This is a genomic window from Paenibacillus pabuli NBRC 13638 (assembly GCF_001514495.1).
Taxonomy (GTDB): domain Bacteria; phylum Bacillota; class Bacilli; order Paenibacillales; family Paenibacillaceae; genus Paenibacillus; species Paenibacillus pabuli.
Genome location: NZ_BCNM01000004.1, coordinates 1 through 57,671, shown reverse-complemented (window position 1 = coordinate 57,671; position 57,671 = coordinate 1). Strand labels below are relative to the sequence as shown.

Sequence of the window (57,671 nt, the reverse complement as noted above, 5' to 3'; positions counted from 1 at the left end):
ACCCCTTACCTGCAGGCGGGAGTTAACCGATTGGCAGTCCGGGTTTACCAGTGGTCTGACGGTAGTTATTTGGAGGATCAGGATATGTGGTGGATGAGTGGCATTTTCCGGGATGTCTATCTGGTTTCCGAGCCTTCAGCGTTACGCATTACAGATTACCGAATCGTAACAGAGCTAGATACAGAGTTTACGAATGCGGTACTGTCGGTCCGCTTAGACCTTGATGGAGAAGAAGTTCAGGGCAAAATACAGTTACAACTACTGAATAAAATTGGAGCGCAGATCCTGTCTGCTGAGAAGAATTTAAACCATCCTTCAAGTATCGAGTTCAATCTGCCTGTGGCGGAGCCTTCCTTATGGAATGCCGAATCTCCTTATTTATATCATCTGATCATTTCGGTAGTAGATTCGAAGAATCAAGTTATAGAAACGATTGCCCAAAGAGTCGGGTTCCGCCGTGTGGAGGTCAGGGATGGACAGTTCTTGGTTAATGGCGTAGCGATTCTTCTCAAAGGCGTGAACCGACATGACCATCATCCAGATACGGGACGAACCGTAACGGTATCCACCATGCGCGAAGATATCCTAATGATGAAGCAGCACAACATCAATGCCGTGCGGACGGCACATTATCCAAACGACCCGCGATTCTATGATCTATGTGATGAGTATGGGTTATATGTTATGGAAGAGACGGACCTGGAAACGCACGGCTTTGAGCCGCTGGGCAATATTTCACGTCTTAGCGACGACCCGGCTTGGAAGGATGCCTACGTTGACCGTATCCGCCGTATGGTGGAACGCGACAAGAATCACCCTTCCGTAATTTTCTGGTCGCTTGGCAATGAATCGGGCTTCGGCTGCAATTTCCGCGCGATGTCTGAGTGGTGCAAAGCCAATGATTCCACACGACTTATTCATTATGAAGAAGACCGTGAAGCGGAAGTATGTGATGTGGTGAGCACGATGTATTCCTCCGTGGAGAAAATGGAAGGTTTCGGCCAGCTAACGGATCATCCGAAGCCTCATATTCTATGCGAATTCGCTCATGCAATGGGCAATGGACCCGGAGGGTTACGGGCGTATTTTGACACATTTGATACTTATCGGCGCCTTCAAGGCGGTTTTGTCTGGGAATGGATCGATCATGGACTTAGCAAAAAATTAATCGATGGCAAGGTTGACTATGCTTACGGCGGCGATTACGGTGATGTACCGAATAACAGTAATTTTGTTATTGATGGGTTGGTTCGTCCAGACCGCACCCCCTCTCCGGGACTCATTGAATATAAGAAAATCATCGAACCTGTGAGGGTCAAAATGATAGATGCAGGAAAGATTCGCGTAACAAACCGTTATGATTTCGTGACACTGGATCATCTGCAGGCCCACTACAGTGTCACGGCTGATGGACGAACGTTTACCAGCGGTGTACTCGTACTTCCTCAGGTTGACCCAGGAGATAGCGCAGACTTGTTCATTCCAAATTTAATAGATCTGCAGTCGATCCTTCTCGATCAGCGTACGGAGATGTGGCTGAATGTCAGATTCACGCTGGAAGCTGACTGTGCTTGGGCGGAGCAAGGGCATGAAGTAGCTTGGGCACAGTTCGCACTGCCGAGTCATTCAAGCTCAGCCGCATCTTCCTTGTCGCAGCTGTCTGTAGAGCAGAAATTGTCAGTTACCGAAGAAGGACGCGAGCTAGTCATTGCGAATGACAGTTTCCGTATTTCTTTTGATCGTCTACGTGCAGGGTTTACGTCCCTTCGCCTGAACGGAAAGGAGCTCATTCAACATGGACCACGACTGAATTTCTGGCGCGCTCCGATTGATAACGATATGTATGTGCTCCCGGATTGGCGCAAGGCACACCTCGATCGACTGACCGAGCGGATAGACGATTTTCGTTGGGAGCAACTGGATGAAACGTCAGTACGTGTTTTCTGGACTTCTCGCATAGCACCACCCGTCCACGATTGGGGCTTCCGGTGTGAAACGTCCTATACAGTTACTGCAAGTGGACTAATCATGATAGATGTGAAGGGAATGCCGGAAGGAACACCACCCGCCATGCTCCCGAAAATCGGTCTTCAGATGGAAGTTCCCGGTGATATGGACCGTGTGAAGTGGTATGGCCGCGGGCCGGGAGAGAGCTATTCGGATAGCCGGGAGGCCGGACGCTTCGGAGTATACCAGAGCAGTGTAGATGGATTGTTCACGTCGTATATCTATCCCCAGGAGAACGGAAATCGGACAGATGTTAGGTGGGTGTCAATCGTCGATGGAGCAGGAATTGGTCTGCTAGCGACAGGAGCGCCAACGCTCGATTTCAGCGCCAGACATTACACGGACGGTGATCTGGAGAAGGCGCAACATATGAGCGATTTGATACCTCGTGATTTCATTACTCTGAATCTGGATTACCGACAGAATGGTCTGGGAAGTAACAGCTGCGGCCCAGCACAGTCCTCTGAGAATACAGTTAAGCCGGAAGCGTTCCGGTTCCGCATCTTGCTTCAGGCGTATATGGCGGAGGATAACGCTCCTACAAGGCTGAGCCGCCGAATGAGTACAGAAGCGATGCAATATGAAATGGAGGAAGATCAACATGCTTAATACACAGGATGTTTTGAATTTATCTGGCAAGGTAGCTGTTGTTACTGGCGGAGCATCAGGCATTGGGCTGGCCACCGCTGAGCTTCTGGCGAGCTTCGGGGCACATGCTGTCTTGATTGACATTAATGAGGCGGCGGGTAACGAGGCCGTCGCAGGTATCCGCGAACAGGGTGGTCAGGCCAGCTTTTACTGCTGCAACGTAACCTCTGCTGCAGACTGCGAACGCACAGCCTCAGAGATCAAATCAGCTCTTGGAGGGATTCATGTCCTGTTCAATAATGCAGGGGTTATTCGCCGCAAAACGGTTACCGAGTTGGATGAAAGAGATTGGGATCTTGTACTTGATGTCTCACTCAAAGGCGTCTTCCTCCTCTCTAAATATGTAATTCCCATTATGGAGCAAAGCGGTGGCGGTAGCATCATTAACACAGGCTCAGGTTGGGGACTGAAAGGTGGAGACCGAGCAGCAGCGTATTGTGCCGCAAAGGCAGGCGTTGTTAATCTGACGCGTGCCATGGCTATCGACCATGGAGGGGCGAACATTCGAGTCAACTGTGTATCACCAGGGGATACGGATACGCCGCTCTTGCGTGACGAAGCGAAGCAGCTGCAGCAGGATGAGTCAGCATTTCTGGTTGCCTCTGCAGGAGGCAGACCGTTGGAGCGTCTAGGTACACCGCGTGATATCGCGAATGCCGTATTGTTCCTGGCGAGTGACTTGTCCTCATGGGTAACGGGTAGTGTGCTGGTCGTTGACGGAGGCGGAATCGCTTAGGGCGGATAAGAAAGATTATTTTCCCAACATATGAACGGAGGCGTTAATTGTGGCTGACAACAGAACATCTGCCCATCCCTATATTCCAAATACCGTTCCGGAGGTCCGGGACGCGATGCTGAAAGAAATTGGTTTAACATCTATGGAGCAACTCCATGATGCAATTCCTGACAGCCTGAAGCTGCAGCGGGAGATGTACCTACCGCCAGCCATGAACGAATACGAATTGCGCCGACATATTGATGGACTGCTGGCGAAGAACAAGCACAGTGCTGATTATCTTAATTTTCTGGGTGCAGGATGCTGGCAGCATTTCATCCCAGCCGTATGCGACGAGATTAATCAGCGTTCTGAATTCGTGACGGCCTATGCCGGAGAACCTTATGAAGACCATGGTCGATTCCAGGCCCTATTCGAGTATCAGAGCTTGCTTGCCGAGCTCGTGGACATGGATGTCGTGAATGTACCAACCTTTGACTGGGCTCAGGCGGCTTCCACCGCGATCCGCATGGCGGGACGTATTACAGGGCGAAAAATCGTGCTGCTCCCACGTTCTGTAGATCCGGATAAGGCGGCAATTATTCGTAATTACTGCACCCCGGTCATGGATCTCCAGTATGTTGACATCGATCAGGTGACAGGACGAATGGATCTAAATGATCTACGCAGCAAATTAAATGACGATATCGCGGCGATTTATTTTGAAAATCCCGGTTACCTTGGAATCATTGAGGATCAGGGAGCTGAGATATCTGAGCTGGCTCATAAGGTAAACGCTGTTTCTATTGTAGGTGTTGACCCCATATCACTTGGAGTTCTGGAGCCTCCAGGCCGTTACGGGGCGGATATCATTTGCGGAGATTTACAGCCGCTGGGTATGCATATGAACTTTGGCGGTGGGCAGGCTGGCTTCATCGCAACACGTGATGAGGAAAAGTATGTCATGGAATACCCTTCTCGACTATTTGGCATCGTGCCAACCGAGGCGGAAGGCGAATACGGCTTCGGAGATGTTGCCTATGAACGTACATCATTCGCTCTTCGGGAGAAAGGCAAGGAATCGGTAGGGACTCAGACGGCTTTATGGGGCATTACGGCAGGAGTATATCTGGCCCTCCTCGGTCCTGTCGGGATGCAAGAGGTTGGTAGCACGATTATCCAGAAATCTCATTACGCTGCGAAGCAGATATCACGAATTCCAGGGGTGTCTCTTCGCTTTGGAAGTGGCAACTTTTTCAAAGAATTTGTTATTGATTTTAATGATACAGGTCTAACCGTTGAGAAGATCAACCAGAGATTAATGGAGGCAGGGATTTTCGGAGGTAAGGATTTATCTTTATCTTATCCAGCGTGGGGTCAATGCGCACTCTACTGCGTCACGGAAACGCATGCCCAGGCGGATTTGGACCGACTTGTCGATGCTCTTCGTTCCATTGTCAGCACATCATAATGATCATATAGAGGAGGACTGAACGCCATGAAACGGATTCGCAGAGATCATAAGGTTCGTAAGTTTCACCAAGCGAAATGGGATGAGCCCGTTATCTTTGAACTTCACCGGCCAGGAGAGCGGGGCGTCATCCCGCCGGGAACGGAAACGGCTGTAGCTGCTGAAGTGGGCTCCGCGGAAGACAACATACCGGCATCCATGTGGCGGCGCACTATTCCTGCTTTGCCAGAAATCGGGCAGGCAAAGGTACTGCGCCATTATCTGAGATTATCCCAGGAAACGTTGGGGTCGGATATGAACGTGGAAATTGGCCAGGGAACCTGCACGATGAAATATATTCCCCGGATTAACGAAATGCTTATCCGCAATCCCCGTATGACCGAGCTTCATCCCTTACAGGATGTGGATTCTGTTCAGGGGATGCTGGAAATATTCCATAATCTTGATCTGGCAATGCGTGAGATTTCCGGTATGGATGCTTTCTCCTTTCAACCGAGTAGCGGAACCCAGGCACTTCTGGCTATGGCCTCCATCGTCCACGCCTATCATGATTCACGCGGTGAAGGTGAGCAGCGTGATGAGATCATTACAACGATCTTCTCTCACCCTTCCCAGGCCGCTACAGCTGCCGTTAAGGGATACAAGATTATTACATTGCATCCAGACGAAGATGGGTTCCCGGACCTTGAGAAGCTGAAGAACGTTGTCTCCGAGCGGACAGCTGGATTTGTTGTAGCTAATCCGGAGGATACAGGCATCTATAACCATCGTATCCGCGAATTTACGGATGTGGTGCACGAAGCTGGTGGTGTCTGCTATTATGACCAGGCTAATGCCAATGGCCTGCTCGGGATTACACGAGCGAAGGAAGCGGGTTTTGATATGTGCTTTTTCAATCTTCACAAAACCTTTGCTGCGCCCCATATGTGCGGTGGTCCTGCAACGGGCGCTCTCGGGGTGACAGACGCCCTGAAGAGTTTTATGCCTGGGCCATTAGTGGAGAAGGAAGCGGGCGGACGGTATATCTTGAAAGATCAAACGGAAGTCAGCATAGGTAAAGTGCGCAGCTTTCACGGCGTAGCCCAAACCGTACTCCGCTCCTACGCCTGGATTATGAGTCTCGGACCGGACGGTCTGAAGGATGTTGCCCAGGTTGCTGTGCTGAATAACAACTATTTATATCATAAAATTGTTCAAATACGCGGAGCGAGTGCCCCGTATGTCCAAGGACGTCGTCTAGAACAGGTCCGCTACAGCTGGAAGCAGCTCACCGATGAGACTGGAGTAACGACGGAGGATATTACACGGAGAATGTGTGACTTCGGTCTGCATTACTGGACCTCTCACCACCCATATATAGTTCCACAGCCGTTCACATTGGAGCCAACTGAATCCTATTCCAAGGAAGATCTCGACGAATATATCCATGCGCTGGAGCATATCTCGAACGAGGCCTATACACAGCCAGATATCGTCAAATCCGCTCCGCACAGCAGCACGGTGCATCGCAATGACGAATCATCTTTGGACGATCCGAAGCAGTGGTGTATTACTTGGCGTGCGTATTTGAAGAAAACACAGCCAGAACTTCAGAAACAACATTAGCTTGTACGCAGCACCTACTCTTATGGTTTATATAGAGGAACATTAATATTACTCGTTCTATAAATAGACAGAAAAGCAACGACCCTCAACCGTGTTGAGGGTCTTTTTAATATGATTCTATAGCTTTCAGTGGAGTTAAGATAACGATCTCTCCGGTTTCTCTTCCCCGTTTACACCGATTTTCTTATTCACTCAGCATGGACTGTGTGAAGCCGATCCATTCTCTGGTGGCAAAAGACAGATAGCGATCCTTCCGCCAGATCATGCCGAGCTGCCACGGGATTACGGGCTCGACCACAGGTATAATGCGTACACGCATATGATCCACCTCGCGGCAGATCGTCTCTGGCAGCAATGCCACTCCCAGATTGGCCGCTACCATCGCACTGAGCAGATCCCATTGAGAGCTTTCATACACCACCCGGGGCTGAAATCCCGCATGCTGGCAGGCTGCGATAATCCGGTCATGCAGTGCAAAATCCTCTCGAAACAGCACAAATGCGTCATGCTCCAGTTCACGGAGTGCCACCGATTCTTTACCTGCAAGCGGATGTGAAGGGTGTACAAGCAGATTCAGCTTCTCTTTTACAAAAACAAAATGATCCACCAGTTCATCCACTGTTGGAAGAACGGCAACACCAATATCCAGTGCACCGCTAATCACGTCGGCCTCCACTTTTTTCGCCCCATCCTCGAACAGCTGAATGGTCACCTGCGGGTAGGCTTTGTGAAATTCACCGATAATCATTGGAAAAAAACTGGATCCTACCATCGGTGGCAAACCGATCCGCAGATGCCCTTTCTTCAGATTCATCAGATCGTCCAGCTCGGACGACAGGCTGCGAAATGACTTTTCAATCTCCAACGCCTGCCGGAAAAAGACATGACCCGCATCGGTCAGTGCCACCTTCTTCCCATAACGATCGAATAAAGTTACACCCAGTTCGTCTTCCAGGCTTTTGACGGTTTTGCTAATCGTCGGTTGTGTAATAAACAGCACTTCGGCTGCTTTGGTGAAGCTTTGCTGCCGAGCGACTTCCAAAAAATATTGCAAATGGCGGATATCCATCGTCTAATTTTCATCTCCCATAGATAAATGGAATGATAAACATTCTTAATATGCATTTTACTCATGAAAGAATGCGATGTAAAATTTGTGATATCAAGTAAATCATTTTCATAATACCTTTAGCTGCTTCAATCAGGGCTAGATATAGATCAAAATGATTCAATTTGTCTATATCTAGTTACATAAATTCACTTTTAGTGAGTTATGAAATTGATTCAAGCAAAGCTTCCATTCATTTTCATGAAAAACTCAAAAATCATCACGTTAATTATACAAGGAGGGATTAAAGTGAAGAAATGGGGCCTTGGCATTTTGCAAGTTGCGCTCTTGATGGCCTTTTCACTGCTCATGGACCCGTTGGCCCGTGCTCTCCATCTGCCTGTGCCCGGTTCCATACTTGGCATGGTTGTACTGTTCATTTTGCTTCAGACCCGGGTTGTGAAGCTGCGCTGGATCGAAATTGGAGCCGCTTGGCTGCTCGGTGAGCTATTACTGTTTTTCATCCCGTCAGCCGTCGGTATTATGAACTACATGCCCATGTTGGAGCATGACGGTCTTCAAATTCTGTTTATTGTTCTGCTTAGTACATTTCTGGTCATGGCCTGCACAGGCCTTGTAGCCACCCGAATCGCCAAACGAAAGGAGCGTCACACCGGATGATTGGATTTCTCTGCCTCTTGTTAACTGTCGGTATATACTGGGTCGCCAAACGCATGTATCGCAGCCTGCCCAAAGTATATCTGTCCCCGCTGCTGATTACGCCTCTTCTGGTGGTGGGCGTGCTGCTCGCAACCGGTACGGACTACGCGGCCTACAGCAATGGTGGCAAATGGTTAAGTCTGCTTCTTCAACCAGCAACGGTAGCCTTTGCCGTACCGCTCTATACGTTTTTCCATGTACTCAAAAAACATATTTCCGAGATTGTCTTCAGCGTCATGACAGGCTCCGTGGTGGCGGTCCTCTCGTCTGCCTTGCTGGCCAAATGGCTGCGCCTAGATTCCGGACTTATTCATAGTTTGATCCCAAGATCGATTACAACTCCCATTGCGATGAACGTTTCGGCTACGATTGGAGGCATTCCGGCCGTTACGGCAGTTTTCGTCATTATGACTGGTCTGCTCGGGGCGATCATGGGGCCTTCCATTGTTAAAATGCTGCGCATCGATGGTGAGATTGCACGCGGGACGCTGCTTGGAACCGGTGCCCACGGAACAGGAACATCCAAGGCATTCGAGCTCAGTTCACTGACAGGTACCATCTCCAGTATCTCCATGGTACTGGCTGCATTGTTCACATTGGCGGTTGCACCCGCGCTCTCCAAACTTATTTTCCCATAAAAGATAGAATTAACCCTATTTTTTGAAATATTATTGTTGTATTAAAGCCCTTTCTTCCTTACAATAAGGACAGGTTTTAATTGAATATTGCGGGGGAGATGCGATGAAAAGAACCGGAATGAAGAGATCTCTGGACCGCCTTGGACGAATTGTCCTTCCCAAAGAAATGCGGGATACGATGGAAATCCATATCGGCGATCCGCTCGAGTTTTTCATTGAAGGGAAAGAGTTGATTTTAAGAAAGTACAAATCAACGTTGTGTATTTTTTGCGGTGATGTGGATACGGAAATGTATTTCAAAGAGCAATTCATTTGCCGGACTTGTGCAATTCAATTAAAACACCCGGATGACACTCCCGAATGGTTCGCTCCTCAGAACAAACAGGCTCCTGCTCCCGTGGAGCGTCCTGCTGCCGAATCCGCCACGGTCTCATCTCCTGCATTGGAAGAAGGGACTACAACTGCCAACCAAGAGTACCCGGACCTGCGGCCAAAAACGGCACGCATGCTGCAACAGATGAAGGAAATTGTTGAACAGAATCCCGGTTTGGCTCAACAGCAAATTGCGGAAAAGCTAGGTATTAGCCAAGGACGCGTCTCCCAACTTAAAAAACTACTATAAATTAGGAATTTATTCGATTATTTATAATCAGGAGACCTTCCGTTTCAGGAAGTCCCGTTGCAAGAGAACCCTTTGAACTCCGTGGGTTCTTCTTTTTTTTATACCCTTAGACCTGAACGGCTTCCATATCCAATTCCTCTGCTTCCAGTTTACGCATGCCCATAATCAGAACAACAATGTTGGCAACCAGCAATACTCCCGGAAAAGGAATAGCTGCATATTGTCCATAGATCAGATGACTTCCCACAGCCCCGATCATAATAAACGTCAGTACCCCCGAAGCCAGAATACGAGTACGAGGAATCAGCAAACCTGCAGCACTGAGCAGCTCCACTGCTCCGATCAGATACATCGTCCAGGTAGGGTAGGAGAAACCTTTGAAAGTCTGTATCATCATCTCTGATCCACTGACCTTGTTCAACCCTGACATCACAAATACACCAGCAAGCACAATCAGTGCGATATACCCCAAAATTTTCAAGCCATTACTCATATGTATAACCCTCCAGTAAATAATCGTTCGTATCGATCTGTTGTATAAAAAGCAATCTATGTAAAAGTTACAGCGTAACTCTATTTTAAAATTTAGAAATTTGCATTGCGAAATAGTATGTGTTGATATTATACATATTAATAATCATTTACTTACTTTTATGAAGTGAGTATATAATAATAACATTATTTATTCAAGTAATTTTTTGACGAATAGTGTATAATAGATTAAAAAGGTTGTTATAGCATGATTCGTATGAACCTATTGACTTCATTGTCCCTTACTTTGGTCAGAGCGGCAGAAAGCCAAGCACTTTTATATATACGAACAAATCCACCCATCCTTGAATCGAGGTGAACACGTTGAAGCTGAGAAAAGTAAAATCGCCTAGTCCCTGCCTGATTACTCAGGCCATGGATATCATCGGTAAGAAGTGGGTACTGCTCATCATGTACCAACTGTTATCCGGACCCAAACGATTCACTGAGTTGGAAGCGGAAATGGCGATAAGCGGTCGATTGCTATCCGAACGTCTGAAGGAAATGGAAATGGAAGGGATCGTAACCCGGCATATGTATCCTGAAATCCCGCCTCGCGTAGAGTATGAATTGACGCCCAAAGGCAGAGCCATTGAACCCGTCATTAACCAGATTTACAACTGGTCCTCAGACTGGTTGAAGCAGCAGCAGTCTACTAAGTAGCCAGATTCTATTTCATGTTCAACACAAAGACGCCTGAATCGAACTGATCTAAGGATCAGTTCGAGATTCAGGCGTCTTTGTCGCGGGTTCACATTTTTCGTTACGTATAAAAAACGATTAATGCGAGAGATGTTTGGATGGCTGAAGCCGTACCGGCAGCCCGGAGTCTGCCGAAACCAAGGCTGCCGTTGTAATCTCCTGTGTGCGGCATGCATCCGCATAATCAGATAAGATCCGTGAACGGTCGCCGGTACGAAGGGCGTGAATGAACGCTTCATTTTCCCGTTCATACGGATTATGCCCTGCTGATATCTCCAAACCTGCCATCGCATGAGGAGCAGCACTTGGCAGAAGGAGACGATCAGGCGTCCAATCCCAGACTCCGGCAGTCGTGTAAAACTGGAGCCCTGCGCCGCCTTCACCATCTGGCAGCAGGCAGGTGTTGGCAATGCTCGCAATAGCACCACTTTCCAGCTTAAGCGTTACATTCGCCACATCGGCTACCGTGACATGTTCATGCTTCTCATGCATGCTGCGCTGGGCCGCTGCAGCGTACACCTCTGTCACTTCGCCCGCACAATACCGCAGCAAATCCACGATATGGGTCGTCTGTTCGACAAACTGCCCACCGGAGCCGTCCTGACGACGCCACCAGGCGACCCCTGGCATTCCACCCATCCAGCGTCCGAGCGCCATGCCAACAGTCTGTTCCTGCATCGCTTGTTTCAGTACCTGTGCAGCCTCCTGATAACGAAAATGGTAACCTACCGATGTTAACAATCCCGACTTCTGTATCTGATCCAACACCTGACGAGGTATATCCATGCCTGTACTCAGCGGTTTCTCCACCAGGAACGGGATACCTCGGCGAATTAATTCAGCTTCAATTGATCCGTGAGACATCGGGGGTACACAGATGTAGACCGCATCCAGCTTTTCAGTATCCATCATATGTTCAAGTTCACCGTAGCCAACTGCATCATAGACGGAAGCCATGGCCTCCGCCTTCTCCAGCGTTGTTCCACAGACAGCGGCTACCCGAACGCCTTCCATTCGTGCCAGAATATCTGCATGTACTTTGCTGAACCAACCTGTTCCAATGATTCCGATCTGTAAAGTCATAGATGTAATCCCCTCTCCTTGTTACACGCTTACATGTTCCATTCGACCCCCGAATGAGAAATCCTGCATTACATTTGGCCCGATGCTTCCAAGAGCAGCTGATTCAGTTCATTCGCATACCGTGACGCTTGGTCCTCCCGCCAATCCAGACGTTCAGCCATGTACTGAATAACTGCCGCTTTATGTTGACGTACTTCGTCAATGCGGAAAAACAAGTCCCCGGTTCGTCTCACCAAAAAGTCTGAAGGTGTCACGGCCATCTCCTCGTCAATGGCATAACTCAGCATCAGCATCAGTTCCTGTGGCATACCGTGCAGTTCGGCTTTTGCCCGCGGATCAGGCATTCGCTCGTACACCGCATCCACATTGGAACCATATCTGCGGGCTAATCGCTCTGCAGCTGACCGGTCGAGTCCCAGTGCGATCCCGTCCTTGATCTTGCGTTCAGCATACGCACCAAAATTAGCGGAGCCTCCCACATCTCCCCCGGAGATCGGCATCTCTTTTGTTATACAAGGGCCAGCGGATTTCCCTGTCTCCTGCTCTAATTGACGTGCAGCCAGATCAACAACCATCTCGGCCATTTTGCGGTATCCGGTTAATTTGCCCCCGGCAATGGTAATCAATCCCGACGGGGCTACCCATACTTCGTCCTTGCGTGAAATTTCGGAAGGCCCTTTGCCTTCCTCATGAATCAACGGGCGTACTCCCGCCCAACCGGACTCCACATCCTCTGCACGAATTCGCACGTCTGGAAACATACCATTGACGGCATCGATGATGTAATCACGATCTGCCTCGGAGATTAACGGGTGTGCAGGATCATCTTCGAAGACCGTATCTGTAGTTCCTACATAGGTTTTACCATCACGCGGGACAGCAAAGACCATTCGTCCATCCGGTGTATCAAAATATACCGCCTGCCTTAACGGGAAACGTGTACCGTCAAATACAAGATGAATACCCTTGGTCATCTGCAACGTTTTCCCTTGACGTGAACCATCGATCTTCCGCAGCTCATCCACCCATGGACCGGACGCATTAATCACCTTGGTTGCCCGCATCTCATAAGATTGACCGCTAATCTGGTCCATAGCCTGAATGCCTACAATAACCCCATTCTCTTTCAGAAATCCTGCTGCTTTTACATAGTTCACGGCTTGTGCACCGCGCTGTACGGCTTCCTTCAACACTTCAATCGTAAGCCTGGCGTCGTCCGTTCGGTATTCCACATAGCGTCCACCACCCAGCAATCCATCCTTGCGCAGCAAGGGCTCACTGTCTAAGACGGCTCCGGCATTTAACATATGGCGCCGCTCACTCCGCTTCACACCTGCAAGCCGGTCATATACCATCAGGCCAACGGACGTGCTGAATCGGCCAAAGGTACCTGCCGTATAGATGGGGAGCAGCATCGGTTCGGGTGTCGTCACGTGTGGTCCATTCTCGTATACCACCGCTCGCTCCCGTCCCACCTCAGCCACCATTTTCACTTCAAACTGCTTCAGATACCGCAGACCGCCATGCACCAGCTTGGTAGAACGGCTGGATGTGCCTGCTGCAAAATCCTGCATTTCCACCAGTGCTGTCTTCAATCCGCGGGATGCTGCATCCAGTGCAATTCCGGCGCCCGTGATTCCCCCACCAATAATCAATATGTCAAAATGTGCATTCGCCATCTGATCCAGATATTTCGTACGTTTTTCCGCCGAGAACGATGCTGTCATCCTGATTCCTCCCATTCATTACCTCTGTATTGCTCCCAAAAGCACAAAAAAAAGACCACGTCATTCGCTTCAGCAATTGCTGAGCGGCACGTGGTCTCTCCCGATCTCCAGACATCATTTTTTAACTTGTGACTTAATCCTATCACACATTTCCGGCGGCGTGAAGGCCTGAAATGACACATTATTCAAAAAAATTTCAAAAAGTTGTTCTGTCTGCGGATGGAATTTCAAACTGATCCACTAATCCTTTATTTTTCCTTTTAGTGGATATATGTTTTACCTTGCCCAGGAAAATAAACCCTGTAAGTTATGCATCATTTTCCACCAATAAATATCATTTATTGTAGAAGTTTAACGAAAAAGTACAAATGCCCATCTCACGTATTATCCACTCATTTGAAGACCATCGCTGCCTTCACCGCACGCTGCCATCCTGCATACAGCCCGGTGCGCTCTTCCTCAGCCATAACCGGATGGAAGACACGCTCCGTATTCTCGTGATTCGCCAATTCATCCGCGCTATTCCAATAGCCAACTGCAAGTCCTGCCAGATAAGCCGCACCTAATGCCGTCGTTTCGTTCACATTGGGACGCTCCACCGGGATATTCAGAATGTCACTCTGGAATTGCATCAGAAAATCATTAGCCGCTGCTCCCCCATCCACGCGCAAGGCATTCACCGGAATACCTGAATCGGATTCCATGGCTTCCAGCACATCCCTGGTCTGATACGCCAGCGCTTCCAGGGTTGCACGAATAAAGTGCTCTTTGGTCGTTCCTCGCGTCAAGCCAAATACCGCTCCCTTCACCTCACTATCCCAGTAAGGGCTCCCCAGGCCCACAAATGCAGGCACCATATATACGCCGTCTGTAGAGGGTACACGTGCCGCATAGTCTTCACTGTCTTTGGAGGAACGAAGCATCCTTAAACCGTCACGCAGCCACTGTACCGCCGAACCGGCGACAAAAATGCTGCCTTCCAGCGCATACTCGATCTTGCCATTCATGCCCCAGGCAATGGTTGTAATCAGCCCATGCTCGGACTGGACCGGTTGTTCTCCGGTATTCATGAGCATGAAGCAACCGGTGCCGTACGTATTTTTCATGCTGCCCTTCGTATAACAGCCCTGACCGAATAATGCCGACTGCTGATCTCCTGCCGCTCCGGCAATCGGAATCCGATGACCGAAGAAGTGATAGTCGACCGTATGTGCGTACACCTCGGATGAACCCCGCACCTCCGGCAGCATCGCTTTGGGAATATTCAGGATCTGCAATAATTCGTCATCCCATTGCAGATCATAGATGTTGTACATTAAGGTACGGGAAGCATTGGATACATCGGTGACATGTGTACCGCCGCTCAGCTTCCAGATCAGCCAGCTGTCAATCGTACCAAAGAGAAGTTCACCCTTTTCTGCACGTTCCCGGGCATCAGGCACATGATCCAGTATCCACTTTACCTTGGTTCCCGAGAAGTAAGGGTCAATGAGTAGACCTGTTTTGCGACGGAAAAGGTCTCCCAGTCCCTTCGTCTTCAACTCCTCACAGATATCAGCCGTTTGTCTGGACTGCCAGACTACTGCGTTATAGATGGGGCGGCCTGTTTCTTTGTCCCATACCACAACCGTTTCCCGCTGATTCGTAATGCCGATACCGGCAATCTGAACCGGCTTGATTCCACTTTCCGCCAGGCACGAAGCCATTACCGCCAGAATGGAGCTCCAGATTTCATTGGCGTTCTGCTCCACCCAGCCCGGCTTGGGAAAGTACTGCGGAAATTCCTGCTGTGCAATATGCACAATCTCCCCGCTTCGGTTAAAGAGAATAGCCCGGGAACTCGTCGTCCCCTGATCTAGAGCCAACATATATTTTTCCATACAGACAACCTCCTGTTGTGGGATTACTGCTTATATTCTGTATGCGATTTCTTGTAGTGCCGAATCAGGTCTACGTTGGAAGTGGTTACCGCGGTAGCTCCGGCCTTCAGCGCCAGTTCAACCTCTTCCGGTGAGCGGATCAACCCGCCTGCAATGATGGGTATACCTGTCCGTATGGATACTTCTGCAATAATATGCGGGATAACACCAGGCAGTACTTCAATATAATCCGGCTGGGTCTTGGACAGCAAAAGATAACTTTTCTCCAACGCATTCGTATCCAGCAGAAAAACACGCTGAATCGCTGTGATTCCTTTCTGTTTCGCCTTCTGAATTACGCTGGCTCGCGTCGAGATCAGTCCTGCCGGGCGAATATGCTGGCATAAATACTCTGCGGCATATTCATCGTTCTTCAGCCCCTGCACCAGATCGGCATGCAGTAATATTTTCTTGTCATGCCGCCGCGCTTCCTCCAGCACACTGTGAAGCTGCGCGATGTGCGTATCCAGCACAACCCCATAGGTGTAAGGGCCTTCTATCATCGCCTCGAACTGCTTCATGCTCTTGGCAGCCGGTAACACATACTGTCCCTCAAATGGCACCTTCGTTCCTCCCGCATACATCAGATGCCTATATTGTATAGTCCGTATGGTGTGAACGGCAAGCGAAGCCAGGATTGTAAGATGATTTCCTGCTTGAGACTGAACTGAACCGTTCCGTTCTCTAAACTCTCTCTAAAGTCAAAAAAGCTGTTCATGTAATCCCCAGAAGGGCATACACAAACAGCTTAAACTGTCCTGTCTATGAAACAGTATGACAAACAGGCTTTAAGGCAAAATCATTTTACATAATCGATCAGGATCAGCCTTTATTTTAAGCCTGGGCGTGCGGAAGCAAGGTTTCCTCTCCTGCCCAGCCATCCGTTTCTGCCAAGTGACCGGAACGGCTCACTTTGGTTTGCAAATATTTTTCGTTGAAGGCCGAACGATCCCCCCACAGCGGAACACGTCCACCTACATTCAGTCCCGCTTCCTGCAAAGCAGCCAGCTTGCGCGGATTGTTGGTGATCAATGTAACAGGTGCTGAACGAAGCGCCCGCAATACGGCAATGGCATCATCATAATTACGAGCATCGTCTGTGAACCCAAGTTGCAGGTTGGCATCAACGGTATCCAGACCTTCCTCTTGCAGCAGGTATGCCATCGCTTTGCTGAACAGACCGATACCGCGGCCCTCATGATTCGCCAAGTAGAACAGTGCGCCTGCTCCGTGAGCTGCAATCATCTTCATGGATTGCTCCAGTTGGAAGCCGCAGTCACAGCGTTTGCTGCCAAAAATATCGCCTGTATGACAGATGCTGTGCATCCGAATCAGCGCTTCCTGGGCTTCGGCAAAGTCACCGTATACCAGTACGCTGGATTGCTGACGTTCTGCCAGTTCGGCAGTAGCGAGCGATTCAATCAACTCGCCGCTCTCCATGGCTTTCTCCGATTTCATCCAGCTGTACCACTGGAAGGTATGTGTCTCGCCATCGAGGTTCACCGGAAGCTTAATCGGCCCAACGAGGTATATAAACTCTTTTCCACTCGGAAAAGTCTGAATTTTGGGGGCAAGCAGTTGAATAATATGAGAATTAATCATTAGTAGTTCCTCCTGTTAAGCCATCTTATATTGATTGATTCGCGCCCCAGACAAAAAAAGGATCACTGGAAGGCATATCGTACGTATCGGAGCATTTTGCAAAAATCCTTAAAGCGACTTCTAATCAGCAAGATATAGATCGAAGTGATCCTATTCGTGTATATCTTGCACCCGTTAGCGTAGGGAATCGAATTATGCAAAATGCTTATCTATATTATTGTCATCATCATTAGTTACTTTATGTAAGCAAGTTTAAAATAAAAATTATATTGTGTCAAGTAACTTTTGTTTTTAAAGTAACTATTGAACACTCCCACCACTTAGCCTTCGCTTGAAGTTGGGGGATTCTTGGGTAATCGAACCTCTTGGTTCGAAGTGGACCAAGCTATTCCTGTGGTTCCCACAGTTCTCGAAGATATTACGATCTATATGGCAACATCCTTAATGTTTCTTTATTATAGCACATACGTTCGGTTTCGAGTACAAAAAGATAGCGATTTATCCCCCGCCTAAAGCTAAAGCTTTTGAGGAGAGGGTCTTCTTTCCTTCATATAATAAATTTATGATACGTGACCGACACAAATTTGTGTTTCATTTCAGGAATATTGGGTATGAGTTTATAAACTGCTCATACACTTATGTTGTAGTCCATCGCACTTCATGCCTCGAACTTAACGATGAGGGGGTTATCACATGATCCGCCGAAAAAGAACATGCTGGACAGCCATTCTGCTAGTCTGTGTCATGCTGGTGAGCGGATGCTCCATCTGGCCGGGACAGAACGATTCATCGAGCAACAAAAAGGTAGCGCTTACATTATGGTACTGGAACCGTTCCATTGATGATAAGCTGATTGCCAAGGCCAAGGAAAAGTTCCCCAATATTGAACTGACTGCCCAGAAAATCGGTGGTGATTTCAAGGCAAAACTCAAAACGACACTCGCTGCGCGCTCCGGTGAGCCAGATATTGTCGCATTGAACGATTGGATCATGGAGCTCTTTCCCAGCGAGGACCGTTTCTATAACCTGTATGATCTCGGCGCGGGCGATGTCGAAGACCAATATCTGGAGTGGAAATGGAAGCAAGGCGTTACACCAGACGGACAGATGATCGGGTTCCCCATGGATACAGGACCAACAGCCCTCTTTTACCGTGCAGATCTGTTTAAGGAAGCCGGATTGCCTTCCGAGCCTGAAGAAGTGGCTCGTCAGATCAACAACTGGGATGCCTATTCCGCTGCCGGAGAACAGATCAAGGAGAAGTTCGGAGGCAAGGTATTTCTAACCGACAATATTGGGACCGTTTACAACCAGGTGCTGTCGCAAGGAACCGAACGGTATTTCCGTCCTGACGGCTCGTTTATCGGCATGGATTCACCACTCGTCAAGCAGAGCTGGGATACCGCCGTATCCTTCAAGCAAAAAGGGCTGCTCGCCAATGCAGACGGCTGGACCCCAGGCTGGAACGCAGCGATGAATAATGGTGAGATTGCTTCCTTTGTGGGGGCAGTCTGGATGAAGCAGGTACTGCAGGAGGCTGCGCCGGATACAGCGGGCAAGTGGCGAGTCACTCGGGCTCCTGGCGGAGATGGCAATAACGGCGGGTCATTCCTGTCCATTTTGAAGTCGAGCAAACACCCAAAAGAAGCGTTCGAAGTCATCCAGTGGCTGCAAAGTCCGGAAAACCAGCTTGAACAGTATAAGACGTTGAACCTGTTTCCTTCAGCTCCGGGCGTGTTTGATACACCGGCGATGAAAGAGGAAGAGCCCTTCTTTGGCGGGCAGGCGACAGGGCCTGTGTTTGCCGAATCAGCACAGCATGTGCCAGAGGCTTTCTTTGGCGAACGATACCCTTCAGTACACAACATCATTACTCGGCGGCTAAATGATATTGCGAAGCAAAATGCCAACCCGGAAAAGGTCTGGCCCGATACGGTGCATCGTGTTGAGCGGGAATTACAGCGTTAACGCAGACACTCTTATGAGATGGCAATCCGCAAAGGAGGAATTCATATGGCTGTAACCGAACCTCGCCTCACTCCGGATCCCGGAACGACAAGTCCAGATTTGGATCGGCAAAAATCACTCTTGTCCCGGATGTGGGAACATCGTGCACTCTATGTGGCGATCTCTCCGTTTTACATTCTGTTCGCCGTGTTTGGACTGTTTCCGATCGGCTTCTCCCTATATCTGGCCTTCCACAAATGGGATGGCATCGGTGTGATGACCTATAACGGACTAAACAATTTCAAATATATGCTGACCGATGCAGAATTCTGGCAAGCGGTGGGTAACACGTTCATGATCTGGATTTACTCCACCATTCCGATGTTGTTCTTTGCCCTGATTGTTGCATTTTTGCTCCATGCACCGTTTGTGAAGTTCCGTACGCTGTTTCGCGTGGGCTATTTCCTGCCGAACGTGACGTCCATCGTGGCCGTCGCGATTATCTTCGGTGCCCTGTTTGCCAACAACTACGGGTTTCTCAACTATCTGCTGCAATCCGTCGGACTTCCTGTGGTGGAATGGCTGAACGCACCTTGGGGCATCAAAGTGGCGATCTCCTCCATGGTGGTCTGGCGCTGGACGGGATACAACGCGGTCATCTATCTGGCTGGTCTTCAGAGCATCCCGCAGACACTGTACGAAGCAGCCAAAATTGATGGTGCATCCGGGATACAGTCTTTTTTCCGAATTACGATTCCGATGCTGCGTCCCGTCATTCTGTTCACCGTCATCACATCGACGATCGGCGGCATGCAGCTGTTCACCGAACCGCAAATTCTCGTAGGTAACGATGGCGGCGCAGGCGCGGCCGGGATGACTATTGTCTTGTACCTTTACCGCGAATCGTTCATTAACAATTACTTCGGGTATGGTGCTGCGGTTGGCTGGGGTATGTTCCTCATTATCGCCCTGTTCTCGATTGTGAACTGGAAGCTCGTTCAAGGCAAGTCATCCTGATGTGACAAGGGGGGAGCGCTCATGACGTCCAAATCTCTCAAATCGCTGGTGTTGTATACCGGTCTTATCGGGGGCATGCTCATTTCCATGTTTCCGTTCTATTGGCTGATTGTAATGTCTACCCGGACGACGTCCGATATCTACAAGTTCCCGCCTCAGCTCTGGTTCGGGGGCGAACTGTGGAACAATATCAGTCGGGTGCTTCAGCAGATTGACTTCTGGGGCGCATTCATGAATACGTTGTTTGTGTCGGGCTTGGTGACGGTATTGGTGCTGTTTTTTGATTCACTGGCGGGGTTTGCGTTTGCGAAGTTTGAATTTCCGGGTAAAAAATGGCTCTTCGTCCTGCTGCTCGCCACCATGATGGTGCCTTCCCAGCTGTCGCTGGTCCCTTCCTTCGTGCTTATGGCAACGTTCGGTTGGGTCGGTTCCTTCAAAGCCCTCATTATTCCGGGCATGGTGAATGCCTTCGGCATCTTCTGGATTCGTCAATATGCCACGGAGTCCATACCGAATGACCTGCTGGATGCCGGGCGAATCGATGGCTGTAATTTCTTCCGGCTCTATTGGAACGTGGCGTTGCCGATTCTGCGGCCTGCGTTTGCCTTCCTTGGCGCGTTCACGTTTATTGGCGTATGGAATGATTATCTCTGGCCACTGATCGTCCTGACGGATGCGCGAAAGTATACTTTGCAGATTGCGCTGTCTCAATTAAACGGTCTGTACAATACGGATTATGCAATGGTAATTGCGGGTACATTGCTGGCTGTTATTCCGCTGATCGTGATGTTCCTGTTCATCAGCCGCCAGTTTATCTCCGATATTGCCGCAGGAGCTGTCAAGGATTAGGCATAGCCATATTTTGATCCATCCCTCAAGTCTGATATTCTTATCTATAGATCAATACCAGATGCCATATAAGTTGGATGAATAGCGACACGTGGACGAAAGGCTTTCTGTACCCGGAGTGTTAACGTGTAACAGCATTCATTTCACTTATATATTCAAGAAAGAGGGATGACAACAATGGCTTCTTCACCCTATATGATCGGCGTAGATATCGGCACCACCTCCACCAAGGCCGTCCTGTTTGAAGAGAACGGAACCATCGTGGCTCAAGGCGGTGCCGATTACCCGCTGTATACCCCTACTCCTGCGATTGCAGAGCAGGATGCGGAAGATATTTTCAAAGCGGTCGTAGAATCGGTTAAACAAGCGACCTCCAAAGCCGGTATCCAACCGGATGAAATCCTGTTTGTCTCATTCAGTTCAGCCATGCACAGCATTCTGCCTGTCGATGCACAGGGCAAACCGCTGATGCGGGCAATGACTTGGGCAGACAATCGCAGTGCCGATTGGACGGAAGCGCTCAAAACCGAAATGAATGGTCATGAAATCTATTTGAGAACCGGTACGCCGATTCATCCGATGTCACCTCTAACCAAAATCATGTGGCTGACCAGAGATCAACCGGAGCTGTTCAAACAGACACACAAATTGATTTCAATGAAAGAATATGTCTTCTATAAATTGTTCTCCGAGTATGTGATTGATCACTCCATGGCCTCTGCCACGGGAATGATGAATCTCGAAAAGCTCGACTGGGACGAGGAAGCTCTACATGTCGCTGGCATCACTCCCGACCATCTGTCCCGCCTTGTGCCAACAACACATGTACTTAAGAAAGGCTTGAATCCTGAGTATGCCAAGGAGATGGGTATTGCGGATACAACACCATTTGTCATCGGGGCAAGTGACGGCGTGCTCTCCAATCTGGGCGTAAACGCCATTGATCCAGGCGTCGTGGCCGTTACGATCGGGACCAGCGGAGCGATTCGGACCGTCGTGGACAAGCCGGTCACTGATCCGAAGGGGCGTTTCTTCTGTTATGCGCTCACTGAGGATGCGTGGGTAATTGGCGGGCCAGTCAACAACGGCGGGGTTATATTCCGTTGGATTCGGGACGAGTTTGCGGCATCCGAGGTCGAGACAGCGAAACGACTCGGGATTGATCCGTATGAAGTATTGACCCGTGTGGCCGAAAATGTACCGCCAGGCTCGGAAGGCCTGCTCTTCCATCCGTACATGACGGGTGAGCGGGCTCCGCTCTGGAATCCGAGTGCACGCGGCTCATTCTTCGGCCTGACGCTGCATCACAAGAAGGAGCATATGATTCGAGCCGCTCTTGAAGGTGTCTTGTTTAACCTGTATACCGTCATGCTGGCGATTGAAGAGAAAATCGGACGTCCCAAAAAGATTCAGGCGACGGGTGGCTTCGCCCGCTCCGAGCTGTGGCGCCAGATGATGGCTGATATTTTCGACCAGGATGTCATCATTCCCGAAAGTATCGAGAGCTCCTGCCTCGGGGCAGCCGTACTGGGGCTGTATGCCCTTGGTCGTATCGATTCCCTCAGTGCCGTCTCCGGCATGATTGGATCGACCCATCGGCATCAGCCAGACCCGGATAGCGTTCGCGTCTACCGCGAACTGCTGCCGATCTTCATCCGCATCTCCCGCAAGTTTGAAGAGGAGTATGCCGATATCGCTGCTTTTCAGAATAAAATGATGAAGAAGTAAGTGGATTGGGTGAGGTTCGTTGGAACTAGCCGTTCACCCTATCCATGCTATGGATGGCCGCCGGGGCTGCGCCCGGTTCCTAATAACATATGACATCCCGATGATCCATCTGGTGCATATTCATGAAGGCTGTCCCCGAGTGCAATGGGGGACGGCCTTTTTCATGCAGGTTTTTTTTCCACAACATATAATAAGAATGATCCGCGTTACTCCTCCGCTCCCTTCACACTTAATAACGTGCTGATGAGCATGTTAAGCAAAATAGTGGCAATCCGCATGCTGAATAAAGAACAAATGATTGACATATGGGCATAACAAAACTCCACAGCATGAAGCTGCTGTGGAGTTATAGGTTGTCTACAGATCACCTGAGAATTACTGGTTATATTTGCTAAATGCGTCCTGATCTGCCTGCACATTTTCCAAATATACAATCAGTCCCGCCTCGTTCACGCGAGCGATATCTATGCCAGTCTTGGCATATACCGTTCCGTCCGCCGCTTGTCCACATACCGCCCAGTTCGTTTGATAGCTGCCGTCCGGTTGAAGTTCCCATTGGTCCCACATATGTTTCACATCGTTATTGTATTCATAGAAAACCTTCATAAAACCATCAAATCCTGTTCTGCGGGTGCCATTAAGCACAATCTCCGCATCCGGTGTAAACAGGGACAACAGATCCTGCATCGCGCGTTCGTCTGTACGGGAAGCGTCAAATAAACGGAAATAGTTGTTTAACATTGTTGTGTTGCTCGTTATGTTGCTCGTTGTGCTCATTCATCTTCCTCCTAAAAGTATACCATCCGGTTTTGCACTTCAGTTCGAAAAATTTCAAACATTGAAAGAGATTGTCGAATATGCTACCGTCATAGATATGAAAACTCCAACAATCCCTATGGCTTCGGAATTGAATCTGACTACAGTCTGCAACGCACTCGGTGATCCGGTACGGATGAAAATTGCACATTGTCTGGCCAGCTCTGGCGAGAAAAACTGTTCCGCCTTCGAAGTAGACCATATCTCCAAATCAACGCTGTCTCATCACATCAAAATCCTGCGCGAAGCAGGCCTTATCCAACCTCGCATTGAAGGCAAACAGCATTTTTATTCTTTGCGAAAGGAAGACTTGAACACCCGTTTCCCCGGTCTTGTGGAACTGATTCTGAATACAACCGAGGAATATGTACATTAAGAAAACCTAAGGCTCATCCCAAACATCATCTAATGGATTGTATAGAGGAGGTTGATTTCTTGGATAAAAAAGCGGCAAAAATTTTGCTTGGCACCTTCTGGGGGAGCGGCGGCTGGAAAACGGCAACTCTCCCCTTCTCGGGGGAAAACTTTGAATATGCCAAAAGTAAAGGCGTCATGTTCGATCCGTTGACTGTTACCCATGATGAGATCATCGCACGTTTGCATGAGATTCATCAGGACAACTCCATCAAGCAACGGGTAGTATCGGCATTTTTACACAGTTTGTCTACCAAAAAAGTATACCTCCGCAGCGCCCTTTCCAGCTGGGCTTTAACATCGCAACTGCCTTTGCATACCTACGAGGAACGCCGCGCGCTGCATGCTAACACCAGCTCCTGCGGGGATTGTAACTTCCTGCATCTGCAATCGGACAAGACGTATACGGACGTCGATCTGAACGTATTGAACTTTGAACGGGTAAAATGGGGCGGGGTTCGCCATAACAACCTGTTATACTGCCTGATGGATCTGGATCTACTGCTGGCTAACAAGGAAGCCGTCTATGAAGTGACTGACGCAGACATCGCTATACTGGTAAGCATGCTTGAAGCAGCGCAGACCTGCGAACCCCATGAGAGCGCACGCGGGTTGGAAAAACGGTGGAAAGGCTTGTTTCCATCCAGCAAACAGGAACGGGACTCGATTCTCGAAATCTGGGGTGCATCCGGTCTACTTGTTCCGCAGGATACACCACGAAAAAGCAGAGGCGGGTACAGCGACTTCCACTTTGCCGCAACTTGGCAGGGCGATGACGGTTATAGGGCAGATGCGGCAATTTCCATCTTCGGCTCCTATCTGCCCCAGAAACTTTAAGCCCTTAACCAGCCCTAGGTCTGTTTAAGCTTGGTTATATGAATGACAAAATACTTAGGTGGATATAGTAAAAAACACTGTAGCTCGAAGGCTTGCAGTGTTTTACTGAAAATTGACTGATAATTTTCCGATAGGCATCAAGAATCAAGACATATTTGAAGGTCGACTTACTAAGTGTGGAATCAATTCACACTTTTCGTTTTATATAATTAGGAACAATTTACTCTTTAATACCCAATTCAACCTCAAGCACCAATTTAACGGATTATGGATTATGGATTATGCATTTAAACTATGCAGTACTAGACACCCCGTCCTGCCCGATTTATTCTAAACTTTTTAACGATTCAATCATATTAATTCGGGATACCTTTCTCCGAAGCATCAAGTTAGAAAGCCCGGTAAGTAAAAATGCAATAATGATTGATATCAGCATAACAAATATATTTATCTGATCTGGGATTTGTTGATGGGTACTCGACAACGCCTCAATAATAACGGAATACATGTATACGCTGATCGGTAGTGCTATAATGACCGCAAAGGTGGTGAGTATCATGTTCTCAGAGAAGATAAGTCGATTTATTTTGTTTTTTTGATAACCTAATACTTTAAGAGTAGCCAGCTCTCGACTCCTTTCATAAATGTTGATAGAGGATATCGTGTAGATGGCACCAAACGAAAGAATGACAGCACTAATGATAAACATAATGAAGATAAAACTATTTTGCTTCATAATAAATTGTGCAGATTTTTTCAAATCATCCTTGTCCGCGATTGTATCTACCTGATTGTCTTGTTCGAAGAACTGTCGGACATTAGTAAGGTCTGCGGCGTTGCTGGCTTTCACTAGAATCGAGGTTGGCTTATAGTCGATGTCAAAACTATTCAGATACGCTATCGAACAAAAGAAAGATGGATTGGAATACTGATTGGATATTTGTGCAACCTTCATATCGACCGTTTTATTTTCAAACGACGGATCGGTAAATCGCATTTGAATCGTGTCCCCTATCGTAACTTTATACTGATTTGCATACGATTTGGGTATCAGCACGCCGCTGTCCATAAGCGTCATCGGATTGTCTTTCTCGTCGAAAAATTGGATAAGAGTATTGTCCTTCTCCGTAACGGTCAACGTGGCATTCTCATGTTCATCGCCCTTGGTAAACTCCACAGGAAAGGTCGATTGGACATAGCTGCTTTTAATCCCGGTGGGTAACTCCACCTTTTCTAGCTCTGCGCCTTTCGTGTATTCGACCTTCAGATCATAGGTATTCACCTCTTCGATCTGGTCCGCGACCCTTTGTAAGGACGTTTGAGTACCGAACGCAGTGATCAACAACACCGTGCTCACCACAACGCCTACCGAGCTTGCTATCGCCTTTTGCTTATTAAGAAAGATGTTTCTCAAAATAAGTTTATTGCTATAGGAAATACGTCCCCACATTTTCGGAAGCCGTTCAATAAGCAGTTTTTTCATCTTCCTCGGCGGTTTGGGCCTCATCGCCTGTGCTGCCTGTTCTCGCAGAATACCTATGCCGCTCAAGTAACAAGCCAGCATGCCGAATGCACTCGAGAACAGGATAGGCATAATGATCGAGAAGGGGGATACGGAGAATGTTATGTTCGGCAACGAGTATGATCTAGCATTTGACGCCTCAATCATTGGAACAAATATGATTGCCGAAACGATACAACCAAGAATGGAACCTATGATACCGACCAGTATCGGGAACCCCATGTAATGGAGCATGATGCTGCTGTTCTTCACTCCTAAAGCCTTCATAATTCCTACCTGGTTCCTTTGCGAATCGATGATCCGAGACATGGTGAGGAAGAGAATGATCGCTTCGATTATAAAGAGAACTAGCGGAATAACCTTACTCATCAATTTATTGTTATAGACTGTTTGTTGAAGCTGCGAGTAACTGAATGTTCGGTCTTTACTTATTTGGCTTACATAAGAAGGCTTTTGGGAATGCGCTTCAACGCTTCGGCCTAATCGGTCTAAATTGTACCCTTCTTCCGCATCGATCAAAACCTCATTATAATAAAGGCTACCTGCAATTCGAGGAATTCCCGTTTCAGCCACATATGCGAATCCGAAAGTTTTATGGTCCTGAGTTTCGTTCTTTTTGGCATATTCCACATTTTCGCCCAGGCCACTAATAGTAAATGCCACATCCTCGTTATTGATGCTTACCTTTATTGGATCCCCGACTCTGTACTGATGTTCACTGGCGTAATGGGAATCAAGCAAGATTTGATCCTTGCGTGATGGAATGTTGCCTTCAATCATCGTAGGCGTATTAATGATATTGTTGGCGGGGATCGAGTGGATCCTTAAGGTAGCTTTCGTATCGCCAAAAGATTGCGTCGCATCAAAGGTGTACCGTCCTTCAACCTTGTTTACTCCTTCAATTTCACCCAACTCCGACGTGTCCTGCCTGGAAATTTGGTCGTAGTAGACGTTCAAGTCACTTAAATTATGTGTTTTAAAGTATTCCATCGTATAAGAGCTAAGATTATTGCTTAACGTGACAAGGCCCGTGTAGAAAAAAGCGCCTATGGTGATAACCAAAACAAAGGCAAGAAATTGACCGATCGATTGCTTGATATCCCTTAATAATTTTTTGAATAATTTCATCACCACTCAATCCCTTCAACGCTTTGTTTATGCTCATTGACCGTTACGCTTTCGATTTTTCCGCTTTTCACTCGAATGATTTTATCCGCCATCGGCACAATCGCGGAGTTATGCGTGACCAGCACAACACACTTTTTCGTTTCCGTATTCAAATCCTGAAGCAGCTTCAAAACGGACTTGCCAGTTACATAATCCAACGCACCAGTCGGCTCATCGCATAGCAATAGCAGAGGGTTCTTTGCAACGGCGCGTGCTATAGCAACTCGCTGCTGTTCTCCTCCGGAGAGCTGGGACGGGAAGTTTTTTATCCGATTATTTAAGCCGACTTTATTTAATATCTCTTTGGCATCCAGATGGTTTTTACATACTTCCGTGGCAAATTCAACGTTTTCTAAAGCATTCAAATTGGGGATTAAGTTATAGAATTGAAAGACAAATCCTACCTTCTCGGCGCGATATCCCGTAAGCTTCTTCTCGTTAAAGCTAGTAATATCCTTATCGCCAACAGTCACTTTACCCGAGGTAGCCGTATCCATACCACCAAGTATATTCAAAATCGTGCTTTTGCCGGCTCCGCTTGCACCTAGAACAACGACGAATTCGCCTTCGTTGATGGAAAAGTCAACGCCGTTCAGCGCCTTAATCGGCACTTCGCCAATTTTGTATTCTTTCGTTACGTTTCTAAATTCGATTAATGTTTTCATAAATTCTCTCTCCTCGTTATCTATTTGTCATACTTCTGGAGCTCCCTTTGGCAAGTATATTTTTATTTATGTAAGTATGTTAGTGTATGAGTATGTCACTCATGTAGCATACTATAATTCCACCACAACCAATTGTCAATAACTGGACTCCGTGTAAAAAAAATCATCACTTGCCCTTCAGAATGATTATTTATTGACAATTTTTCGCATATAAGTTATGTTTTCCTGCTAGATGTGTAACAAACTACAATTGCTGAGTGGTGAGGTAATGAGCGTCACTTTCGACGAAAAGCAGCCAATTTTTCAACAAGTAGCAGATATCATTGAGGACGATATTCTCAACGGAACATACCGAGAGGACGAGCAAATTCTTTCCGTTGCTCAGTTTTCTCAGCTCTTTCAGATCAATCCAGCAACTGTTGTGAAGGGAATCGGCCTGCTCGTAAATGAAGAAATATTGTATAAAAAAAGAGGGCTTGGCATGTATGTCTCGTCTGATGCCAAACAAAAGATTAAGAATAAGCGAAGAAATCGTTTTTATAAAGAATTGCTGTCTAATCTCATTTGTGAAGCTGACAAACTTGAACTGGCAACAGAGGAGATCATTGAGATGATTAAACAATTAAGGAAGGAATGAATTCATTGTGAGCATCTTGGTGAGTTGCGACAAATTAAATAAGAAATATGGTCGAACCTATGCATTACGGGATCTGGATATACAGCTCGAGGAAAACGTTATTTACGGCTTGCTCGGACGAAACGGCGCAGGCAAAACAACCTTGCTAAACATCATAGCAGGCGGACTCTTTGCGAATGATGGCAGCATTGAGGTAAGAGGTAAAAAGCTGGATAAAGGAGCCCTTCCAGAAGATTGCTGTTTCGTACGGGAGAATAACAAGCTATTTGGAGGAGCTCGATTGATTGAGATTTTGCAGTTCGCTGCAAATTTCCATCCTAATTGGGACTGGACGTTTGCTCATAAGCTTCTTCAAACGTTTGAGCTTGATCCCAACAAAAAAATCAAACAGCTCTCAAGAGGCACAGAATCGCTCGTAGGAAACATCATCGGTCTGTCCAGCCGATCGTCGTTGACATTATTTGACGAACCGGTGCTTGGACTTGATGTATTGATGCGGGAAAGGTTTTACAAGGAGCTTTTGGAGGATTATGCCAATCATCCCCGTACGATTTTACTTTCTACGCATTTGATTGATGAAATCGCCCCAATTGCAGAAAGAGTCTATATCATTGATGAGGGCTCCCTCCTGCTTCATGACGAGATGAATCGGATACGGATGGCATCTTATTTGATTCGTGGAAATTCAGATGCCGTAGCTTTGTTTACAAAAGGAAAGCGAGTATTACATACAGAATCTTACGGCCACGGTAAGCTTGCCGCCATCTACGAAAAATTAAACGATGAGGACAGGCTGCAGGCCCGCAAACTAGACATAACTATTGAAAATTTGACGCTTCAGAAGTTTTTTTCGTATTTGATCGAAGGAGGTCGTTAAATTGGGTGCATGGACCGTTCATTTAAAGGCGACCTATTTGCAATTGAGGATTTATATATGGATGGTCATTATTTTAATCCTCCTTGGCAGGTTGGCGGAATTCATTGTTGGCCTCTTTATAGACAACAGTCAAAACACAGGAATCGCGGATGGCAACCTGCTGCTGCTTATTTTGCTCATTTTCGCAATCGTTCTTCCGCTTAGCTATTACAACCGCATTGTACATTTAGGAGCAAGCCGAAAACAATATTTTCTCGGGCTTCAATTCGTTTATGCCGTGTGGGCAGTGGCCATCGCTTTATTCAATTCTTTATGGTCTATGCTTGAAGTGAATGTACTCCACAAAAACACCGTAAATCTTATTGAAGCGTTTCATTGGAATGAATTCGGCGTTGTAGGTTCTTTTCTCTATCAAACCATTTTTTATTTGATGACGATGGCGCTCCTAAGCATGCTGATCTCCGGCTACCACCACCTTGTCGATTGGCTGCTGTGGGCGCTATTCATTGTGGCGATTCCAACCGGAACAGCGATTCCTGCCCTACGCGCTCATGTTGTTTCTTTTTTTGAAGCATTGTTATTCAACGGCTCACTGCTCAAGGGTGTCGGATTTAATCTTGCGCTTTTCATCGTTTTCGTGGCCGGTGGTTGGTTTTTCACAAAGGGGAGAACAAACTAAACTAGCTGGGTAGAAGCTTAGGTTACAATAATGACATCGACAGATTTCCTGTTTAGCTCGTATAATAGGGGGAAATGGGAAGATAGGAGTGAATCAAGCGAAGTTATGGTATACATACTGGCTTTTATGCTGTCTTTTGCTGTCGTGGTTCTGCTTATTCCGCCGCTCGGTCGACTGGCACATCGGCTTGATTTTGTGGACAAGCCACGAGAAGATGTGGAGCGCAAGCTGCACAGGCAGCCCATTCCACTGACAGCGAGTTACGCGATATTTACTGGATTCTTCCTGACATACATTGCTCTTACGAAAGAAATTTCATGGGAAACTGCCGCCCTGGTCGCTGGGGGTATGCTCCTGTTAACAATTGGCACAGTCGATGACTGGTACAAAACCAAAGGCAAAGACTTTCCTGCCCTGCCGAAAATGATCATTCAGGTCTCGGCGGCAGTGCTCGTATTTGCTTCCGGCATTGCGTTCACCGGGTTCGTGAATCCTTTGAATTCCGAATATATTATGCTCCCGATCTGGCTGCAATTCATTCTGACGATCCTGTGGATCTTCGGTGTGACGACAGTTATTAACTTCACGGATGGCATGGACGGACTGGCCGGTGGTTTGTCAGCCATCTCAGCCATTACACTGTTTATCGTTGCAATAACCAAAGGCCAAACCGATTCTGCCCTCATGGCCATTACGCTGGTAGGTGTAACCCTTGGTTATCTGAAATATAACAAAGCGCCAGCCAAAGTGTTTATGGGAGATGCAGGGGCTACGTTTCTTGGCTTCATCCTGGCGGTAATCGCCCTGGACGGTGCTTTCAAACAAGCGACCATGCTGTCCATCTTCATCCCGATTTTGGCGCTTGGTGTACCGATCTTCGACAACATTTTTGTGGTCATCAAACGTTTCATTCAAGGCAAAGCCATCTATCAGGCAGATGCAAGTCAAGCTCACTATCGCTTGCTGCGTGCAGGTCTGAATCACAATCAGGTGGTTGGTGTCCTGTATCTCGTCAGCACATGCCTCTGTCTGTCCTCCATTATTCTGATGTTAGTTGAGCTGTGAATAGTATAAACAAACAAGGAAGCAACCTTCACTACCGTGAGGGTTGCTTCCTTGTTTGCGGTGAATCACTAATCAATAGCTCCTGCACCAAAATTAAGATTTAACAGCCCCGGCCATGGCGCCTCCAACAATGAAGCGTTGCAAAGAAACGTACAGTATAGCCAACGGCAATGTAACGATAAGAATACCACAGGCGAGCAGCGGCCAGTTGTTCATGTATTGTCCATAGAATGTGAAGAGTCCTTTGGTTACAGGCTGATAATTCGGATCAGACAAATAAATGGTAGGTCCAATAATATCATTCCATACGCCAATTGCCGTGAGAATAATGCCTGTTGCCAGTATAGGCTTCATTAATGGAACAAGGATGGTGAACAGATACCTTGTATATCCGCAGCCGTCCATGGCGGCCGCCTCATCCAATTCACGCGATATTGATTTGATATAACCCACAAACATCAGAAACGCAATGCCCGTACCCGTCGTCTTCAGTAAGATGTACCCGATTTGGGTGTTGTAGAGACCCAGATTATTGATCAGGGAAAACTGCGGAATGAGCGGGTTGGGAAGATACATGGAGATCAGAAAGAAAATATAAATGAATGTGCTGAACTTAACGTATCTGCGTGCGAGCGGGAATGCAGCAAATACAGACAAAATCAACGTCAGCAGGGTGGACATCCCTGTATAGAACACACTGTTCCACATATACTGCGAGAAGTTTCCTTTATTCCAAGCTTCGGAAAAGTTCTCAAGCCGGATTCCTTCGGTAAGGGCTACAGGATCAAGCAAATACTCTGTCTGTGTCTTCATGGACACATTGAACAGATAGAACAGAGGGAAAACGTACAACGCAAGCATAAGCAGGACGATGACGTAGCTGACAACTCTCGACGTTTGGCTCTGCTTCATTACGCTTCCACCTCTCTTCTGCGAAGATAGAATAGTGCAACCATCGATATCGTAAATACAAAGAGGAACTGAATCATCGCGACGGCCGAAGCCAATCCGTAATCCGCCGTTCCGGTGCCAAACGCCGTAGCATATACATCAAATGCAAGCGTCGTTGTATTGAACTTACCACCCGTGAGTACATATATAATGTCAAAGGTTTGCAAAGCTCCGATGATGGACAACAGCATGTTGACCGTGAATGAAGGAGCGATCATCGGGAATGTAATGTTTGTAAATGCTTTCCACCCCGAAGCACCATCCATGTAACCCGCCTCATACAGATCGCTCGGAATGGATTGCAGACCTGCAAGAAAAATCGTCATGGAGTAGCCCATATACATCCAGATCTGAACAAAAATAATCAATTCAAAGGCAACATTATAATCGCCAAAAAAGTTGGAACTGGTGCCAAAGAAATTCAGAAGCGACTGGGCGGGTCCACCCAGCGGATTCGCAACAAGCTGCCAAATGAGTCCGGATACCGTAACACCCAGCACCACCGGTAAAAAGAAGACCGCACGATATAATTTATCGCCTTTAAGCTTCTTATTGATCAAGATCGCCATGAACAAGCCCACTGCATTTTGTATGATCACGACAGCAAACGCAAAATATAGGGATCGCCCAATAGCATCCATTCGGTCTCCCGCATTGGATGCACCAAAAAATGTTTTATAATTTTCAAAGCCGATAAAGCTCCATTCCTGGCCCCGAACGCCAGTAGCATCCGTAAACGAAAACAGTACCGTCACAAGTGATGGACCGAAGCCAAACACGACATAAAGCAGTAATGGGATGCTCAAATACAGATAAGGAATCAGCCGCGCCTTACCTTTTCCAAACGGATACATTGTCCTCACACCTTTCATGGGGTAAAACTAAGACAAAGGAAAACCGGAATAACAGCCTGGTCGGGCCTGAAGGCTCTGACCCGAGCGCTATTCCGGCGCATGCGGCACATCTTGTGCCATGAACGTTAATTTACTTTGGAGCAGCAGCGTCCCAATCCGCTTGTGACTTACCAGCAAGCTCTTCCGGTGTTGCAATCGGTCCGGCAGGCTTAAGCATCTCAGCGTGAACGCTGGCCTCGGCAATGTACTGTCCTACATTCTGACGGTTAATGAACAACTGATCCCAGGAAAGCTTGAAGTCTTCCAGATAGGGCTGAATCCCTTTGATAAACTCACTCGTCATTTCCACATCAGGCTGTGTCGGCAGGAATCCGGCTGCATTCACAAAGTCCGTGTAGTTCTCTTTCTCCGATAACATTTCGAGCCATTTCATTGCGTAATCCTTGTTCGGTGATTTATCCACCACCATCCAGGTCATATCGTATTTACCAGCCAGATTTTGGTTCTTGGCAGCATCGTTGCTACCCGGAATTGGGAAATACCCGAACTTCAGATCAGGGTTTGCCGTTTGAATCGTCGTTGCATCCCAAGTGCCGTCAGCAATCATGGCAACCTTTCCTGAGGCGAACAAACTTGGCAATGTTCCATAGTCCACACCCATGAAGCCAGGCATTGCGCTGTTCATCAAAATCTGAGATTTCTGCAATACTTCGATTTGGATCGGATCAGTCAGCTTGGATTCGCCAGTCCACAGACCTTTGATATAAGCAAGCTGATCATCATGAATAGAAGCCTGAAGACCTTGCACTGCGAGGCCTATTGGCCACACATCCTTGCCTGCCAGACCCAGGGCTTCTACGCCGTTATCTTTAAACACTTTGATGACATTTTGCAATTCATCCCAGGTTGAAGGCACTTCCAGATTATATTTTGCGAAAAGGTCCTTGTTGTAGAACAGTCCTGTGAAAGCCACTTTACCCATGTTTACACCATACACTTTGTCGTTGTACGTCATTGCGTTCTGGACATCAGCTTCATTGTAGTTTTTGATAAATGATTGATCAGACAAGTCACTGATCAGCCCTGCATCAACCCATTGCTTCCACATCGGATCAGCAGCGCCCTTGGACCATTCCTGCGGAGCGCCTACAAAGCTCGATTTGAGCGGAATGATATCCACATCTCCGTTGTTACCAGCATTCATCCGTGTTTGCATCAACTGATCATAAGTTGCGTCTGCCGGAACTGTTGTATATTCCACCTTTACATCCGGATATTTTTCTTCAAATTTCTTATTGAACTCTTTGATGTAGTTGTTAATATTCTCTTGCTGCCAATGAATGATCTTCAAAGTCACTTTTTTGCTGCCATCTGCAGTCTGGTTACCTTCTGATTCAGTAGAGCCGCTGCCACAAGCGGCAAGTACGAACAGTAAAGCGGTTACAAGTGAAATGGATAAAATCTTTTTCTTCATATCGCTTCCCCCAACCATTTAAGATCGATTTACGAAATCAGTTTCGTAATTTACAACCTCATTATGACTCTACCTGATAAATTTGTAAATAGTTTATTTACTTTTTTTCAATTTATTAGATGGAAACCGCTCTGAACCAAGGGTTGCTGCATCTTTTTCTCACTTATAACCGCACTCACTTTTACGAAACCCGGATGCATACAATATGTTTTGCTGCAAAATATAATACTGATTCCCCCTTTAAAATGGCATCAAATCTCTAAAAATGTAAGGCGGGTCAGCTAAAATGTGACTGAATTTTCGCAATATTTATTGCTAAGTATATAAATTCCATTGATGTATACTATTCTAGCTTGGAAACACCCCTGTACTGTTGACTCTCCGGTCGTTGTAGCATAAAATACTTGCAAGAAAACAAAAACGATACAGCAGCAGTTTACGAAACTAGTTTAGAATCCGAGGGATGTAAATGAATATCAAAACGGTAGCCCGTTTAGCCGACGTGTCTGTAGCAACGGTATCCAAGATCATCAACAACTATCCAGATATCGGCGAGGAGACTCGCCAACGAGTGCTCAAGATTATGGAAGAGACCGGCTATCGTCCTTCTTCTTCAGCCAAAACGCTCGCGACCAAAAAATCCAACCTCGTTGGCGTTGTATTTGCAGGGAAACTGAACGTCGATTTCAGTCACCCTTTCTTTGTAGAAGTCATCAACGCTTTTAAAAAACAGATTGGCTTGCTTGGATATGATCTGCTCTTCTTCTCCAATGAGAAATTTCTGGATCAGGGCGAGGACTACTTGGCGCGATCAAAGTATTTTCAAGTAGATGGCTGCATTATTATTGCAGGGGATGAAGTTGAGAGCAGTGTATTCGACCTTGATGCCAGCCCCATTCCTTGTATCGGAATTGACATCGAACTGACAGGACAGAGCTCCTGTTACATCATGTCGGATAACGAGAAGATCTCAACCAAGGTCGTAGAGCAATTTTATATGAACGGTTACCGGGAAATCGGTTTTATCGGACTAGAGCGGGCTTCTCTAGTGATGCAACAGAGGGAGGAGGCTTTCAAACGTTCCCTAAAGCAGTTTAGTCTTGAGGAGAACCCCGAATGGGTGGTATACAGCAAAGATTATGCCGCGGTGGACGGATACGAAGTCGCAAAAAAAATGCTCACCTGTGACGTCCTGCCACGAGCTGTGTTTGCAGCCACGGATCTGCTCGCATTCGGAGCTATCCGCGCCTTTAGGGAAGCGGGGCTGCGCATTCCGGAGGATATTGCCGTTGCAGGTTGCGACGATATCGAGGCCTGCCGTTATACCGATCCGCCGCTAACCACCGTCAAGCAGGATACCGACAAAATTGGACGCCTCGCTGCCATGATTCTGTTCGATCTGATGAACAAACAGATGGATAACCGCTGCATTAAAGTAGAGCCGGAACTGGTTCTGCGTCAATCCTGCGGCACAGCTATGCTGCTGGAACAGGAGTTCTGAGCGATGTAGTTGTTTGGTCTGTAGCAGATCCATCGTTTGCACCCTGCATCATCAAACCCATTGCTAAATATAACGAGACGCCAGCAGAGTAGATGTCTGCCGTTCTGGTACTGCCCTGTCGAAGACCGCGAACCAGAACCAGGGTAACCAAAACAGGCATGACAAAAACGAGCCTTGGAATGACTCCCATGGCTCGTTTGGCGTTTAGAGAGAACCGACATTCTCTCCAGAATGTTGTTATACCGGGAGTTCCGCTATCTCGAAGCGGCAGGAGGCAGCTTCAACTCCGCTGTAAGCAAGTCAGACCACCCGGGTCGGTCAAGTTCAACGAGACGGCGATAACGCTTTTCCCGGGCTAGCAGTTGTTCGTGAGAACCCTGCATGGTAATCTGGCCATTTTCCATAAAAATAAGTTCATCCATCCGTTCCGCTCCCATCAGGTGATGGGTGACCCAGATCATTGTTTTGCCCTGCATGCTGTCCAGAATCGTCCGCATAAGCGCTCGCTCCGTCACAGGATCAAGTCCTACCGTCGGTTCATCGAAAATAACGACAGGCGTTTCGCGAAGAAGTACCCGAGCCAGTGCAATCCGCTGTCTTTCTCCACCAGAGAACCGAAGTCCCGTCTCCAGCATCGGAGTATGGTAGCCTTGTGGCAATGATTCAATCAGGTCGGATAAACCTACTTGCGCAGCCACTCGCTGGATTTCTTCGTCTGTTGCATGTGGACGTCCGATCCGCAGATTGTTGGCTACCGTTGTATCAAATAGATGCGGACTTTGGTTCAGCACGGCAATGACATCCGTTATATTTTCGCCCATCGATCCTACCGGAAGATTATTAATTAATACATTCCCGGCGGATGGAAGCAACGCACCCTGAATGAGCTTCAGAAGAGTGGATTTCCCACCGCCACTGCGACCGAGAATAGCCAAGCGTTTGCCCTGAGGAAGATGAAGGGATACCTCCTGCACTGCAAATGGAGCATCTGGCGTATAACGATAACTCACCTGATCGATCTGAATGTCGGCTCGCAGCCTAGGCGGAATGCGTAAGCGAATACGTCGGTCCGAAGCTCTTTCCGCAGGATTCAGGGAACCCAACTGCGGTACGGTTACCGGATTACTGGGTACCCCTGAGGTCATATCTTCTTTGGCTCCGGCTGCTGCATTCGCTTCTTCGGTTCCAGACTGATCCGGCTTATGCTCTTCACCTTCCAAGTGCTGCAATCGTTCCAGCGATTCACGATACTGCGGGATATGCTCCACTGCATCTCCTACAGGCAGCATTGCTTCCGTGAGTGGAAACAGGACCAGCACAAATGCTGCAATCATGACTGCAGGCAGCTGTCCGGCAGAAGCCGCACTTCCCGCCCATAAGGTCACGAATACCACCATCAACCCAATCACGCACTGCGCAACCAGATCACGCCAGCGTGTCCATTGCCGCAAGCGGAGTCGAATCATATCTGCCTGCCCTTCGGACTCTTCCTGCCGACGTACAAATTCTTCGGCTCGTCCACTCGCTATCCAATCCCCGAGGCCAAGCACACCATCGGTCAGACGCGTATACAACTTGGCATTCTCCCGTTTCAGCCGGACCCGCAACTTCCACGTCACTCGGAGAGAGATGGCAGGCAGCACGGCAACCAGAAACAGCATATATAAACCCATCCACAGTGCAAAGCCCAGATCAACGCTGCCAAAGGCCACAACAGCTCCACCATACATTACAAGTGCCGTAACCGCCGGAAATACCGTGCGTAGGTAAATATCCTGCAATCGTTCTACATCCTCTGCGAGAGCACCAAGTACGTCTCCCGTCTGCATGCGAGAGCGCAGGAACAGTGCCTGCGGCTCCAAAATCCGATACAGCTTCACGCGCTGATCCGCGAGTATACGCAATACCGCATCATGTCCAGCCAAACGTTCAATATACCGGAATACGGCACGGAAAATCCCAAATGCACGAACACCCACAATGGGTACATATACCATCAAAATATTTTCCGGACGGAGCGCCGACTTGGAGATCAGAAATCCGGAGGTGAAAAGCAGCAGGACGGCACATAGCGTAGCGCAAATCCCCAACGCAATGACTGCTATGAGTCTCCAGCGGTACTGTGCCACGTACGGAGTGATCCAGCTATTCTTTTGGTCCCTGCTCCGGGCTGTTTCTGTCTGCTCATATCCGGCTTTCATCTTACACCGCCTCCATCTGGGCCTGAATCATCTGGTAATATACGCCTTGTCGGGCCAACAATTCCTCATGTGTTCCCGCCTCTGCAACCGTGCCACCATCCATCACAATAATGCGGTCCATATGGGGCATCCAGTGCAGTCGATGTGTTGCCAAAAACACCAGCTTACCTTCGAACAGCGGCAGCATCGTCTGTTTCAGTTCATACTCGGTCTCCACATCCAGATGCGCAGTCGGCTCATCCAACAGCAGGATCGGGCGTGCACTAAGCAAAGCCCTCGCCAAAGCAACCCGCTGTTCCTGTCCTCCACTGAGCTGCCTTCCCCCAGCCCCAATGAACTCATGCATCCCATTTGGCAAGGAGGAAGCCAGCTTATGCAAACCTGCAGCGTGAATGGCTTTAGCCACCCCCGCATCCGAAGCTTCCGGCACATAGAACCGAACATTATCCGCCAGACTTCCACTGAAGATCGTTGGATGCTGCGGGATGGCCGCCGTTTGTTTTCGCCAATCTTCCATCATCTCTGGAGATAAGGGCCGCCCGTTATATAAGATCTGACCTGAAGTAAGCGGCTGAAAACCTGCAATTACATCCATCAAGGTCGATTTCCCCGCTCCGCTCGCTCCGATAATGCCTACTTTGCCAAGACCGGAAACTTGAAACGTCACATCATTCAGCGAGCATGGCCCCTCTTCTTCATGCCGCACCTGTACATTGGTAAGTGCCAGTCTGCTCGTCGCCTCCCAAGACAGTTTGGATGAGGAAGCAGCGGCGACACTTCGGGCGTTTCCATCATGCAAGACCACCCGTATGGTGGATGCGGATACGTCGCCTTGACCAAAAGTAGGCTCAGGCGAAGAGAATTCTCCGTTCTTTTCTGACACACCATGTAGAACAGCACTCGTGTATGCTTCCTTTTGCTTAAGTTCAGCCAACTTCCCTCGTTCAATCATCTGACTGATCGCTTCCCCCGCCTCTTTGCCGTCCAGTGTGGCGTGGTAATCTGCGCCTACCATTCGAACAGGCAGGAAGTATTCCGGTGCGAGAATGAGTACGGTCAGCGCTGGTCCAAGCAGCATATGTCCTTCCGTCAGACGCAGCCCCAACCCAACCGCCACCGAAGCCACCGACAGCATGGTGAAGAAATCGAGTGCGAAGGAGGATAGAAAAGCCATGCGCAGGGTAGACATCGTAGCCTTGCGATAACGCTGACTGACCCGAATGATCGTCTCTCCGTGCTTGCTGCTTTGCCCCAGTGTTTTGAGTGTTTCCAGTCCCCGCAGCGTATCCACAAAATGGTTCGCCAGCGCTTTGTACGACTTGAACTGTCCATCGATCTTGCGCTGTGCAGCCAATCCCACCAGAATCATAAACACGATCAGGATCGGCAGCGTCAGCGTCAAAATAACCCCGGACATCATATCCAGCTTGAAGACATAGAACAGAATAACGATTGGCGTGAACCCCATCCCCAGCATTCGGGGAATAAACAGTTCCAGATACGTCTTATACTGGGCTGTTCCTTCGCGTGCCAGCGTTACCAGATGCCCTGTTCCTTCCGTCTTGGCAAAACGCGGTCCCAGCCGGAACCACTGCTCCACCATCTGTGTGCGCAGATCGTTTCCTGTCTTCTCCGCGTACCGCGAAGCGATGAGCTGCAACCAGAAGGATAAGGCATAGCGGGCGGCAAAAGCAGCCAGGAACAATAGCAGTACGGGGTACTGCTCCGTTACGGGTGAACCTCCAAACAATGCCGTAATCGCCTGTGCCAGCCATTTGGCCTGCATGATAATCGTCATCGCCTGCAGCAGTACCAGCGCTGAAGCCAGCGCCAGTATCGGCCGGATGCCCGGCAGCTTCAGCAGCCCCCGTCCCATGTCAGTACTCCAGGTGATGCTTATCGTTCAGACGTTTGCGGAAAATGTAATAACTCCAGATCTGATAGCCGAGTACAAACGGAAGCAGCGTACATGCCACAATCGTCATTACTTTCAGCGAATAGGCGCCGGATGAAGCATTGTAGACAGTCAGGTCAAACGCCGAACCCATGGAACTCACCATGACCCTTGGGAACAGACCGATAAATACGGAGGCAAACGCGATGGCAATCACGGCTCCCGTCATGCCGAAGGCCCAGGCTTCACGTTTCTGACGCACGAAGTAAGCGGCCAGACCCAATGAAGCAGCACCCAGGACAACCATAATCCAGAGGGCCCAGCCGCGTACGGCAAACACATCGGTCATGAAGTATGTCATCACAGCGTAAACCGCGAGGATCGCGGCCAGCGGCAGCATCAGTTTTTTGGCTGTATTCAAGGCACGTTCTCTAAGAACTCCGACGGTCCGCAATGAAGCAAACAGCAGACCATGCACCAGACACAACAACGTCACGCTCAACCCACCTACCACCGTATACGGATTGACGATGTCCAGGAAGCCGGGACGAAGCTGCATCTGTTCATCAATAGGCAATCCTTTCATCAACGTTGCGAACACAACCCCGAACAGGAATGGCAGTAACGCACTGGAGACTACGATGATGATGTCCCATGTTTTGCGCCAGCGTTCATGTCTCATCTTGCTGCGGAATTCAAAGGCAACTCCGCGGCCGATCAAGGCCAGCAGCACCACAACCAGCGGCAGATAAAAACCGCTGAACAGCGTGGCATACCAGTGCGGGAAGGCTGCAAACATGGCACCCCCCGCTGTAATCAGCCACACCTCATTGCCATCCCAGAACGGACCGATCGAGTTGATCAGGGTACGACGTTCGCGATCCGTTTTTCCAATTATCGAGGTAGACATGCCCACACCAAAATCAAAACCTTCCAGAAAGAAAAACCCAACAAACAAGACGGCAATCAGCAAAAACCACAATTCACTTAGTGACAACAGAATAACCCCCATCCACGCCGAACGGATCGGCCGATTCATCATGCTCCTCCGGCTTTTCGACTGCATATGGCCCTGCCTTGATTTCACGAATGAACAGATAGACCATCACAATGCCGAGAACGGTATAAGCTGCTGTAAAAGCAAGGGTGGAGAACAAAATCTGGCCTGCGCTTACGTTCGGGGATACCCCGGCTGCGGTTGTCATATAACCAAAAACCGTCCACGGCTGCCTTCCCACCTCAGTCATAATCCAGCCCGACGTATTAGCGATAAACGGCAGGGAAATGGCGAACACCATCAGACGCATAAACCACTTGCCTGCTCCCTCCAACTTCCGGCGCATCGCCAGGAATGTACCGTATATCGCTAGCAAAATCATTAATCCGCCCGCAGCAATCATGATGCGGAAGCTCCAGAATGTTGTCCGTACGGGTGGAATATAGTCCCCTGGTCCATACGTTTGCTCATACTCTGCTTGCAGTTCCTTCATGCCTTTGACACTGCCGGAGAACTTGCTATAGGACAGATAACTGAGCAATCCAGGGATTTTGATCTCGCCAGAATTCTCCTGTTTGTCCGGATCGATAAAGGCTACCACCGTCCATGGGGCAGGGTCTTCCGTCGTCGTCCATGTTCCTTCACTGGCTGCCATTTTCATCGGCTGCGTCTCCACCAGATATTGCGCCTGGAAGTGACCCGAGAAGGCAACACCCAGCGAGGAAACCAGGCCAATAATGATCGCGATGTTAAACGATTTGCGGAATATCTCTACATCCTGCTTCTTCATCAACTTGTAGGCACTAATTCCGGTTACCACAAATGCACCTGTCATCAGGGCACCAAAGATCGTGTGCGGGAATTCTACCAGCAGTTGACCATTCGTAATCAGTGCAAAGAAGTCATTCATCTCGGCGCGGCCATTATTAATCTCGAAGCCAACCGGATGCTGCATGAATGAATTGGCTGCCAGAATCCAGAGCGCGGACAGGAATGTGCCGACAAATACCAGCCAGATACAGGCCAAGTGCACTTTTTTGGACAAACGATCCCATCCGAAAATCCAGAGTCCAATAAAGGTAGACTCCATAAAAAACGCCAGCAGCGCTTCTACAGCCAGTGGCGCACCAAATACATCCCCGACAAAACGGGAGTACTCCGACCAGTTCATGCCGAACTGGAATTCTTGCAGAATGCCTGTGACTACACCAACGGCGAAGTTAATCAGGAACAGTTTGCCCCAGAATTTGGCCATCGTTTTGTAAACTTCCTTACCCTTCACTACGTACAACGTCTCCATAATGGCTACCAGCAGCACCAGGCCGATGGACAGCGGCACAAAAAAGAAATGGAAAATCGTTGTGAGCGCATATTGGATACGCGATAACATAATCGGATCCATACCGTTACCCCTTCTTTCTGTTCACATCGCAGTATTCGTATTCGGCATTGAAGCCCCTGCTTCCGTTTCTGTCAGCCAAACACGTATTGATGAACGTATTGTGCCAGATTGACTATTTTATACATGTGACAATTATCACAAAGCCCGCCATGACAGCAAAAAAAAGTGATGACGGTCACACAATAGATAAAATTAAGCCTAATCTTTCGGCTTGCCAGCTTCGTCTATTCACGGAAGATGCTCATGTTTGGGACGGAACGCCCATATGTTAGTGTCAGGCATAAAATACGCTGGGCAAAAAATGGCATTACATATTGAATCATTGGATTATCAAGTGAGGTGATTTATCAATGGAAGAGCTGTCTCCAATCCCGGACCCGGAGCCTCGTCAAGGGATAGATTCAGAACAGTCAAGTACAGCCCTGCCTACCTTTCGTTATGTTCTTTTCCCCCGTAAGGGAGGATGGTCTGCTTTTCCCTATCCACACATCGCTGCTCTGATGGTCGCGGAAGGGCCCGTCTACTATGTCAGCAGCCTGGAGCGCTCCGAGGAAATGCCTGCGAATATCACCGTCATCACGCTTCCCGAAGCAGAACAACTGCTGCAGGAGCCCCGTACGGTTGCCGTGATTACTCATCCCTACTGGCTGACCGCAGCAGCTTCACTTGATTCGGAACACTGTATTGTACTGCTCCCAGAGCCCGTTGGCGAAGAAGCGGAGTCCCCCTTATGGGAGAGCTGCATTTCAAGACTGGTCGGCATTGCCGACCTGGTAGGCACCTCATCGGAAACGCGCTATATGAAACTGTTATTCCAGGGTGTACGTGCCATCTGGCTGAATGGGGAGGACGCAACCCCTGCTGGTTCCATGCAAAAGGAAGACCTTGAAGTCCCTCTCCGGGACTATGAACTGCTATTCGTGCATGCGCTGCGACAGACCCTCTCGGGTGTTCAGGATACGGTCACACAGCTGCAATGCAGTGTTCGTGCAGACTTCTATCGCCAGCTTCGATCCAAAGCGGGAGCGCATGAGACGATTTCCTTTTTATTGGCGGCCTATGAATATTTGCTTCAGGATTCCAGAGCAGCCCTTTCGCTCAAGGAAGCCTTCACCCATGCGGTAATGAACGGGAGAATGGATTCGGTGAGTTCCCACTATCGGTTCCTCTCTGCAATTCATGCAAGAGCCGGCGAAATCGAGAATGCTTTGCAAGTCTACGGAATCAGTGCAGGTAACGAAAAGGAGCGGCACCATTATGAACAGCTCTGCCGCTGGCTGGAGGCCGGGGAGGAACAGCTTGTTCGGGCCGAACTGCTGCGTCTGAATGATGATTATGGAAACGCATTGCATATCCTGGATGAACTCGGAGGCGAAACCGCGCGTCATTGGAAATTTCGCATCTATCAGGAGACAGGACGCGTGGAAGACGCATTGGCTTTGGTTAACGCAGTGGATGTTGAGGATAAAGCCAGCCGCAGGGATTATCAGCAATTGTCCGGTCTAGCGATGGCACTGCGCGGAGAACGCCATGGTGCAGTGAGGCAATTCCTGGAGACGGCGTTGGAGGATGAAGATGCACTTGCACGAATCGTCGAGATGGAGCTGCTGGATCATGCCGTTCAGCAATTGCTGGGGGAGGTGCCATGATGCTGGACCCGAAGAAGCGCAGACAACATGTGAATGGACCGATGGTGCATAAAGATATACGATCCGAAACAACTCATACTCCAACTGAAATGCCGGAATCGCTGCATGCTAAAAACGCGGAAACAGACGCTAACCGTCTGGAAAATGCGCAGAGGACGTTGGACATCCGAAGTCAGACGCACCAAGGATATGCGACAGACGAGCAAGGAGATCCGGGTGCTGAAGAGCATCAGGTAACCCACCCAAGCAGGGAGCCGTTTTCCATTCGTCGGGTTCGGAAAAGTCAGGACAATAAACTGACCGCCATGCTTCAGGTGCGTAACGAGCGCGGGCGATATCTGGAGGAAGTGCTGGACGATCTAAGTGAATTCGTGGATGAGATCGTCATTGTGGACGATGCCAGCACAGATGGAACACCCGACATATGCAGAGCCTATCAAAATGTCGTTCGTCTGGAGGTACTGGAAAAGCCTTTATTTGCTGAAGAATGGCGATTACGCAATGCCCTGTGGCAGGCAGCCGTGGGTACTGATCCGGATTGGTTACTCTCCGTAGATGCCGATGAGCTGTACAGTACCGAAGCCAAGAACGCCATACGTTCACTGATTAACCAGGAGCACTCCGACTGGATTGCCTTCCGGTTCTACGATATGTGGGGCGGTCGAACCCACTATCGGGAAGATAACCTTTGGGGGCTGCACCGACGGCATACCGCTTCACTTGTCCGTTATATGCCGGGTTATCCCTATTTTTATCCGCAGCAAAATCATCATGTGCCTCGTCTCCCCTTGCCCTGTACCGTCCTGCCCGGAATCAGCACGGAATTGAAGGTTCAGCATCTGGGCTGGGCAGGAAGCTTGGAGGATCGGGTTCGGAAATATTTGCGTTACAAACGAATTGATCCACACGGCGAGTGGGGCAGCCTTGAGCATTATGAATCGATTCTTGATCCCGAGCCTCGACTGATTCCCTGGAAGGAGGAGCGGTGAAATGGGTGTAGTCAGCATTTTGACACACAGCTTTACCGATGGCTATAACCGGGATTTCAGCCGGGTGTTCGGGGGCGGTCTGGAGCGTTATATCCTTGACTTGTGCAGTGTGATCCGCGGATTGGGACATATTCCCGAGGTCCATCAGCTGTCCTATTTTGAAGCGTTTCAAACCCGGACGGAACAAGTTGATGTATATGGCTATGGCTATGCCTACGATATGAATGATGTGCCCGAAGCTTTTGCCCGTATGGCTGCGGCGGCGCGAGGGCCCATAATCTATGCCAGCTGTCTCTGGCAGCCCATTGTCTACAAACCGGGCAGTCTCGGCATCTGCCACGGCATTAACTGGGATCGGCCCAGGCTGCCACTGGAGACCAAGCAGCAAGTCGCCGAACATATTCAGCAGGCACTGGATGGACTTGTACGCATCGTATCCGTGGATTCCCATTTTCAGACCTTTTGCCGCGCTGCATGCACGTTTACCGATCCCGGCCAGGTCGTTCTTATTCCCAATGCAGTGGATACGTCTTTCTTTACACCTGCTCCGCCCAGACGAACGTTCAATCATGAACAGGAAGAAGAATGGCTCGCCGCATGGAAGAAGGATCTTGCAATCCAGGAGGAGCCTGTCGAAGCTGTCATATCAGGGTGGAATGCTGTGTCATCCATGAGGGATAGAAGTGATGGAGGCGGCGTGGTGCGAGTGGACAGATCCGAGGTGACCGTAATCGCTGAAGAATTGGACGCGGCAGATACGAGACAGGGTCCAGCTGGTCGGCAGCCAAATGGGCTGACAGGGGAACATTTATTGGAGCAGGGCGATGACAAAACAGCTACGATCCGCGAGAACCTTTCTCGTCCCCTGCGTATTCTATATCCGCGACGCATCAGCATGGAACGGGGTATTATTCCAATGATGCTGGCAGCTGACCGACTGCTAGGTGCCTTTCCGGATCTCGAGATCGAATTCGCAGGAGAACTGGTCGAAGGCAGCACGGTGGGACGGTCCTTTCGTTATTGGCATCGCACGCATCCCCATGCGGATCGAATCAAACATCGCACGTATGATTTTCGGGATATTCGCGAGGCCTATCATCAGGCTGATATTGCCGTCATTCCAACCGTCTTCTCGGAAGGAACATCCTACGCTTGTCTCGAAGCGATGAGCTGTGGACTTCCGGTTGTAGCTTCCAATGTTGGCGGGCTGAACGATCTGATTCAGGATGGCTTTAACGGGCTGCTGGTACCTCCAGGGGAAGAAGCGCTGACCGCCGCGCTGGTACGTCTCGTTCAGGACAGAGCCGAGCGGGAGCGGCTGGGGATCTATGCCCGCGAGACGGCACTGTCTTACGATATCTCCCATTGGCGGCACAGATGGAGTACGGTGTTGGAATCTTTTCTGGCAGAAGCAGGATTAAAGGAGGGAATTCGGGGATGATGGATACGCCTAATGCAGCGGAATTCATGGAATCGAGATACATTCGGGAAGGTGATCCCAGAACAGATACGTTGGTCTTTCCACTGCATCCTGCGTGGTGGAGCCGTCCGTACGAGTACGAATGGGCACGCCAGTTTGCACGGCAGGAAGACGTCGTGCTTGATGCGGCCTGCGGCATATCCCATCCATTCAAATTCTGGCTGGCAGAGTACTGCCGGGAAGTTCATGCCTGTGATTGGGATGAGCGCATTCTGTCCAGAGAAGCGATCCGGCTGGATATCGCATCCGATTTTGGTGAACAGGCAGCACGTGACCTGCCGGAATCAAGCCTGGACCGACTGCATCTTGCGCAGGCCAATCTGGCTCAGCTTCCGTATGAATCCGAGAAGTTTGACAGCGTATTCTGCATCTCTGTGTTGGAGCATCTGGATACAGGCACGATGCTGCGGGCCTTTCGCGAATTCGCCAGGGTGCTGAAGCCGGACGGACGGTTAATTGCCACGTTCGATGTGCCCGAGATGCGACCTGACCTGCTGGAGACGATTATGGCTGTGACCGGACTGACAATTGAGGGCAAGCTGAGCGTGAAAGAACCCGAGGATGCCATCTGGTCTGACATGTACGGCCCGGCAATCCGTTGTTTTCGTGCGGTGATCCGCAAACAGTAATGGGGATGGACAAACGGATCATAAATCATAGATCAATTTTAAATCCTTAAATCCTTTGAGGACCGAAGTCGTTAGAGATGAACCAGCAGCATTCTGCATTGGTTGGCGTAGGCTTCGGAGGATGCTGCGCCGGGAGATGTCAGGCGCAGCAGGGCGCTCAGGCCCGGCGGGATTGTCGTAGCCGGGCTGCCGGAGGCGGCAGGTTGCCGTGCAGTGACTTGGGCCCATTCGGCCCAATCACGCGCAGCAGCCCACAGCGGGCCGCAGGCGAAAGCGCCGCGAGCAGACGCAGCCATGCGGCCCAGGCGCCTACGCCACTGGGCGGGGCCGCCTGCTGACAGGCCTTGCGCCGCGGGTTGAAACTCATGGCTGTCGGACTGATTCCTGCCCAAGCTCTCCTTTCAGCTCTAACCGCCGGGGATGTTTCCCCTCCCATAAGATACGTTGCAGTATAATGCCTGCCAAACCAATAGCCAGTGTTGCCATGCCGATATATTGAAATGTATGGCTGGCCCCTGTCGCCCGAATTAATGCTCCGCCTGTAAGTGGAGCAACGACCAGTACAACACTGGAAAGCGAGTTTTGAATACCGAATACACGGCCTACATAGGCAGGAGGGGTTTCTTTTTGCAGCAAATAATTCAGCGTCACCATAAACAGGCCATTGCCTAATCCAATGCACAAACCCCAGATTATAACCCAAATCTCGGACGTTTGTGGACCGAGCCAGCCCAGTGCTGCTATGCCCACACCGATCAGCAGGTATCCTCCGCCCAACCCCCAGCCATATCCGATTCGAGGCAGCCGATTCAACAGTAGAATGATGACAACTGCACCTGCTCCCGCCGATGATCCCATCCAGCCGATCAGAGCCTCGTTCCCCGGCTTGATCTCCCGGAACAACGTCGTAAACTGGTAATCAATCATGAGAATAGCCATTAATCCAACGCAACCAAACAGAATCGTACTCAGAAGCGTACGGCTGCTTATAATAAAGCGCCAGCCTTGCTGCCATTGGGTGAACAGTGGTTCCGCGGACTCCTCCGCTCCCAAAGGGCTCCCATCCAGGGCAGAGGGTTCGGAAGGTTCCTTCTTCTCTGTTAAATGCCGTAAAGGCCACAACACTGCTCCGGATAACAGGCGCGTGCAAGCGTTAATGAGAATGCAGACTTGCGGTGAGAATACAGCCAGAGTAACAGCGCCTAGCAGCGGTCCCGCAACTTTGGAGCACTGGTTCACAAAACCATTCATAGATGATGCCTGGAACAGATGTGCCTCCGCCACCACCTGCCGTGTCAACGCCTGCTGTGCAGGTACATGAAATACACCCATCATGGCCCGTATGGCAAGAAGCGGTAGCAGCCATGCCGCACTCGGCGCGAACAGAATGGCAATCGTTAGAAGAACAGTGATCAAATCACATATCATCATGATCTTCACCTTATGCAGACGATCAGCCAGTGCACCTGCAACCGAGCCCAGCAATATGCCTGGCACAGCCATACATACCGGAATAAGTGCTATGATCAGCGGATCAGCGCCCCAACGATAAGCGACCATCACCTGGATAGCGAGTGCATCAAACCAATCTCCAAAAGTTGCGAGCGCATACGCAATAAACATCCGCATGAAGCGGATGTTGGTCCATATGCTTTTGGATGAACCATTGGATGAATTCGAAGAAAGATTGGATTCATTTGAGACCGTGTTCATTTTTGTGGTTCCTCCCCTGATTACAGCCTTGCTGCTGACTTGTATGTTCCTTGGCTGTAATCATAAGGGTGTTATATCAGAGGAAGATCAGAGGACGGAGGAAACGGGGATAAAAAAGCGCGGATTTCACTCACAATTTGCTGACCATAAGCAGGCACACCGTAATTTTTGGAGATGTCCGCATACACTTGACGGTATTTAGTACGAAGGCGTCCCTCTATCCGGTGTTGGGCCATAAACAGCAGGATCTGATATGCGGAATTCAAATATAACGGTGCATTTAGGCTCATTTTCAATACGTCCAGACCATCGTCCATTCTCGGCTCTGCCTCACGTGTTCGGCCTTGTCTGAGCAGCCACAATCCTTCCATCACCTGAAAACGTCCGATTTCCCGCAGGTATGGCGCATCTTTCAATCCTGAACGCAGGACAGCCATCTGGTCCTCTACCGCTTCACCGCTGCCACCCCACAGTTCCACATACAACTCGGAGAGCTTTACCGGAATTTTAAAATTGATCAGCTTATCCGACTCCATGATTTCATACGTCTCCAAGAGCTGCAGTTTGGCTCGTTCATACTGGCCCACCTCTGCATAGACTTCAACAATGTTCAGAATACGGAGTTCACGAAGCTGATCGGCAGACAATGCGGATGAATTCAGAGCCTGTTCGTACAATGGCAGACTCTCTGATGGTTCAATCAGGGCATGTGTAAAAATGAGCAGACAGTACAATCGTTCCTTGAATGGGATTTCCGTCGTTGTACTCAGCCATTCCAGATCCCCCTGGATAAAGTGGGTGTATAGCTTATAAAATGGATCAATCTCAATGCCCAGTACTTCTTGCTGATCGAGCAGCGTGAGCATCGATTTCCCCTGCCCATACAGATGATATTTGCGGAACAAGCCATGAATCGCATCTCGCATCTCCTGATCTTGAGCGGAGGGGTTAGAGGGCATTAACGTATCGGAGCGAATGGTAAGCCGGTACCCATAACCACGCACGGTATCCAGCACAATTTCTTCCCAATGTCTCAGTTTCTTGCGCAAACGGTATATATGATCATCCACAGTCCGTTCTACCGGATACTCCAGGGGCCATACCCGGTCTAGCAGTTGACTGCGAGTGAAGGCTTTTTCCTTGTTTTTGTACAGAAAATACAGCAGCGCAAATTCCTTCGCCAGCAGGCGAACGGAATCCGTACGCTGGGTTACGGTATATGTCCCTTCATCAAAGTGTAACGACATGCTTGACCCCTCCTGTGTATGCTTGCTAATTTGTGGTCCTTATCCTGTCCAACATACCACAAAAAACCTTTGCGAGAACGCAAAAGGTTTTGTGAGAAAGGGGGACTTGGTCTTTTTTTGCTGAGCGCTAGGCACCCCCGGATTTAACCCAGCACCACGCGATCATCGGCCATTTTTTTACCACTGATGCGTTCAAATTCACCAAGCAGTTCGGATACAGTCAACGTGCGCTTGCGTTCTTCACTGACGTCCAGAATAATCCGGCCTTTGTCCATCATAATTAGACGATTGCCCAGACGAATGGCCTGTTCCATATTGTGTGTGACCATCAGGGTTGTGAGTCTCATCTCTCGTACAAGCGTTTCGGTCAGCTCTGTGATCAGTTCCGCACGAGAAGGATCAAGCGCAGCCGTGTGCTCGTCCAGCAGCAAAATCTGCGGCTGGGTGAACGTTGCCATCAGCAGACTGAGCGCCTGGCGTTCACCACCGGACAGAAGGCCTACTTTGGCATTGGGGCGTTTATCAAGCCCAATACCGAGCTTCTCCAACTGGGCGTTGAAAATCTCCCGTCTTGCACGGGTAACTCCAAAGCCCAGTCCGCGGCCCTTGCCGCGTTTGTACGCCATCGCCATGTTCTCCTCAATGGACATATGCGGTGCCGTACCTGCCATCGGGTCCTGAAAGACCCGACCAATCCAGCTGCTGCGCTTATGCTCAGGCAAGCTTTTGATGGAACGGTCATTGATCAGCACATCGCCCATATCAGGCTTCATGACACCTGAGATAATGTTCATCAATGTAGATTTCCCCGCGCCGTTACTGCCAATCACCGTCACAAAGTCTCCCGGATTCATGGTCAGATTTACACCAACCAGTGCGGTCTTCTCGTCCGTAGTTCCTGGATTAAACAATTTGGTTACTTGTGTAATCTCAAGCATAAATCACATGCCTCCCTTCGCCTGTTGGCTCGACGAGCCCATAAGCTCCTCGGTTCGTTTGCGGGCGAGACTTTTCTGCTTCATGGAGCGCTGCATAGTTGGGAAAACAAGTGCGATAATAACGATCACCGCGGTGATTAGCTTCAGATCAGATGTATCAAACCATTCGACCTGGAGTGCGATCGCGACTACAATCCGGTAAATAATTGAACCGACAACGGCCGCAAGTGTGGCCCAGAATACGGTTCTTGCACCCAGAATGGCTTCCCCGATAATAACGGAGGCCAGCCCGATAACGATCATCCCAATCCCCATCGTAATATCTGCAAAACCGGATTGTTGTGCGATAAATGCTCCGGACAGCGCAACAAGTCCGTTGGACAGACTGACACCAACAATGGTGGTGACATCCGTATTCGCGCCAAAGCTGCGGATCATGCGTTTGTTGTCGCCCGTTGCGCGCAGTGCCAGACCGATATCTGTTTTCATGAACAGATCCAGCATAATTTTGAATACCAACACAACCACGATAATGATGATCATGACATGCTCACCCGAGAAAGGGTTGTCCACGCCCATAATGGATTTATTCGGTGCACCCAGAATACGCATATTAATTGAATACAGAGCGATCATCATCAGGATACCGGACAACAGACCGTTAATTTTGCCTTTGGTGTGCAGCAGACCTGTACAGGCGCCAGCCACCATTCCTCCAGCCATTGCTGCCAAGCAAGCGAGCCAAGGAGAGAAGTCGTTGGATATCATGACCGCCGCGATTGCGCCTCCTGTTGTAAAACTTCCGTCTACGGTGAGATCGGGGAAGTCCAGTATGCGGAATGTAATATATACACCTAATGCCATGAGTGCATACAACAATCCAAGCTCGATTGCCCCTTCAATTGAACCCCAAGTCAAATTCACATTGCTTCCTCCCTGTCTATCGAAAAGAGTGAGGCGAACCCGTTGCTCGTCCGCCTCGCATCCGTACTGCCGGAGGATCTCCCGGTCAGATTATTGAATAATGTTGTTGTCCTGATCCTTCACTTCTGCCTTCATCTCATCGGTAACGGTGATGCCTTGAGCTTCAGCAGCCTTCAGATTCAGAATCAGATCCAGCTTGTCCGGCACGGTGACTTTCATGTCACCCGGTTTCGTCCCATTTTTCAAAATATCCGCAGCCATTTCACCAACTTGGTAACCGTGGTCGTAGTATTTGAAGCCTACAGTTGCGAAAGCCCCTTTTTCCACCGTATCCCGGTCACTGGAGAAGAACGGAATTTTATTTTTGTTCGCTGTCTGGATGATTGTATCGACTGCGCTAACTACCGAGTTATCCAGCGTAATATAGAAGGCATCCACTTTGCCGACCAGAGAATCAGTTGCCTGTTTTACTTCCGAAGTATTGGTAACAGGTGCTTTGACCAGCTTGATATTGTGTGTGGCCAGCGCTTTCTCCGCATTGTTCGCCATTACAACCGCATTCGGTTCGCCCTCGTTAATAACCAGACCTACCGTCTTCACATCCGGCAAATATTTGGCGATAAAATCAGCCAATTGCACGATCGCCTCCGGGTTCGTATCCGATGCACCGGTTACGTTGCCGCCTGGTTTGTCCATGTCACTCACCAGTTTGGCACCAAGCGGGTCCGTCACTGCTGCGAACAGTAAAGGCTTGTCCTTTACTTGTTGAGCCAAAGCCAGTGCGGATGGTGTTGCAATCCCAAGGATCAGATCGTTCTTCGAATCGCCGGCAATCTTCTGGGCAATGGACAGGTTGTTCGTTGAATCGCCTTGCGCGTTATTGTAGTCAATCGTCAGGTTCTTGTTCTCTTCAAGACCAGCATCCTTCAGTGCTGCTATAAATCCTTCACGTGTAGCATCCAGCGATGGATGCTCGACAATCTGGGAGATCGCGATGCGATATGATTTTTCTGCCGCGCCCTCACCTGTTGTACTGCCTGATCCCTCGGACGTTGTGCTGCTGCCGCTGTTATTGCCGCAACCAGCCGCTACAATCATGGATGCAACCATCATCAGAGACATTACGAATTTCTTTTTCATGTGTGAAAACCCCTCTCCATCTTCTAAAATGTGGATACCCTTATCGTTATCCAAGTGACACGATAGGGCGAGACAAAACGAACGCTTCAACGCATTGTTGCTTTGATCGACAAAAGCAGACAAATATAGACTTTTCTCATGCGACTGAAGTCCATGACCCGTGTTGATATTTCAGTGTTTCCCTAATATTAAGGTGCGACCTGTTTCCCGTCAATGGTTGAACCGCTTCCAATTTGGTTTCATTGCAGCTACGTGAGAGAAAACATTACATAAAACAAAAAAAGGCCCTGCAAATTTGCAGTGAGGCCTCTGTTAAGAATAAGGTATACGACTGGTTGAAGAGAAAATAAAAATTATTTTTCTTTTTTCAAGTCTTCTAGTTCAGATAATGTTAGCCCGGTAGCTTTGATAATGGTTTCTTGATCAGTACCCAAAGTAAGCATATTGATTTCGATTTTTCGCCTACTCTCTGCTTCTCCTTCTTTGATCCCTTCTTCGATTCCTTTTTGGATGCCTTCCTCCAGGCCTTTCTTGAGACCTTCTTCTCGTGCGCCCTCAATCATGGATGCTTCATCTCGCAAAAATTTCTGACGTGCCTCGTATTGTTGCCGTGCCTGCTCGTCCTGACTCAGAAACTCCAACACACTCATGGCCTTTTTCAAAGCAGGTACTTGCAAAATGAACAGTATATATCTGCTGAAGTATTAGCAAATATAAAGATGCGAACATACATTAGATGTTAGTTCTATTATAACACGCATCGCCATATGAAAATAGCGTTTTTACGTAATTCATAATCAAAAAAAGAGACTGTTTCGAGTGTTCGAAACAATCTCCATCCATTCATTTAATTCCCAGCCGCTTCCCGAATTTGATACGTGCATTTTTTACCGCCATCGGCATAACATTCGGTGCGCTCCACATCGGCCTGCAGCAATGAACGGAACAGCTCCAGTTCACAGCGGCAAGCCTGTTTATAAACACTCGCTACCTGCACAATAGGGCAGTTCAGCTCGGTAAGCACATAGGTGCCATCCTCTTCCTTGGAGGCATCGGCCATATAACCATTTGCATTCTGAATACGAGCAAGTTCCTCGACACGTCCTGCCAGATCCTGGCCTTCCATCTGCGGCTGTCCGCTGCGAAGCAGCTTATCCCGCCGACTCTCGAACAAGGCATCCACAACACCACTGCCTGCAGAATCCGACAATTCCTCCAGCAGCTCCAATGTCAGTGATGAATATGATTTCGGGAAAAAGTTATCCCCGCGTACCGTCAGATGATACACCGAGGATGGACGTCCAGCTGTAGCTCTGGCCTCCCGAACTTCGATCCATCCATCCTGTTCCAGTCCCGTCAGATGACGGCGAATCGCCATGCCGGTCAGACCAAGCTCAGCTGTCAGTTCCCTTGCAGTCATCGTACCCTGCTGTTTCAGCATGAACAATATCCGTTCACGCGTCGTTCGTTCCTCTTCGCGCTTCACGATCAGCACCTGCTCTCCCTGCCTATGCGGTTACGGGTGCTGCCTCCCGGCAGGCATCCGAGCAAAAGCGGTTATGCGTCTCTTCGCAATCCTCACAGCATACATGCTGCAGGTTGCAGGTTGGACAGTTAATATAACGGTCATGTGTGGTTCCACAGTGATAACAGCTAGCAATCACGATATCTTCATCCGTCCGGTTAATCGGCACGGAAATACGCTCGTCAAATACATAACATTTGCCATCAAACAAACGGCCCTGTACCTCATCATCCTTGCCATAGGTCACGATTCCGCCATCAAGTTGTGCGACGTCCTGGAAACCCTCATTAATCATGAACCCGGTCAGCTTCTCACAACGAATGCCACCAGTACAGTAGGTAATGATCTTTTTGTCCTTCATGTCACCCAGGTTCTCCCGAATCCATTCCGGGAACTCGCGGAACGATTCAACATCCGGACGAATCGCACCTCGAAAATGACCAATCTCGTACTCGTAGTCATTGCGGCCGTCAATTACAATGACATCCTCCTGTTGAAGATGCTCGTAAAATTCTTTTGGAGACAACCGTTTACCGCTAATTACGTTAGGGTCCAATTCTTCGTCCACACGGAACGTAACCAGTTCGGCTTTGTGACGAACAAATATTTTTTTGAACGCATGCTCTTCGACATCATCAATCTTGAATACCATATCGCTGAACAGCGGATTGGCATGCATATCCTTCATATACTGTTCGGTTTGCTCTGGCGTACCGGACACTGTGCCATTGATGCCTTCCGAGGCAATCAAAATACGGCCTTTTACACCGAGGTCCTTACAATATTGCAGATGCTCTTGCGTAAACGTCTCAGGGTCTTCAATCTTCACGAACTTATAATATAAAAGCACGCGGTACGCGCTGTTACACATGTGTATCACCTGTTCCTATTCCATGTTGTTATTGGCCGGATCACCGACAAGACTACAGCGTTGCAACCTTGCTTATTCAAAAGAAAATAAACAGCCGCCCGAAACATCGTCTCGAACTGCTGCTTTGAACATTCGACTTTTATTCCTGCATTCTAGTTTATCGGAACCGGAATAGCTTAGTCAATATAAATGTATAGAAAGGGATGAAAGTTATGGAACATTTCAACCATTAATGATGTATCTTTGGAAAATCCAAAAAAATATTTCAAATTTGCACTAAAATCGTATTCATTTTTGCCTTCCTATCCATTACACTATGCTCATCATTATATGGCTTACCACTGTGAACCAGGAAAGGTACAGTAGAGGGGAATAAACATAACGTTAACATATTTAATGGAAAATGGGGATGAGATCGTGAGTTTAACACTATTCAGGAAAGTAAGCATCATATGGTTGGTATTCCTGATCGGACTAAGTGGTCCATGGAATAATATCAGCATTGTACAACAAGCCCATGCCGCAGCCGCAGATCCCTACCTTGGTGAGATCAGATTATTCCCTTACAGCGCTGGCCCGACAGGATGGATGCCCGCCAGAGGACAGACGCTTCCTATAAGCCAAAATTCAACACTCTTCTCGCTACTAGGCATTAAGTATGGCGGGGACGGCACATCAACATTTTCCTTACCTGACCTTACCCATGCTGCACCAGAAGGGATGGGCTATTACATAGCTATGAATGGTATATTCCCTTCCCGAGACCCAGATGCTTTATACACCCGAAATGCTGTGTTAGGCGAGGTTCGCCTATTTCCATATTTCTTCTCTCCCACGGGTTGGTTATCTGCTGATGGGCAGAGTGTTAAGACATCCGTATATTCGGCTCTATATGAGATGATTGGTACAACCTACGGATCAGACAAACCAGATGAATTCAAGTTACCTAACCTCCCAGAGATTAATGGCGTACATTACGCTATATTTACGGACCCAACCAACCAAGCCGAGAAGGGTACAGGTAATGAGTTCATAGGCGAGATTATTCCCATGTTAGTCAGTCTTCCGATAAAAAACTGGATATTGGCGAATGGTTCCACTCTTGCCACCAACAATAATCAGCCCCTGTTTAGTCTGTTGGGCACCAAGTTTGGCGGCAATGGTTCGAGCGAATTTAAAGTACCCAATCTGAATGGCAGCCAGCCTGACCTCGTATATTACGTTTCAAATGAAGGAAAATTCCCCATTTTAGACGGTGGGCGACTTCCAGAAGCAGCCGAAGACACCTATACCACCAACCAAAACTCTGCTTTGATTGTGCCTGCGCCTGGTTTGCTAGCCAATGATAGCGATGCTTCTACCGCTATTTTGAAAAGTGGGCCGATGAACGGAACACTGGCACTGAATTCGGACGGAGCGTTTGCTTATACTCCAAACACCAATTATGTGGGAAGCGACAGCTTCACCTATAGTGCCAGCAATCCATGGGGGACAAGTATTCCGGTGTCAGTGACCATAACAATTGAGCAAACCACTCCTCCTATAGTCAACGGCATATCTGACGGTGGAATATATAATCAAACGGTAACACCTACATTTAATAGTGGTACCGCATTTCTGAATGGTGCTGCATTCCCGAGTGGCACTCCAGTTACGGCTGACGGGGTTTATAAGTTGGTGATAACCAACAGTATCGGCAGTACAACTTTGAATTTTGCCATTGATACGGTAGCTCCCGTTGTATCAGGTGTCACCGATAATGGAAAATACAATGAAAGCCCAACAATCACTTTTAATGAAGGAACAGCCACTCTGAACGGTTCACCCTTCAGCAGCGGGGAAACAGTTCAATCTGAAGGAGAATATGCACTGATTGTTACCGATAGTGCGGGCAATACCACAACCTTACATTTCAGCTTTTATACGCCGCGAACGATCAACTTTAACAGTAACGGCGGTTCTGAAGTAAACGAACAAAAGGTATCTTACGGTGACAAGGTTATGGTTCCAGCAGTTCCAACGAAAGCAGGATAT

At 48.7% G+C, this 57,671-nt stretch carries 50 protein-coding genes (1 of these 50 running past the window's edge); 24 read left to right on the top strand and 26 right to left on the bottom strand.

Features of this window, described 5'->3' with window-relative positions; translation table 11 throughout:
* The 4 genes in view from ebgA to gcvPB are tightly spaced (at most 49 nt apart) and all read left to right on the top strand, a layout consistent with a single transcriptional unit that may run on beyond the window.
* A protein-coding gene (gene ebgA, locus PPA03S_RS07395) for a beta-galactosidase subunit alpha (RefSeq protein ID WP_082704051.1) crosses the window boundary here: on the top strand, window positions 1–2,616 show its 3' portion. 510 nt of this gene lie to the left of the window's left edge; only the last 2,616 of its 3,126 coding nucleotides appear in the window; its start codon lies off the left edge, out of view; its stop codon occupies window positions 2,614–2,616.
* Window positions 2,609–3,391: an SDR family NAD(P)-dependent oxidoreductase gene (locus PPA03S_RS07390; protein WP_062321379.1), complete on the top strand. Its 783-nt coding sequence runs from the start codon at window positions 2,609–2,611 to the stop codon at window positions 3,389–3,391. Before ebgA ends, PPA03S_RS07390 begins: the two co-directional genes overlap by 8 nt.
* A 49-nt stretch (window positions 3,392–3,440) precedes the next feature.
* Entirely contained in the window at window positions 3,441–4,841 is a 1,401-nt protein-coding gene (gene gcvPA, locus PPA03S_RS07385) for an aminomethyl-transferring glycine dehydrogenase subunit GcvPA (protein ID WP_062321377.1), read from the top strand.
* A 27-nt stretch (window positions 4,842–4,868) separates the two neighbouring features.
* Window positions 4,869–6,446 (top strand): aminomethyl-transferring glycine dehydrogenase subunit GcvPB, encoded by a 1,578-nt coding sequence (gcvPB, locus tag PPA03S_RS07380; protein WP_062321375.1) that lies wholly within the window; start codon window positions 4,869–4,871, stop codon window positions 6,444–6,446.
* 184 nt (window positions 6,447–6,630) lie between these two features.
* Here the strand turns inward: gcvPB and cidR are convergent, their stop codons facing one another.
* Entirely contained in the window at window positions 6,631–7,515 is an 885-nt protein-coding gene (gene cidR / locus PPA03S_RS07375; RefSeq protein ID WP_062321373.1) for a cidABC operon transcriptional activator CidR, read from the bottom strand.
* 288 nt (window positions 7,516–7,803) lie between these two features.
* Here cidR and PPA03S_RS07370 point away from each other — a divergent pair, with 288 nt between their 5' ends.
* From PPA03S_RS07370 to PPA03S_RS07360, 3 genes are all read left to right on the top strand, one after another.
* Window positions 7,804–8,175, top strand: a complete 372-nt coding sequence (locus tag PPA03S_RS07370; RefSeq protein WP_062321371.1) for a CidA/LrgA family protein — start codon at window positions 7,804–7,806, stop codon at window positions 8,173–8,175.
* A complete protein-coding gene (locus PPA03S_RS07365) occupies window positions 8,172–8,852 on the top strand; it encodes a CidB/LrgB family autolysis modulator (RefSeq protein ID WP_062321369.1) in 681 nt (226 codons plus the stop codon). Before PPA03S_RS07370 ends, PPA03S_RS07365 begins: the two co-directional genes overlap by 4 nt.
* A 103-nt stretch (window positions 8,853–8,955) precedes the next feature.
* Window positions 8,956–9,474 carry an AbrB/MazE/SpoVT family DNA-binding domain-containing protein gene (locus tag PPA03S_RS07360; RefSeq protein WP_062321367.1) on the top strand — a complete coding sequence of 173 codons (519 nt, stop codon included), beginning with the start codon at window positions 8,956–8,958 and terminating at the stop codon, window positions 9,472–9,474.
* 106 nt (window positions 9,475–9,580) lie between these two features.
* Here the strand turns inward: PPA03S_RS07360 and PPA03S_RS07355 are convergent, their stop codons facing one another.
* Window positions 9,581–9,967 (bottom strand): DoxX family protein, encoded by a 387-nt coding sequence (locus PPA03S_RS07355; protein WP_062321365.1) that lies wholly within the window; start codon window positions 9,965–9,967, stop codon window positions 9,581–9,583.
* Between the two features lie 413 nt (window positions 9,968–10,380).
* Between PPA03S_RS07355 and PPA03S_RS07350 the strand changes: the two genes are divergently transcribed.
* The gene (locus tag PPA03S_RS07350; protein WP_062321783.1) at window positions 10,381–10,668 is read left to right on the top strand and encodes a winged helix-turn-helix transcriptional regulator; all 288 of its coding nucleotides are present in this window, start codon (window positions 10,381–10,383) and stop codon (window positions 10,666–10,668) included.
* Window positions 10,669–10,785: 117 nt separating this feature from the next.
* Here the strand turns inward: PPA03S_RS07350 and PPA03S_RS07345 are convergent, their stop codons facing one another.
* The 5 genes from PPA03S_RS07345 to PPA03S_RS07325 all read right to left on the bottom strand — a co-directional run bounded on the left by PPA03S_RS07345 (window position 10,786) and on the right by PPA03S_RS07325 (window position 17,038).
* Complete coding sequence (locus PPA03S_RS07345) at window positions 10,786–11,790, bottom strand: Gfo/Idh/MocA family protein (RefSeq protein WP_062321363.1); 1,005 nt, start codon at window positions 11,788–11,790, stop codon at window positions 10,786–10,788.
* A gap of 68 nt (window positions 11,791–11,858) precedes the next feature.
* Window positions 11,859–13,517: a glycerol-3-phosphate dehydrogenase/oxidase gene (locus PPA03S_RS07340; RefSeq protein WP_062321361.1), complete on the bottom strand. Its 1,659-nt coding sequence runs from the start codon at window positions 13,515–13,517 to the stop codon at window positions 11,859–11,861.
* A 392-nt stretch (window positions 13,518–13,909) separates the two neighbouring features.
* On the bottom strand, window positions 13,910–15,397 hold the full coding sequence (gene glpK / locus PPA03S_RS07335) for a glycerol kinase GlpK (protein WP_062321359.1): 1,488 nt from the start codon (window positions 15,395–15,397) through the stop codon (window positions 13,910–13,912).
* Between the two features lie 23 nt (window positions 15,398–15,420).
* Window positions 15,421–15,999: a glycerol-3-phosphate responsive antiterminator gene (locus PPA03S_RS07330; protein ID WP_062321358.1), complete on the bottom strand. Its 579-nt coding sequence runs from the start codon at window positions 15,997–15,999 to the stop codon at window positions 15,421–15,423.
* Between the two features lie 271 nt (window positions 16,000–16,270).
* Entirely contained in the window at window positions 16,271–17,038 is a 768-nt protein-coding gene (locus tag PPA03S_RS07325) for a GTP cyclohydrolase II (protein WP_062321355.1), read from the bottom strand.
* A gap of 693 nt (window positions 17,039–17,731) precedes the next feature.
* Between PPA03S_RS07325 and PPA03S_RS07320 the strand changes: the two genes are divergently transcribed.
* From PPA03S_RS07320 to gntK, 4 genes are all read left to right on the top strand, one after another.
* Entirely contained in the window at window positions 17,732–19,006 is a 1,275-nt protein-coding gene (locus PPA03S_RS07320; RefSeq protein WP_062321354.1) for an ABC transporter substrate-binding protein, read from the top strand.
* Between the two features lie 129 nt (window positions 19,007–19,135).
* Window positions 19,136–20,002: a carbohydrate ABC transporter permease gene (locus PPA03S_RS07315; protein ID WP_053782902.1), complete on the top strand. Its 867-nt coding sequence runs from the start codon at window positions 19,136–19,138 to the stop codon at window positions 20,000–20,002.
* A 21-nt stretch (window positions 20,003–20,023) separates the two neighbouring features.
* The gene (locus PPA03S_RS07310; protein WP_062321352.1) at window positions 20,024–20,851 is read left to right on the top strand and encodes a carbohydrate ABC transporter permease; all 828 of its coding nucleotides are present in this window, start codon (window positions 20,024–20,026) and stop codon (window positions 20,849–20,851) included.
* A gap of 177 nt (window positions 20,852–21,028) precedes the next feature.
* Window positions 21,029–22,579, top strand: coding sequence for a gluconokinase (gene gntK, locus PPA03S_RS07305; RefSeq protein WP_174532114.1), 1,551 nt, complete (start codon window positions 21,029–21,031; stop codon window positions 22,577–22,579).
* 375 nt (window positions 22,580–22,954) lie between these two features.
* Here the strand turns inward: gntK and PPA03S_RS07300 are convergent, their stop codons facing one another.
* Window positions 22,955–23,356 carry a hypothetical protein gene (locus tag PPA03S_RS07300; protein ID WP_062321348.1) on the bottom strand — a complete coding sequence of 134 codons (402 nt, stop codon included), beginning with the start codon at window positions 23,354–23,356 and terminating at the stop codon, window positions 22,955–22,957.
* A 97-nt stretch (window positions 23,357–23,453) separates the two neighbouring features.
* On the opposite strand from PPA03S_RS07300, the gene PPA03S_RS07295 reads away from it, so the two are divergent.
* Window positions 23,454–23,771 carry an ArsR/SmtB family transcription factor gene (locus PPA03S_RS07295; RefSeq protein ID WP_062321346.1) on the top strand — a complete coding sequence of 106 codons (318 nt, stop codon included), beginning with the start codon at window positions 23,454–23,456 and terminating at the stop codon, window positions 23,769–23,771.
* A 59-nt stretch (window positions 23,772–23,830) separates the two neighbouring features.
* A complete protein-coding gene (locus PPA03S_RS07290; RefSeq protein ID WP_062321344.1) occupies window positions 23,831–24,646 on the top strand; it encodes a hypothetical protein in 816 nt (271 codons plus the stop codon).
* Window positions 24,647–24,971: 325 nt separating this feature from the next.
* On the opposite strand, the gene PPA03S_RS07285 is transcribed toward PPA03S_RS07290, so the two are convergent.
* Together PPA03S_RS07285 and PPA03S_RS07280 are read right to left on the bottom strand one after the other, a co-directional pair.
* Window positions 24,972–27,296: an ABC transporter permease gene (locus PPA03S_RS07285; RefSeq protein WP_062321341.1), complete on the bottom strand. Its 2,325-nt coding sequence runs from the start codon at window positions 27,294–27,296 to the stop codon at window positions 24,972–24,974.
* Complete coding sequence (locus tag PPA03S_RS07280; RefSeq protein WP_062321339.1) at window positions 27,296–28,000, bottom strand: ABC transporter ATP-binding protein; 705 nt, start codon at window positions 27,998–28,000, stop codon at window positions 27,296–27,298. The genes PPA03S_RS07285 and PPA03S_RS07280 overlap by 1 nt, the downstream gene beginning before the upstream one ends.
* Window positions 28,001–28,268: 268 nt before the next feature.
* Here PPA03S_RS07280 and PPA03S_RS07275 point away from each other — a divergent pair, with 268 nt between their 5' ends.
* The 4 genes from PPA03S_RS07275 (at window position 28,269) to PPA03S_RS07260 (ending at window position 31,258) form a co-directional block, all read left to right on the top strand.
* Entirely contained in the window at window positions 28,269–28,637 is a 369-nt protein-coding gene (locus PPA03S_RS07275; protein WP_024629852.1) for a GntR family transcriptional regulator, read from the top strand.
* Between the two features lie 19 nt (window positions 28,638–28,656).
* Window positions 28,657–29,514 (top strand): ATP-binding cassette domain-containing protein, encoded by an 858-nt coding sequence (locus PPA03S_RS07270; protein WP_245683544.1) that lies wholly within the window; start codon window positions 28,657–28,659, stop codon window positions 29,512–29,514.
* A gap of 1 nt (window position 29,515) precedes the next feature.
* A complete protein-coding gene (locus PPA03S_RS07265) occupies window positions 29,516–30,193 on the top strand; it encodes a hypothetical protein (protein WP_062321336.1) in 678 nt (225 codons plus the stop codon).
* A gap of 105 nt (window positions 30,194–30,298) precedes the next feature.
* Window positions 30,299–31,258: an MraY family glycosyltransferase gene (locus PPA03S_RS07260; protein ID WP_062321333.1), complete on the top strand. Its 960-nt coding sequence runs from the start codon at window positions 30,299–30,301 to the stop codon at window positions 31,256–31,258.
* Window positions 31,259–31,351: 93 nt separating this feature from the next.
* Here PPA03S_RS07260 and PPA03S_RS07255 read toward each other — a convergent pair whose 3' ends face one another.
* The 3 genes from PPA03S_RS07255 to PPA03S_RS07245 form a co-directional block, all read right to left on the bottom strand.
* Window positions 31,352–32,170, bottom strand: a complete 819-nt coding sequence (locus PPA03S_RS07255) for a carbohydrate ABC transporter permease (RefSeq protein ID WP_062321332.1) — start codon at window positions 32,168–32,170, stop codon at window positions 31,352–31,354.
* Window positions 32,170–33,063, bottom strand: coding sequence for a carbohydrate ABC transporter permease (locus PPA03S_RS07250; RefSeq protein ID WP_062321330.1), 894 nt, complete (start codon window positions 33,061–33,063; stop codon window positions 32,170–32,172). Before PPA03S_RS07250 ends, PPA03S_RS07255 begins: the two co-directional genes overlap by 1 nt.
* Window positions 33,064–33,193: 130 nt before the next feature.
* Window positions 33,194–34,537: an ABC transporter substrate-binding protein gene (locus tag PPA03S_RS07245; RefSeq protein WP_062321328.1), complete on the bottom strand. Its 1,344-nt coding sequence runs from the start codon at window positions 34,535–34,537 to the stop codon at window positions 33,194–33,196.
* Between the two features lie 469 nt (window positions 34,538–35,006).
* Here PPA03S_RS07245 and PPA03S_RS07240 point away from each other — a divergent pair, with 469 nt between their 5' ends.
* Window positions 35,007–36,038: a LacI family DNA-binding transcriptional regulator gene (locus PPA03S_RS07240; protein WP_062321325.1), complete on the top strand. Its 1,032-nt coding sequence runs from the start codon at window positions 35,007–35,009 to the stop codon at window positions 36,036–36,038.
* On the opposite strand, the gene PPA03S_RS33240 is transcribed toward PPA03S_RS07240, so the two are convergent.
* From PPA03S_RS33240 to PPA03S_RS07220, 5 genes are all read right to left on the bottom strand, one after another.
* On the bottom strand, window positions 36,013–36,228 hold the full coding sequence (locus PPA03S_RS33240; RefSeq protein ID WP_167665996.1) for a hypothetical protein: 216 nt from the start codon (window positions 36,226–36,228) through the stop codon (window positions 36,013–36,015). The two genes, PPA03S_RS07240 and PPA03S_RS33240, sit on opposite strands and share 26 nt — an antisense overlap.
* Window positions 36,229–36,292: 64 nt before the next feature.
* The gene (gene cydC / locus PPA03S_RS07235) at window positions 36,293–38,239 is read right to left on the bottom strand and encodes a thiol reductant ABC exporter subunit CydC (protein WP_062321323.1); all 1,947 of its coding nucleotides are present in this window, start codon (window positions 38,237–38,239) and stop codon (window positions 36,293–36,295) included.
* Window position 38,240: 1 nt separating this feature from the next.
* The gene (gene cydD, locus PPA03S_RS07230; RefSeq protein ID WP_062321322.1) at window positions 38,241–40,115 is read right to left on the bottom strand and encodes a thiol reductant ABC exporter subunit CydD; all 1,875 of its coding nucleotides are present in this window, start codon (window positions 40,113–40,115) and stop codon (window positions 38,241–38,243) included.
* 1 nt (window position 40,116) lies between these two features.
* The gene (gene cydB / locus PPA03S_RS07225; RefSeq protein WP_062321781.1) at window positions 40,117–41,133 is read right to left on the bottom strand and encodes a cytochrome d ubiquinol oxidase subunit II; all 1,017 of its coding nucleotides are present in this window, start codon (window positions 41,131–41,133) and stop codon (window positions 40,117–40,119) included.
* The gene (locus PPA03S_RS07220; RefSeq protein ID WP_062321320.1) at window positions 41,117–42,532 is read right to left on the bottom strand and encodes a cytochrome ubiquinol oxidase subunit I; all 1,416 of its coding nucleotides are present in this window, start codon (window positions 42,530–42,532) and stop codon (window positions 41,117–41,119) included. Before PPA03S_RS07220 ends, cydB begins: the two co-directional genes overlap by 17 nt.
* Window positions 42,533–42,882: 350 nt before the next feature.
* On the opposite strand from PPA03S_RS07220, the gene PPA03S_RS07215 reads away from it, so the two are divergent.
* Genes PPA03S_RS07215 through PPA03S_RS07200 form a run of 4 tightly spaced genes read left to right on the top strand, consistent with a single transcriptional unit; the run spans window position 42,883 to window position 47,279 of the window.
* Window positions 42,883–44,181: a hypothetical protein gene (locus tag PPA03S_RS07215; RefSeq protein ID WP_062321317.1), complete on the top strand. Its 1,299-nt coding sequence runs from the start codon at window positions 42,883–42,885 to the stop codon at window positions 44,179–44,181.
* Entirely contained in the window at window positions 44,178–45,170 is a 993-nt protein-coding gene (locus tag PPA03S_RS07210; protein WP_245683543.1) for a glycosyltransferase, read from the top strand. The genes PPA03S_RS07215 and PPA03S_RS07210 overlap by 4 nt, the downstream gene beginning before the upstream one ends.
* Before the next feature lies 1 nt (window position 45,171).
* Window positions 45,172–46,611, top strand: coding sequence for a glycosyltransferase family 4 protein (locus tag PPA03S_RS07205; protein WP_062321316.1), 1,440 nt, complete (start codon window positions 45,172–45,174; stop codon window positions 46,609–46,611).
* A complete protein-coding gene (locus PPA03S_RS07200) occupies window positions 46,608–47,279 on the top strand; it encodes a class I SAM-dependent methyltransferase (protein ID WP_068964006.1) in 672 nt (223 codons plus the stop codon). Before PPA03S_RS07205 ends, PPA03S_RS07200 begins: the two co-directional genes overlap by 4 nt.
* Window positions 47,280–47,642: 363 nt before the next feature.
* Here the strand turns inward: PPA03S_RS07200 and PPA03S_RS07190 are convergent, their stop codons facing one another.
* The 8 genes from PPA03S_RS07190 to trhO all read right to left on the bottom strand — a co-directional run bounded on the left by PPA03S_RS07190 (window position 47,643) and on the right by trhO (window position 55,637).
* The gene (locus tag PPA03S_RS07190) at window positions 47,643–48,992 is read right to left on the bottom strand and encodes an MFS transporter (protein WP_062321312.1); all 1,350 of its coding nucleotides are present in this window, start codon (window positions 48,990–48,992) and stop codon (window positions 47,643–47,645) included.
* A 71-nt stretch (window positions 48,993–49,063) separates the two neighbouring features.
* Window positions 49,064–50,239, bottom strand: coding sequence for a winged helix-turn-helix domain-containing protein (locus PPA03S_RS07185; RefSeq protein ID WP_062321310.1), 1,176 nt, complete (start codon window positions 50,237–50,239; stop codon window positions 49,064–49,066).
* A 143-nt stretch (window positions 50,240–50,382) separates the two neighbouring features.
* Window positions 50,383–51,177 carry an ABC transporter ATP-binding protein gene (locus PPA03S_RS07180; RefSeq protein WP_062321308.1) on the bottom strand — a complete coding sequence of 265 codons (795 nt, stop codon included), beginning with the start codon at window positions 51,175–51,177 and terminating at the stop codon, window positions 50,383–50,385.
* Window positions 51,178–51,180: 3 nt separating this feature from the next.
* Window positions 51,181–52,101, bottom strand: coding sequence for an ABC transporter permease (locus PPA03S_RS07175; protein ID WP_082704042.1), 921 nt, complete (start codon window positions 52,099–52,101; stop codon window positions 51,181–51,183).
* 90 nt (window positions 52,102–52,191) lie between these two features.
* On the bottom strand, window positions 52,192–53,241 hold the full coding sequence (locus PPA03S_RS07170) for an ABC transporter substrate-binding protein (protein WP_062321306.1): 1,050 nt from the start codon (window positions 53,239–53,241) through the stop codon (window positions 52,192–52,194).
* A gap of 353 nt (window positions 53,242–53,594) precedes the next feature.
* Window positions 53,595–53,903, bottom strand: coding sequence for an Rpn/YhgA-type helix-turn-helix domain-containing protein (locus tag PPA03S_RS07165; RefSeq protein ID WP_245683542.1), 309 nt, complete (start codon window positions 53,901–53,903; stop codon window positions 53,595–53,597).
* A 185-nt stretch (window positions 53,904–54,088) separates the two neighbouring features.
* Window positions 54,089–54,727: a helix-turn-helix transcriptional regulator gene (locus PPA03S_RS07160; protein ID WP_062321771.1), complete on the bottom strand. Its 639-nt coding sequence runs from the start codon at window positions 54,725–54,727 to the stop codon at window positions 54,089–54,091.
* A gap of 22 nt (window positions 54,728–54,749) precedes the next feature.
* The gene (gene trhO / locus PPA03S_RS07155; RefSeq protein ID WP_062321303.1) at window positions 54,750–55,637 is read right to left on the bottom strand and encodes an oxygen-dependent tRNA uridine(34) hydroxylase TrhO; all 888 of its coding nucleotides are present in this window, start codon (window positions 55,635–55,637) and stop codon (window positions 54,750–54,752) included.
* Between the two features lie 417 nt (window positions 55,638–56,054).
* Here trhO and PPA03S_RS07150 point away from each other — a divergent pair.
* Window positions 56,055–57,671: tail fiber protein (locus tag PPA03S_RS07150; RefSeq protein ID WP_245683541.1), on the top strand; the 1,617-nt coding region annotated here is incomplete at its 3' end.

Excerpts from the sequence above, each read along its gene's own strand:
- cidR (WP_062321373.1), bottom strand. The coding sequence starts at position 7,515 with ATGGATATCCGCCATTTGCAATATTTTTTGGAAGTCGCTCGGCAGCAA.
- PPA03S_RS07240 (WP_062321325.1), top strand. The coding sequence starts at position 35,007 with ATGAATATCAAAACGGTAGCCCGTTTAGCCGACGTGTCTGTAGCAACG.
- PPA03S_RS07310 (WP_062321352.1), top strand. The coding sequence starts at position 20,024 with ATGACGTCCAAATCTCTCAAATCGCTGGTGTTGTATACCGGTCTTATC.
- PPA03S_RS07345 (WP_062321363.1), bottom strand. The coding sequence starts at position 11,790 with ATGACTTTACAGATCGGAATCATTGGAACAGGTTGGTTCAGCAAAGTA.
- PPA03S_RS07315 (WP_053782902.1), top strand. The coding sequence starts at position 19,136 with ATGTGGGAACATCGTGCACTCTATGTGGCGATCTCTCCGTTTTACATT.
- PPA03S_RS07205 (WP_062321316.1), top strand. The coding sequence starts at position 45,172 with ATGGGTGTAGTCAGCATTTTGACACACAGCTTTACCGATGGCTATAAC.
- PPA03S_RS07350 (WP_062321783.1), top strand. The coding sequence starts at position 10,381 with ATGGATATCATCGGTAAGAAGTGGGTACTGCTCATCATGTACCAACTG.
- trhO (WP_062321303.1), bottom strand. The coding sequence starts at position 55,637 with ATGTGTAACAGCGCGTACCGCGTGCTTTTATATTATAAGTTCGTGAAG.
- cydD (WP_062321322.1), bottom strand. The coding sequence starts at position 40,115 with ATGGGACGGGGGCTGCTGAAGCTGCCGGGCATCCGGCCGATACTGGCG.
- PPA03S_RS07200 (WP_068964006.1), top strand. The coding sequence starts at position 46,608 with ATGATGGATACGCCTAATGCAGCGGAATTCATGGAATCGAGATACATT.
- PPA03S_RS07190 (WP_062321312.1), bottom strand. The coding sequence starts at position 48,992 with ATGAACACGGTCTCAAATGAATCCAATCTTTCTTCGAATTCATCCAAT.
- PPA03S_RS07285 (WP_062321341.1), bottom strand. The coding sequence starts at position 27,296 with ATGAAATTATTCAAAAAATTATTAAGGGATATCAAGCAATCGATCGGT.
- gntK (WP_174532114.1), top strand. The coding sequence starts at position 21,029 with ATGGCTTCTTCACCCTATATGATCGGCGTAGATATCGGCACCACCTCC.
- PPA03S_RS07390 (WP_062321379.1), top strand. The coding sequence starts at position 2,609 with ATGCTTAATACACAGGATGTTTTGAATTTATCTGGCAAGGTAGCTGTT.
- PPA03S_RS07170 (WP_062321306.1), bottom strand. The coding sequence starts at position 53,241 with ATGAAAAAGAAATTCGTAATGTCTCTGATGATGGTTGCATCCATGATT.
- PPA03S_RS07185 (WP_062321310.1), bottom strand. The coding sequence starts at position 50,239 with ATGTCGTTACACTTTGATGAAGGGACATATACCGTAACCCAGCGTACG.
- cydC (WP_062321323.1), bottom strand. The coding sequence starts at position 38,239 with ATGAAAGCCGGATATGAGCAGACAGAAACAGCCCGGAGCAGGGACCAA.
- PPA03S_RS07260 (WP_062321333.1), top strand. The coding sequence starts at position 30,299 with ATGGTATACATACTGGCTTTTATGCTGTCTTTTGCTGTCGTGGTTCTG.
- PPA03S_RS07300 (WP_062321348.1), bottom strand. The coding sequence starts at position 23,356 with ATGAGCACAACGAGCAACATAACGAGCAACACAACAATGTTAAACAAC.
- PPA03S_RS07275 (WP_024629852.1), top strand. The coding sequence starts at position 28,269 with ATGAGCGTCACTTTCGACGAAAAGCAGCCAATTTTTCAACAAGTAGCA.
- PPA03S_RS07355 (WP_062321365.1), bottom strand. The coding sequence starts at position 9,967 with ATGAGTAATGGCTTGAAAATTTTGGGGTATATCGCACTGATTGTGCTT.
- PPA03S_RS07280 (WP_062321339.1), bottom strand. The coding sequence starts at position 28,000 with ATGAAAACATTAATCGAATTTAGAAACGTAACGAAAGAATACAAAATT.
- PPA03S_RS07250 (WP_062321330.1), bottom strand. The coding sequence starts at position 33,063 with ATGTATCCGTTTGGAAAAGGTAAGGCGCGGCTGATTCCTTATCTGTAT.
- PPA03S_RS07325 (WP_062321355.1), bottom strand. The coding sequence starts at position 17,038 with ATGATTAATTCTCATATTATTCAACTGCTTGCCCCCAAAATTCAGACT.
- PPA03S_RS07320 (WP_062321354.1), top strand. The coding sequence starts at position 17,732 with ATGATCCGCCGAAAAAGAACATGCTGGACAGCCATTCTGCTAGTCTGT.
- PPA03S_RS07295 (WP_062321346.1), top strand. The coding sequence starts at position 23,454 with ATGAAAACTCCAACAATCCCTATGGCTTCGGAATTGAATCTGACTACA.
- PPA03S_RS07245 (WP_062321328.1), bottom strand. The coding sequence starts at position 34,537 with ATGAAGAAAAAGATTTTATCCATTTCACTTGTAACCGCTTTACTGTTC.
- PPA03S_RS07365 (WP_062321369.1), top strand. The coding sequence starts at position 8,172 with ATGATTGGATTTCTCTGCCTCTTGTTAACTGTCGGTATATACTGGGTC.
- PPA03S_RS07255 (WP_062321332.1), bottom strand. The coding sequence starts at position 32,170 with ATGAAGCAGAGCCAAACGTCGAGAGTTGTCAGCTACGTCATCGTCCTG.
- PPA03S_RS07360 (WP_062321367.1), top strand. The coding sequence starts at position 8,956 with ATGAAAAGAACCGGAATGAAGAGATCTCTGGACCGCCTTGGACGAATT.
- PPA03S_RS33240 (WP_167665996.1), bottom strand. The coding sequence starts at position 36,228 with ATGGGAGTCATTCCAAGGCTCGTTTTTGTCATGCCTGTTTTGGTTACC.
- PPA03S_RS07180 (WP_062321308.1), bottom strand. The coding sequence starts at position 51,177 with ATGCTTGAGATTACACAAGTAACCAAATTGTTTAATCCAGGAACTACG.
- PPA03S_RS07210 (WP_245683543.1), top strand. The coding sequence starts at position 44,178 with ATGATGCTGGACCCGAAGAAGCGCAGACAACATGTGAATGGACCGATG.
- gcvPB (WP_062321375.1), top strand. The coding sequence starts at position 4,869 with ATGAAACGGATTCGCAGAGATCATAAGGTTCGTAAGTTTCACCAAGCG.
- PPA03S_RS07340 (WP_062321361.1), bottom strand. The coding sequence starts at position 13,517 with ATGACAGCATCGTTCTCGGCGGAAAAACGTACGAAATATCTGGATCAG.
- PPA03S_RS07220 (WP_062321320.1), bottom strand. The coding sequence starts at position 42,532 with ATGGATCCGATTATGTTATCGCGTATCCAATATGCGCTCACAACGATT.
- glpK (WP_062321359.1), bottom strand. The coding sequence starts at position 15,397 with ATGGAAAAATATATGTTGGCTCTAGATCAGGGGACGACGAGTTCCCGG.
- PPA03S_RS07215 (WP_062321317.1), top strand. The coding sequence starts at position 42,883 with ATGGAAGAGCTGTCTCCAATCCCGGACCCGGAGCCTCGTCAAGGGATA.